The organism is Rhizobium mongolense subsp. loessense (assembly GCF_900099775.1).
Taxonomy (GTDB): Bacteria; Pseudomonadota; Alphaproteobacteria; order Rhizobiales; family Rhizobiaceae; genus Rhizobium; species Rhizobium loessense.
In genome coordinates, this window is sequence record NZ_FMTM01000015.1 from 57554 (window position 1) to 112264 (window position 54711).

53 protein-coding genes and 4 pseudogenes (1 of these 57 running past the window's edge) are annotated in these 54711 nt (G+C 57.6%); 20 read left to right on the plus strand and 37 right to left on the minus strand.

Annotation, left to right across the window (positions count from 1 at the left end):
• The 5 genes from cysT to BLP23_RS29455 form a co-directional block, all read left to right on the plus strand.
• Positions 1–497 carry the 3' portion of a sulfate ABC transporter permease subunit CysT gene (cysT, locus tag BLP23_RS29435; RefSeq protein WP_092588258.1) on the plus strand. 361 nt of this gene lie to the left of the window's left edge, so only the last 497 of its 858 coding nucleotides appear in the window; the start codon falls outside the window, past its left edge; it ends in the stop codon at positions 495–497.
• Positions 487–1359, plus strand: a complete 873-nt coding sequence (cysW, locus tag BLP23_RS29440; RefSeq protein WP_092588259.1) for a sulfate ABC transporter permease subunit CysW — start codon at positions 487–489, stop codon at positions 1357–1359. Before cysT ends, cysW begins: the two co-directional genes overlap by 11 nt.
• A 10-nt stretch (positions 1360–1369) precedes the next feature.
• A complete protein-coding gene (locus tag BLP23_RS29445) occupies positions 1370–2413 on the plus strand; it encodes a sulfate/molybdate ABC transporter ATP-binding protein (RefSeq protein ID WP_092588260.1) in 1044 nt (347 codons plus the stop codon).
• Positions 2414–2616: 203 nt separating this feature from the next.
• Positions 2617–3279: a peroxiredoxin gene (locus BLP23_RS29450; RefSeq protein WP_092588261.1), complete on the plus strand. Its 663-nt coding sequence runs from the start codon at positions 2617–2619 to the stop codon at positions 3277–3279.
• A gap of 41 nt (positions 3280–3320) precedes the next feature.
• Entirely contained in the window at positions 3321–4358 is a 1038-nt protein-coding gene (locus BLP23_RS29455) for an MBL fold metallo-hydrolase (RefSeq protein WP_092588262.1), read from the plus strand.
• Positions 4359–4424: 66 nt separating this feature from the next.
• Here BLP23_RS29455 and BLP23_RS29460 read toward each other — a convergent pair whose 3' ends face one another.
• From BLP23_RS29460 to BLP23_RS29485, 6 genes are all read right to left on the minus strand, one after another.
• Complete coding sequence (locus tag BLP23_RS29460; RefSeq protein WP_092588263.1) at positions 4425–5480, minus strand: ABC transporter ATP-binding protein; 1056 nt, start codon at positions 5478–5480, stop codon at positions 4425–4427.
• A gap of 4 nt (positions 5481–5484) precedes the next feature.
• Entirely contained in the window at positions 5485–6315 is an 831-nt protein-coding gene (locus BLP23_RS29465; RefSeq protein WP_022717984.1) for a carbohydrate ABC transporter permease, read from the minus strand.
• 4 nt (positions 6316–6319) lie between these two features.
• A complete protein-coding gene (locus BLP23_RS29470; RefSeq protein WP_092588264.1) occupies positions 6320–7252 on the minus strand; it encodes a carbohydrate ABC transporter permease in 933 nt (310 codons plus the stop codon).
• Between the two features lie 86 nt (positions 7253–7338).
• Positions 7339–8598, minus strand: coding sequence for an ABC transporter substrate-binding protein (locus BLP23_RS29475; protein WP_092588311.1), 1260 nt, complete (start codon positions 8596–8598; stop codon positions 7339–7341).
• A 37-nt stretch (positions 8599–8635) separates the two neighbouring features.
• The gene (locus BLP23_RS29480; RefSeq protein ID WP_092588265.1) at positions 8636–9802 is read right to left on the minus strand and encodes a PLP-dependent transferase; all 1167 of its coding nucleotides are present in this window, start codon (positions 9800–9802) and stop codon (positions 8636–8638) included.
• Positions 9799–10521, minus strand: coding sequence for a FadR/GntR family transcriptional regulator (locus BLP23_RS29485; RefSeq protein WP_092588266.1), 723 nt, complete (start codon positions 10519–10521; stop codon positions 9799–9801). Before BLP23_RS29485 ends, BLP23_RS29480 begins: the two co-directional genes overlap by 4 nt.
• 169 nt (positions 10522–10690) lie before the next feature.
• On the opposite strand from BLP23_RS29485, the gene BLP23_RS29490 reads away from it, so the two are divergent.
• The gene (locus BLP23_RS29490) at positions 10691–10978 is read left to right on the plus strand and encodes a DUF6881 domain-containing protein (protein ID WP_092588267.1); all 288 of its coding nucleotides are present in this window, start codon (positions 10691–10693) and stop codon (positions 10976–10978) included.
• A gap of 399 nt (positions 10979–11377) precedes the next feature.
• On the opposite strand, the gene BLP23_RS29495 is transcribed toward BLP23_RS29490, so the two are convergent.
• The 9 genes and pseudogenes from BLP23_RS29495 to BLP23_RS29540 all read right to left on the minus strand — a co-directional run bounded on the left by BLP23_RS29495 (position 11378) and on the right by BLP23_RS29540 (position 17860).
• Positions 11378–11878 carry an NUDIX hydrolase gene (locus BLP23_RS29495; protein WP_092588268.1) on the minus strand — a complete coding sequence of 167 codons (501 nt, stop codon included), beginning with the start codon at positions 11876–11878 and terminating at the stop codon, positions 11378–11380.
• A 65-nt stretch (positions 11879–11943) separates the two neighbouring features.
• The gene (locus BLP23_RS29500) at positions 11944–12306 is read right to left on the minus strand and encodes a VOC family protein (RefSeq protein WP_092588312.1); all 363 of its coding nucleotides are present in this window, start codon (positions 12304–12306) and stop codon (positions 11944–11946) included.
• A gap of 68 nt (positions 12307–12374) precedes the next feature.
• A complete protein-coding gene (locus BLP23_RS29505; RefSeq protein ID WP_092588269.1) occupies positions 12375–12719 on the minus strand; it encodes a hypothetical protein in 345 nt (114 codons plus the stop codon).
• Between the two features lie 176 nt (positions 12720–12895).
• Complete coding sequence (locus tag BLP23_RS29510; protein ID WP_092588270.1) at positions 12896–13399, minus strand: GNAT family N-acetyltransferase; 504 nt, start codon at positions 13397–13399, stop codon at positions 12896–12898.
• Between the two features lie 83 nt (positions 13400–13482).
• Positions 13483–13993: pseudogene (locus BLP23_RS29515) on the minus strand (GNAT family N-acetyltransferase).
• Between the two features lie 539 nt (positions 13994–14532).
• Entirely contained in the window at positions 14533–15618 is a 1086-nt protein-coding gene (locus BLP23_RS29520) for an acyltransferase family protein (protein ID WP_092588271.1), read from the minus strand.
• A 1196-nt stretch (positions 15619–16814) separates the two neighbouring features.
• Positions 16815–16960 (minus strand): annotated as a pseudogene (locus BLP23_RS29530) (DUF2277 family protein); the annotation flags it as partial.
• A gap of 68 nt (positions 16961–17028) precedes the next feature.
• A complete protein-coding gene (locus tag BLP23_RS29535) occupies positions 17029–17361 on the minus strand; it encodes a GYD domain-containing protein (RefSeq protein ID WP_022717268.1) in 333 nt (110 codons plus the stop codon).
• A gap of 52 nt (positions 17362–17413) precedes the next feature.
• The gene (locus BLP23_RS29540) at positions 17414–17860 is read right to left on the minus strand and encodes a hypothetical protein (RefSeq protein WP_092588273.1); all 447 of its coding nucleotides are present in this window, start codon (positions 17858–17860) and stop codon (positions 17414–17416) included.
• 255 nt (positions 17861–18115) lie between these two features.
• On the opposite strand from BLP23_RS29540, the gene aac(6') reads away from it, so the two are divergent.
• Together aac(6') and BLP23_RS29555 are read left to right on the plus strand one after the other, a co-directional pair.
• Complete coding sequence (gene aac(6'), locus BLP23_RS29545; RefSeq protein WP_092588274.1) at positions 18116–18568, plus strand: aminoglycoside 6'-N-acetyltransferase; 453 nt, start codon at positions 18116–18118, stop codon at positions 18566–18568.
• A gap of 283 nt (positions 18569–18851) precedes the next feature.
• On the plus strand, positions 18852–19607 hold the full coding sequence (locus BLP23_RS29555; RefSeq protein ID WP_208603214.1) for an IS110 family transposase: 756 nt from the start codon (positions 18852–18854) through the stop codon (positions 19605–19607).
• A gap of 43 nt (positions 19608–19650) precedes the next feature.
• Here BLP23_RS29555 and BLP23_RS34790 read toward each other — a convergent pair.
• Positions 19651–21189 (minus strand): annotated as a pseudogene (locus BLP23_RS34790) (aminotransferase class I/II-fold pyridoxal phosphate-dependent enzyme).
• A gap of 375 nt (positions 21190–21564) precedes the next feature.
• On the opposite strand from BLP23_RS34790, the gene BLP23_RS29570 reads away from it, so the two are divergent.
• Positions 21565–22686 carry a helix-turn-helix transcriptional regulator gene (locus tag BLP23_RS29570; RefSeq protein ID WP_092588278.1) on the plus strand — a complete coding sequence of 374 codons (1122 nt, stop codon included), beginning with the start codon at positions 21565–21567 and terminating at the stop codon, positions 22684–22686.
• 30 nt (positions 22687–22716) lie between these two features.
• Positions 22717–22815: pseudogene (locus BLP23_RS33400) on the plus strand (NADP oxidoreductase); the annotation flags it as partial.
• 351 nt (positions 22816–23166) lie between these two features.
• Here the strand turns inward: BLP23_RS33400 and BLP23_RS29580 are convergent.
• On the minus strand, positions 23167–24705 hold the full coding sequence (locus BLP23_RS29580) for a winged helix-turn-helix domain-containing tetratricopeptide repeat protein (protein WP_092588280.1): 1539 nt from the start codon (positions 24703–24705) through the stop codon (positions 23167–23169).
• 74 nt (positions 24706–24779) lie between these two features.
• On the minus strand, positions 24780–25181 hold the full coding sequence (locus BLP23_RS29585) for a hypothetical protein (protein WP_092588281.1): 402 nt from the start codon (positions 25179–25181) through the stop codon (positions 24780–24782).
• Between the two features lie 199 nt (positions 25182–25380).
• Between BLP23_RS29585 and BLP23_RS29590 the strand changes: the two genes are divergently transcribed.
• Positions 25381–26169: an acyl-CoA thioester hydrolase/BAAT C-terminal domain-containing protein gene (locus BLP23_RS29590; protein ID WP_324613842.1), complete on the plus strand. Its 789-nt coding sequence runs from the start codon at positions 25381–25383 to the stop codon at positions 26167–26169.
• 204 nt (positions 26170–26373) lie between these two features.
• On the opposite strand, the gene BLP23_RS29595 is transcribed toward BLP23_RS29590, so the two are convergent.
• The 5 genes from BLP23_RS29595 to BLP23_RS29620 all read right to left on the minus strand — a co-directional run bounded on the left by BLP23_RS29595 (position 26374) and on the right by BLP23_RS29620 (position 31013).
• On the minus strand, positions 26374–27456 hold the full coding sequence (locus BLP23_RS29595) for a YihY/virulence factor BrkB family protein (protein ID WP_092588282.1): 1083 nt from the start codon (positions 27454–27456) through the stop codon (positions 26374–26376).
• Between the two features lie 472 nt (positions 27457–27928).
• Positions 27929–28177: a hypothetical protein gene (locus BLP23_RS29605; RefSeq protein WP_092588284.1), complete on the minus strand. Its 249-nt coding sequence runs from the start codon at positions 28175–28177 to the stop codon at positions 27929–27931.
• Positions 28178–28244: 67 nt separating this feature from the next.
• Entirely contained in the window at positions 28245–28658 is a 414-nt protein-coding gene (locus BLP23_RS29610) for a hypothetical protein (RefSeq protein ID WP_092588285.1), read from the minus strand.
• A gap of 171 nt (positions 28659–28829) precedes the next feature.
• The gene (locus tag BLP23_RS29615; protein ID WP_092588286.1) at positions 28830–30083 is read right to left on the minus strand and encodes a sensor domain-containing diguanylate cyclase; all 1254 of its coding nucleotides are present in this window, start codon (positions 30081–30083) and stop codon (positions 28830–28832) included.
• A gap of 150 nt (positions 30084–30233) precedes the next feature.
• Complete coding sequence (locus tag BLP23_RS29620) at positions 30234–31013, minus strand: DUF1194 domain-containing protein (protein ID WP_092588287.1); 780 nt, start codon at positions 31011–31013, stop codon at positions 30234–30236.
• A 311-nt stretch (positions 31014–31324) separates the two neighbouring features.
• Here BLP23_RS29620 and BLP23_RS29625 point away from each other — a divergent pair, with 311 nt between their 5' ends.
• Positions 31325–32605, plus strand: coding sequence for a GGDEF domain-containing protein (locus tag BLP23_RS29625; RefSeq protein WP_167364029.1), 1281 nt, complete (start codon positions 31325–31327; stop codon positions 32603–32605).
• Positions 32606–32738: 133 nt separating this feature from the next.
• Here BLP23_RS29625 and BLP23_RS29630 read toward each other — a convergent pair whose 3' ends face one another.
• The 6 genes from BLP23_RS29630 to BLP23_RS33405 form a co-directional block, all read right to left on the minus strand.
• Positions 32739–33773: a fatty acid desaturase gene (locus BLP23_RS29630; RefSeq protein WP_092588313.1), complete on the minus strand. Its 1035-nt coding sequence runs from the start codon at positions 33771–33773 to the stop codon at positions 32739–32741.
• Between the two features lie 82 nt (positions 33774–33855).
• Complete coding sequence (locus tag BLP23_RS29635; protein ID WP_092588289.1) at positions 33856–34215, minus strand: DUF6481 family protein; 360 nt, start codon at positions 34213–34215, stop codon at positions 33856–33858.
• Between the two features lie 166 nt (positions 34216–34381).
• Positions 34382–34591 carry a cold-shock protein gene (locus tag BLP23_RS29640; protein WP_022719019.1) on the minus strand — a complete coding sequence of 70 codons (210 nt, stop codon included), beginning with the start codon at positions 34589–34591 and terminating at the stop codon, positions 34382–34384.
• A 244-nt stretch (positions 34592–34835) separates the two neighbouring features.
• Positions 34836–35081 carry a hypothetical protein gene (locus BLP23_RS29645; protein WP_092588290.1) on the minus strand — a complete coding sequence of 82 codons (246 nt, stop codon included), beginning with the start codon at positions 35079–35081 and terminating at the stop codon, positions 34836–34838.
• Positions 35068–35286: a hypothetical protein gene (locus BLP23_RS29650; protein ID WP_092588291.1), complete on the minus strand. Its 219-nt coding sequence runs from the start codon at positions 35284–35286 to the stop codon at positions 35068–35070. Before BLP23_RS29650 ends, BLP23_RS29645 begins: the two co-directional genes overlap by 14 nt.
• A gap of 256 nt (positions 35287–35542) precedes the next feature.
• Entirely contained in the window at positions 35543–35869 is a 327-nt protein-coding gene (locus BLP23_RS33405; protein WP_139187136.1) for a hypothetical protein, read from the minus strand.
• A gap of 405 nt (positions 35870–36274) precedes the next feature.
• Between BLP23_RS33405 and BLP23_RS29655 the strand changes: the two genes are divergently transcribed.
• Entirely contained in the window at positions 36275–36484 is a 210-nt protein-coding gene (locus tag BLP23_RS29655) for a cold-shock protein (protein WP_092588292.1), read from the plus strand.
• Positions 36485–36931: 447 nt separating this feature from the next.
• On the opposite strand, the gene BLP23_RS29660 is transcribed toward BLP23_RS29655, so the two are convergent.
• From BLP23_RS29660 to BLP23_RS29685, 5 genes are all read right to left on the minus strand, one after another.
• The gene (locus tag BLP23_RS29660; RefSeq protein ID WP_267890117.1) at positions 36932–38479 is read right to left on the minus strand and encodes an MFS transporter; all 1548 of its coding nucleotides are present in this window, start codon (positions 38477–38479) and stop codon (positions 36932–36934) included.
• 538 nt (positions 38480–39017) lie between these two features.
• A complete protein-coding gene (locus BLP23_RS29670) occupies positions 39018–39227 on the minus strand; it encodes a hypothetical protein (RefSeq protein WP_040115276.1) in 210 nt (69 codons plus the stop codon).
• A gap of 450 nt (positions 39228–39677) precedes the next feature.
• Positions 39678–41462, minus strand: coding sequence for an ABC transporter ATP-binding protein (locus tag BLP23_RS29675; RefSeq protein ID WP_092588294.1), 1785 nt, complete (start codon positions 41460–41462; stop codon positions 39678–39680).
• A 109-nt stretch (positions 41463–41571) separates the two neighbouring features.
• Entirely contained in the window at positions 41572–42675 is a 1104-nt protein-coding gene (locus tag BLP23_RS29680; protein ID WP_092588315.1) for a glycosyltransferase family 2 protein, read from the minus strand.
• 3 nt (positions 42676–42678) lie between these two features.
• On the minus strand, positions 42679–43857 hold the full coding sequence (locus tag BLP23_RS29685; RefSeq protein ID WP_092588295.1) for an acyltransferase family protein: 1179 nt from the start codon (positions 43855–43857) through the stop codon (positions 42679–42681).
• A 771-nt stretch (positions 43858–44628) separates the two neighbouring features.
• On the opposite strand from BLP23_RS29685, the gene BLP23_RS29695 reads away from it, so the two are divergent.
• The 7 genes from BLP23_RS29695 (at position 44629) to BLP23_RS29725 (ending at position 51621) form a co-directional block, all read left to right on the plus strand.
• Complete coding sequence (locus BLP23_RS29695) at positions 44629–45972, plus strand: extracellular solute-binding protein (RefSeq protein WP_092588297.1); 1344 nt, start codon at positions 44629–44631, stop codon at positions 45970–45972.
• A 76-nt stretch (positions 45973–46048) separates the two neighbouring features.
• Entirely contained in the window at positions 46049–46939 is an 891-nt protein-coding gene (locus BLP23_RS29700) for a carbohydrate ABC transporter permease (RefSeq protein ID WP_092588298.1), read from the plus strand.
• 7 nt (positions 46940–46946) lie between these two features.
• Positions 46947–47834 (plus strand): ABC transporter permease subunit, encoded by an 888-nt coding sequence (locus tag BLP23_RS29705; protein WP_092588299.1) that lies wholly within the window; start codon positions 46947–46949, stop codon positions 47832–47834.
• A 29-nt stretch (positions 47835–47863) separates the two neighbouring features.
• Positions 47864–48994 carry a sn-glycerol-3-phosphate import ATP-binding protein UgpC gene (locus tag BLP23_RS29710; RefSeq protein WP_092588300.1) on the plus strand — a complete coding sequence of 377 codons (1131 nt, stop codon included), beginning with the start codon at positions 47864–47866 and terminating at the stop codon, positions 48992–48994.
• Between the two features lie 32 nt (positions 48995–49026).
• Entirely contained in the window at positions 49027–49959 is a 933-nt protein-coding gene (locus tag BLP23_RS29715) for a sugar phosphate isomerase/epimerase family protein (RefSeq protein ID WP_092588301.1), read from the plus strand.
• Between the two features lie 339 nt (positions 49960–50298).
• Positions 50299–50499: a DUF2905 domain-containing protein gene (locus BLP23_RS29720; protein WP_092588316.1), complete on the plus strand. Its 201-nt coding sequence runs from the start codon at positions 50299–50301 to the stop codon at positions 50497–50499.
• 324 nt (positions 50500–50823) lie between these two features.
• Positions 50824–51621 (plus strand): DUF899 domain-containing protein, encoded by a 798-nt coding sequence (locus BLP23_RS29725; protein WP_167364030.1) that lies wholly within the window; start codon positions 50824–50826, stop codon positions 51619–51621.
• 219 nt (positions 51622–51840) lie between these two features.
• On the opposite strand, the gene BLP23_RS29730 is transcribed toward BLP23_RS29725, so the two are convergent.
• The 3 genes from BLP23_RS29730 to BLP23_RS29750 all read right to left on the minus strand — a co-directional run.
• The gene (locus BLP23_RS29730; protein ID WP_092588303.1) at positions 51841–53169 is read right to left on the minus strand and encodes an MFS transporter; all 1329 of its coding nucleotides are present in this window, start codon (positions 53167–53169) and stop codon (positions 51841–51843) included.
• 540 nt (positions 53170–53709) lie between these two features.
• On the minus strand, positions 53710–54285 hold the full coding sequence (gene gfa, locus BLP23_RS29745; protein ID WP_092588306.1) for an S-(hydroxymethyl)glutathione synthase: 576 nt from the start codon (positions 54283–54285) through the stop codon (positions 53710–53712).
• A gap of 88 nt (positions 54286–54373) precedes the next feature.
• Positions 54374–54711 (minus strand): zinc-binding dehydrogenase (locus BLP23_RS29750; RefSeq protein ID WP_139187137.1); only part of this gene is annotated, 338 nt, incomplete at its 5' end.

Below are 54711 nucleotides of genomic sequence, written 5' to 3' on the forward strand. Positions count from 1 at the left end.
CCCTGACGACGCTCTATGCGCCGAACGGCTGGATCGGCCAGTTCCTGACGCCGCTTGGCATCAAGATCGCCTTCACACCGCTCGGCATCGTCGTTGCCCTCGTCTTTGTCGGCCTGCCTTTCGTCGTGCGTACCGTGCAGCCGGTGATGGAAGAGATCGACAAGGAGGTGGAAGAAGCTGCCGCAACGCTTGGTGCCAATCGCTTCCAGACGATCTTCCGCGTCCTTCTTCCAGCCCTCGCGCCTGCCGTGTTGACAGGCTTTGCATTGGCCTTTGCGCGCGGGGTCGGCGAATACGGTTCGGTCATCTTCATCGCCGGCAACTTGCCGTTCAAGTCAGAGATTGCGCCGCTTTTGATCGTCATCAAGCTGGAAGAATACAACTACGCGGCCGCGACAGGCATTGCGGCAGTCATGCTGATCATCTCGTTCATCATGCTGCTCGTGATCAATCTTATCCAGAGCTGGAGCAGGCGGAGGTACGGGAATGGCATCTGACACGATCCCTCGCTCAACCAAGGTCCGCTCGGTCGTCACCGAAACGAAGTTCGCCCGCTGGACACTCATCGTCCTGTCGCTGGTCTTCCTCCTCCTTATTCTGCTGCTGCCGCTTGCGGCTGTCTTCGTCGAGGCCTTCCGCAAGGGCGGGAGTGCTTTCTTCGAGGCGCTGCAGGACGCCGAGACCTTCTCGGCGATAAGTCTGACGCTTATCGTCGCCGGTATCAGCGTGCCGTTGAACCTATTTTTCGGCGTCGCGGCCGCATGGGCGATCGCCAAGTTCGAATTCAAGGGCAAGGCCATCCTGACGACCCTGATTGACCTGCCTTTCTCGGTTTCGCCGGTTATTTCCGGCCTCGTCTTCGTGCTGCTTTTCGGTGCCAATACCTATCTTGGAAAATGGCTCGATGCGCACGACATCAAGATCCTCTTCGCAGCACCCGGACTGATCCTTGCCACAATGTTCGTGACCTTTCCCTTCGTCGCGCGCGAACTGATCCCATTGATGCAGGAACAGGGAACGGCGGATGAAGAAGCGGCCCTCTCACTGGGTGCCAGCGGCTGGCAGACCTTCTGGCATGTGACGCTGCCCAACATCAAATGGGGCCTGCTTTATGGCGTGCTTCTTTGCAACGCCCGCGCCATGGGCGAGTTCGGCGCCGTCTCAGTCGTCTCCGGTCACATCCGCGGCCAGACGAACACCATGCCGTTGCAGGTGGAAATTCTCTACAACGAGTATAATTTCACCGGCGCTTTTGCCGTTGCAACATTGCTTGCCTTGCTTGCGCTTGTGACTCTTGTTTTGAAGACGCTGCTCGAAATGCGATACAGCGAAGAAATCGCTGCCAGCCGGCGGCACTGAAGGAAATAGAATGGAAGTACGCGTTCAAAACTTGCGCAAGGAATTCGACCGCTTCCCGGCGCTCCATGACATCTCGCTCGATATCCGTTCAGGAGAGCTGATCGCGCTGCTCGGCCCATCAGGCTCAGGCAAGACGACGCTCTTGCGCTTGATTGCCGGCCTCGAAAGCCCGACCGAAGGTCTGATCTATTTCGGCGATGAGGATGCATCGAAAAAGACCGTGCAGCAGCGCAATATCGGCTTCGTGTTTCAGCACTATGCTCTTTTCCGCTACATGACGGTGCTCGACAATATCGCCTTCGGGCTCAAGGTGCGCGATGCAACGCGCCGCCCCACAAAGTCCGCGATCCGCAGCCGCGCACTGGAACTGCTGGATCTCGTGCAACTTTCCGGTCTGGAAAAGCGCTATCCGGCCCAGCTTTCGGGCGGTCAGCGCCAGCGCGTCGCGCTCGCGCGCGCTCTTGCGGTAGAGCCGAACGTACTGCTTCTCGACGAGCCGTTTGGCGCGCTCGACGCCCAAGTGCGCAAGGACCTGCGCAAATGGCTTCGTGAGATCCATGACCGCACCGGTCACACCACGGTTTTCGTCACGCATGATCAGGACGAAGCGATGGAACTTGCCGACCGCGTCGTCGTCATGAGCCAGGGCGCGATCGAGCAGGTCGGCACGCCGGACCAGGTCTACGACAATCCGAATTCGCCCTTCGTCTTCGGTTTCGTGGGCCAATCGAATTGTCTGGATGTGCGCGTTGCGGGGGGCGAACTTTGGTTCGAAGACCGTCCCCTTGGCTTGAGGGCGGAAAATGAGGAGGACGGCAGCGCGCAGCTCTATTTCCGACCGCACGACATCGAACTGCGCGACGGCTGCGGTGGATGCATCGCCGGTCTGCTCGTCTCCAGCCGCCGCGTTGCCGGTACGCGCCATATCGAGGTCAACATCGGCAAGGATCACCCGTCGATCGAGCTCGAATTGGCGCCCGAGCAAGCTGACAGCCTTGACCGCAACCGCATCGCCTTCCGCCCCAAACGCTGGAAGCTGTTCAGGAACGCCTGACGATCCTCGCCCTCGCGAAAAGGGGTAAAACGGCGCGAACCCGAAAGTTCAAAAGTGTTGCCAGGGTCCTCTCCAACATAGTGCCGGCGGCTTCGATGAGAGCCGCCCGCACTTATATATTGCGCATTTCCTAATTTAGCGGAATATAGATCAACCATACCCGGCGAAACGTTTCGGCAACCATGTGTCAGATGGAGGGGTTCATGTCTCTCGCGATCAACGATACCGCACCGGATTTCCAGGCAGAAACGACTGAAGGCAAGATTGGATTTCATGACTGGATCGGCAATTCCTGGGCTGTCCTGTTTTCGCATCCCAAGGATTTCACGCCGGTTTGCACCACAGAACTGGGCTACATGGCCAGGATCAAACCCGAATTCGACAAGCGTGGCGTGAAGATCATCGGCCTGTCGGTCGATCCTGTCGATCGCCATGCCGGTTGGGCAAGCGACATTAAGGAGACGCAGGGCGCTGCACCGAATTTCCCGATGATTGCCGATACCGATTACAACGTATCGAAGCTTTATGGCATGCTCCCCGCTGCAGTCTCCGGCGATCCGACAAAGCGCACGCCGGCCGACAACCAGACCGTGCGCAACGTCTTCGTCATCGGCCCCGACAAGAAGATCAAGCTGATCCTCGTCTATCCGATGACCACCGGCCGCAATTTCGATGAAGTGCTGCGCGTGATCGACTCGCTGCAGCTGACCGCCAAGCACAGGGTCGCCACGCCGGCGAATTGGAAACAGGGTGAGGATGTCATCATCGCCGGTTCGGTGAGCGACGACGAGGCCAGGACGATCTATCCGAACGGATGGACCGCACCGAAGCCCTACATCCGGATCGTCCCGCAGCCAGAGGCTTAGGTGCTGCATCGGGTGGAGCAATTTGCAAAAGGCAGGTGCCGATGATCTTCCGCCAGCTCTTCGACAGTGTCTCCGGCACCTACACCTATCTTATCGCCAGCCGAAAGGGAGGCGAGGCGCTCATCATCGATCCAGTCCTCGAAAAGGTCGACCGCTATCTCAAGCTGGTGGAGGAGCTCGACCTCAAGCTGGTCAAGGCCGTGGATACTCATCTGCACGCTGACCACGTTACCGGGCTGGGTGCGCTGCGCGACCGGACCCATTGCGTTACAGTGATGGGCGAGCAGACGCTTGCCGATGTCGTCTCCATGCGCGTCACGGAGGGCGACCGCGTGGCGATTGAGGGACTGAGCCTCGACGTCCTTTACACACCGGGCCATACGGACGATTCCTATTCATTCCTCATGAATGGCCGCGTTTTTACGGGCGACACGCTGCTCATCCGCGGCACTGGGCGTACCGATTTTCAGAACGGCAACCCGTTCCAGCAATATGACTCCATCTTCAACAAGCTCCTCAAACTGCCTGACGAGACCCTGGTCTATCCGGCGCACGATTATAAGGGCGACACCGTTTCCACCATCGGTGAGGAAAAGCTCTTCAATCCGCGCCTGAAGGTCAGCTCAGCCGACGAGTACGCCGACCTCATGAATAACCTGAAGCTTCCCAATCCGAAGATGATGGATGTGGCTGTGCCTGCAAATATCCATGTCGGCCTGCATCAGGACGAGATTGCACGCAAGGGCTGGGCCGTCTCGGCAGCAGAGGCCTTGGCGCTGAACGGGCGTCCCGACATTGCAATCGTCGACCTGCGGGAGAAGGGAGAACGGGAAAAACATGGAACGATTCCTGGCTCTCTTCATGCGCCCTATCCGGACCTGCAGGAAAACATCAGCACCGGCGGCATGTTGCATGAACTGGCAGCGGCGACCGGCAAGCGCATCGTGTTCTACTGCGCTTTCGGCGAGCGCTCAGCAATGGCCGTCCAGGCAGCCCAGGATGCCGGCTTGGCCAGCGCCTGCCACATCGAAGGCGGCATCGATGCCTGGAAGAAAGTGAACGGGCCGCTGATCCGATAACTATCTGAGCAATTCGTGGGCCGCCGCGACGATTGTCGCCAGTCGGTCGAGGCGGAAGAGATTTCGTCAGCCAGCTCTATTTCCCTCGCTGTCGAATAGATGCAGATGTTGCGCCGGAAAGGATACGCCGACTTCGGGCCCGGCCGTCAGCGCTTCGCGATCCAGCGTGAAGACCTTGAATGGCAGGCCATGCAGCGACAGATGCAGGATGATGCCGAAGCCGGTGGGTTCGACGAGCTCGACCTTGGCACGCATTCCGCCTTGATCCGACATGACCACATGCTCAGGGCGGATGCCGAGCGTGACTTTCGCGCCGCTCGAAAGCGCAAGCGGCGCTGACAGCGGAATAAGGGTCCCATCCTTCAGCCTGACCCCGCTCGTCTCGCATGTCGCATCCAGGAAATTCATGCCCGGAGAACCGATGAAGCCCGCGACGAAAAGATTGGCGGGCCGATCGTAAAGCTCGAGGGGGCTGCCGACCTGCTGCACCACGCCGCCATGCATGGCGACGATCCGGTCGGCGAGCGTCATTGCCTCGATCTGGTCGTGCGTCACATAGATTGAGGTCGCCTTCAGGTCGGCGTGCAGTTTTTTGATCTCAGCACGCATCTGTTCGCGAAGACGTGCGTCGAGGTTCGAGAGCGGTTCATCGAAAAGGAAGGCCTTGGGCTGGCGAACAATGGCCCGGCCCATGGCGACACGCTGCCGCTGCCCGCCCGAAAGTGCCTTTGGCCGCCGTTCAAGCAGCGGATCGAGGCCGAGCTTGGAGGCGGCATTTGCAACCGCGCTCGCAATCTTTTCCTTCGCCGTCTTCCTGAGCCTTAGGCTGTAACTCATGTTGCCGGCAACGTTCATATGGGGATAAAGCGCGTAGGACTGGAACACCATGGCGATGTCCCGGTCTTTCGGATGCAACTCGTTGACCCGGTTCCCGGCGATGCGGATTTCGCCGCCAGTGACCTCTTCGAGCCCCGCGATCATGCGCAGCAGGGTCGACTTGCCGCAGCCAGACGGGCCCACGAGGACGACGAATTCGCCATCCTTGATCTTGAGATCAACGTCATGCAGCACCTGGACGTGGCCGTAGGCTTTCTTGATGTTCTGGATATCGATCGATGCCATGTGACTAACCCTTGACTGCGCCGGCCGTCAGGCCCTGAACGAGATAGCGCTGAATGAGCAGGAAGAAGAGGCCGGCTGGAATGAGCGCCATGACACCCGCCGCCATCATCTGCCCGAAATCCACGGAGAATTTCGAAACGAATGTGAGAAGGCCGACCGGAAAGGTTGCCGCCTCATTGCCGTTGATAAGCATAAGCGCGAAGAGCAGCTCGCTCCAGGCCGCGGTAAAGACGAAGCCGAGGGTTGCCGCGATTCCCGGCAGCGTCAGCGGCAAGATGATCTGCCGGAAGGCCGTGAACTGCGTCGCTCCGTCGATCATCGCAGCCTCCTCGAGATCCTTTGGAATGCCGTCGAAAAAGGATTGCATCAGGAACGTCGCGAAGGGCACGTTGAAGGCCGTATAGACGACGACGAGGCCGGTCAGACTGTTCGTCAGGTGCAGCGGCGAGAGGATCTTGAAAATCGGTGCGACGAGCATGACCAGCGGGAACATCTGCGTCAAAAGCATCAGCGCAACGATCCAGTATTTTGCGCGGAAGTTGAAGCGCGACAGCGCATAACCGGAAAGCGACGCGCAGATCGTCACCGCCACCGCAGTCGAGGCCGAGACGATGAGGCTGTTCTTGAAGAAGGTTGGAAAGGCGCTGTGCTGAAGCACAAAGGAATAATGTTCCCAGGTCGTACGCGACGGCCACATGCGCACGCCCTCGCTATAAAGCAGGTCGTTCGGCGTGACCGAGACCTTCAGCAGCCAGAAAAGCGGAAAGAGCGCGAAACCAATATAGCACAGGATTGCAAGCCGATGGGCGATGGTCGCAATGGTGGATCGTCTCATCTGTTCAATCCTTCAGCAGGGTCTGCCGCAGCAGGATGATCAGCATGGAATAGGCAAGCAGCAGTGCGAGCAGAACCAGTGCGATGGCCGAGGCATAGCCGAAATCGAGCCGTCTGAACGCCTGGGTGAAGATATAGCTGGCGACGATCTGCGTCCGGTCCGCCGGTCCGCCGCCAGTCATGACGACAATGAGATCAGCAAAGTTCGACACCCAGACGGTCCGGAGCAAGACGGTGATGGCAATCGTCGGCGCAAGGAAGGGAAGCGTGATCGAACGGAAGCGCTGGACCCAGCCGGCGCCATCGATCGATGCCGCTTCATAAAGATCGCGGGGAATTGCCTGAAGCGCTGCGAGCAGCGTGATCGCGAAGAACGGGATGCCCCACCAGACATTGGCGATGATCGGTCCCCACATTGCATATTGCGGATCAGAAAGAATGTTACCAGGCGCGCCGGTCAGCCCGAGGCCGAAGAGCCAGTGCGGAATTGGCCCGATCACCGGATTGAAAAGCCAGGCCCAGTTGAGGCCCGCAAGGAAGGACGGAACCGCCCAGGGCAGAAAGACGAGTGCCTGCACGATGCCTCTGCCCCAGAACGGCTTATCGAGCAAAAGCGCCAGGATGAGCCCGAAGATGAACTGCAAGATCACCGAAGCGCCCGTCCACCATAGCGTATTGCGAAGCGCGCCGTAAAAGGCCGCATCTTTCGAAAGGGCGCGGAAGTGCTCAAGCCCGATGAACCCGCCGGAAAATGGGTTCAGAAGCTGGATATCGCGAAAGGCGTAGGAAATGCCGACAGCCAGCGGCGCCAACATAACCGCGATGATGAGGATCAGCGACGGTGCGCTGTAGAGATAGGGCTCCGAGGCATCTGCAAGACGCCTTAGCCACGGCCTGCGATGTTGGCCCCTGTTCAATGTGTCGGCGATCATGGTCATCGGCCAAATTCCGGTTCGCGGCGCTGAGGGCGCCGTCTGTCTCGTCGGGAAGAATAGGCGGCGGATCGCTCCGCCGCCCCTGGCACCTACTTTTTGGCCAGGAACTTCTGCTGCGCCTTGGTCAAGTAGTCGGCCCACTGATCGGCCAGCTCCTTTGGAGTAATGTCGCCAAGGAGTGCCTGCTGCGAGGTCTTGATCGCCAGCGAATCCTTAAAGAAGGCGAATTCTTCGAGGTAGGTCGGCATGACGGTCGGAACCGTGTTCGGGTCAGCCAGTTCCTCGAACCAACCTTTGAACTGATCACCTGCATAGAAGGGATCCTTCTCGGCCGCAGTATAGGCCGGCAGAGCGCCGATCTTCTTGTTCCACTCGATGTTGCCTTCCGGACCTTCAAGCGTTGCAATCAGCTTCCAGGAAAGGTCCTTGTTCTGGCTCGTCGTGAACATCGACCATCCCGCATAGCCGATCGTGGGGAAGGATTTGCCATCCGGCCCCTTCGGCAGCGGGATGACGCCGAAGTCTTCCTTCTTCATGCGCTCGGCAATGGCGATCAGCGCATCAGGATCCTGGTCGAGAAAAGCGCAGGTGCCAGAATAAAAGCCGGCAACGACCTCATTAAAGCCCCAGTTCACACTGTCCTTCGGCGCATAGCCCTTCTTGTAGAGGTCGACCATCCACTCGATGCCCTTTGTCCAGCCGGGGCTGTTCATGGTCGAAGTGCCGTCTTCGTTGAAGTACTTGTTGTCGCCTGCCATGGAGGCTGCAAAGATCATCCAGCCATTTAAGCCGCCCGGGCCGCCGCGCATGCAGTAGCCGTATTTTCCGGAGATCTTGGAGACTGCTTCGGAGGCTTTGGCAAATTCGTCCATCGTCTTCGGCGGTTCGTCAACGCCTGCTTCCTGAAGCAACTTCTTATTGTAGAACATGGCACGCAGATAGAAGCCGTAAGGCAGCATATAGGCCGTATCCTTGACATCGCGCCCGAGTTCGAGCGCGCGCGGCGTCAGTTCCTTGGTGTGCTCCCACTTTTCCAGATAGGGTTCAAGACTTTCAAGCATGCCATTGTTGCCGTAGAGCGAAAGCCAGGTGTCCGGCATTTCCATCACGTCCGGCGTGTCGCCCGCCGACACCATCGTCGCGAACTTCTGGAAGGCTTCGTTCCACGGCAGCGAGATGATTTCGACCTTGGTGCCCGGGTTTTCGGCTTCGAACTTACCGACGATCGATTTGAGGGTCTCTGTGCGCTCCGGGCTGGTGATGACTTCGACGAGTTTCAGCGTCGTATCGGCAAAGGCTGTGCCTGCCATCATCGCTGCGAAGAGCGTTGCGGTTATCAGTCTCTTCATGCTCATTCCCCCTTTTCGGTGTTCTTTCAGTTGACGGTTATGAAGCGGCGGCAATCGCCTCTTCGATATCCCTCCACAGTGCCTCGGTTCCTTCGAGGCCGACATGGAGGCGTACGGACCGCGGATGAATGCCAAAGGCATGTGCGGAATTCGGCTGCGCTTTCTGCTGGAGCACAACCTCGCCCGGTACGATCAGGCTTTCATGCCCACCCCAGCTTACACCCAGTTTGAAAAGCTTGAGGTGGTCGGCAAAGGCGCGGATATCGACACCTTCGCGGAAAATGAACGAAAAGAGCCCAGATGTTCCGTTGAGGCCAGTGGGCAGACGATTGGAAAGTCCCGGATGACAGACCTGCTCGACGACATCGAACTTCTGCAGGCGCTGGGCGATGGCCATCGCCGCAGACTCGTGGGCCCTCATGCGAAGCGGCAGCGTCCGGAGACCGCGGATGAGAAGCCAGGCGTCGAAGGGCGAAAGCTTGGCGCCGAGATAGGGATAGGCCTCGGCCTTGATGCGCGCGATCATCTCCTTGGAACCGGCAATGACGCCGGCGACGACGTCGCTGTGGCCGCCGAGATATTTCGAAGCCGAATGGATAACGAGATCGACGCCTAATGTCAGGGGCCGTTGGAAGAAGGGGCTCGCCCAGCTGTTGTCAATCATGGTGACGGCCCCATGGCGCTTGGCGAGTGCCGCAAGCGCGCCAACGTCATGGGCTTCCATGACCCAGCTCGTGGGGCTTTCCATGTAGAAGAGCCTCGCCCCGGGCAGCGCCCTGGCGACTGCCTCCTCGTCGCGCCCGTCGACATAGGTGACCTCGATCCTCATCCGTTTCAGGATCGTGCCAAACAGGCGGAAAGCATCTGGATAGACGTGCCGGACCGCTACGATCCGGTCACCGGGCTCTACAAAGCTTAGGACCGCCGATGAGATCGCCGCCATGCCGCTCGCAAAGCCGAGGGCATCTTCCGCGCCCTCGAGCTTGGCAAGCATCTCCTCGAACATCCGCACAGTCGGGTTAAGCCCACGTGTATAGATCGGCCGCATCTTCTCGCCGCGATAGGAAGCGATCATGTCATCGTAGTCGGAGAAGGTGAAAAGCGACGTCTGAAAAATCGGCGGAACGACCGCATCAGCGAAGTGACCCTCGTCATGGGCGGTGATCAGCGAAGCAAGCTCGAAGGGTTCCAAGCCGTTGCTCATTTGGACATTTCCTTGATGTCTTCCTCGACAACCTCGAGGATTTTCAATGTTTCTTCGCGGGCAGCCTCGGCGTCCTGGGCAACGATGGCGTTGAAAAGCGTGCGGTGGAACGGAAAGGACCGGCGCGCAAAGTCTTCCCGGTCGAATGGATGAGTCCAAAAGCGCTCGAAGGTCTCGCGCATCTGCTCAAGAAGCTGGCCGAACAACGGGTTATGGGTTGCGTCATAAACGGCCATGTGAAATGCGAGGTCTTCGGGACCGGACGTACCCTTCGCTTGGTGCACGCGCTCCATTTCATCGAGCTTCTCTTCGATGACGGCGAGGTCCCTGGCCGTTCTGCGCCGCGCAGCCACCATGCCTGCTTCGCATTCGATGCCGCGGCGAACCTCCAGCGTCTGCAGGAGGACGTCACGAAGATGCGCCGTGTCAAGTGACAGCGGCATGTGGATGGTCGCCTTGGAAACCGGCTTCAAGAGATAGGTGCCGCTTCCCATTCGCGTCTCAATCACTCCAAGCGCCTGAAAATGCCGGATCGCCTCGCGAATAGTCGAACGGCCCACAGCAAGGGCTGCCATAAGTTCACGTTCGGCAGGCAGCCTGTCGCCTGCCTTAAGCTTCGCCGCCTCAACATAGTGAGCCAGCGCCTCAGTCACCTGACGCGCACGATCCATGGCGGGAAGCGGCCGGATCAAGGGGGTATCGCCGACATTTGCCTTCATGGTTCCCCAGTTGACTTCTTAAAGCAGCAGCTTGTCAAATTGGTCTGACATCTTAGCATTTCGCAAAGAACCTGCGCCGTCAAGGCGGGGCAGCAGACCACGTATATGTCGTCCCGAACAAAGTTCCACTCAACATCGAAGGCCGGGTTTATTCCTGGGGGAGCAACGAATGAAATATCTCAAGGTCGATTGGAAACACTCCCATCCGCATGAACCTCTTGAGATTTTCATGGAGCTTGACGACGCTAACATGGAAATTCGGAAGGTCCATATTTATCCCGATGGACATCGTGAACGCGCGGATACCCTGGTTCCCGACAAAGATACTGAAGTCAGTTACGAACCGGTGCCCTCGCTCGATGAAATTAACAGCGATACTGAATTTGACGGCCAAGTAATTACGAAAGAAGAATTCGAGGAAGCATGGAACCAGACGCGGGAACAGAAAGGGCCATAGCTGAACTATCTCAGCCTTCCGGGATCAATCGACGACCACTCCACGCTGGATTGGCACCAGCTTTGGTTCGCGGGCCGAACCAGCGTCGGTTGGTCGATGACACCTGCCCTCACCCGGCAGCGGAGAACCGCAGTTCGGACAAAAGTGACGTGTCAGTTCGTTACAGGACGGGTAAACGGCGCAGCAGTTCCCAATTGATGGGATTCTGCATAGCGCATTCAAAAAATCGTTGCTCCGTAATCGACATAATACCCCTTTTCCAAAGCGCAGGGCTCAAGAGCTAGCGGAAAGGACAACAATATAAGCGGCGATCAGCCCGACCAGCGAAGCCGAGTTCATTCGATGATTGACGAGCCAGTTCTCGGTCTCGACCACATGGAACTGTTGGGGAAAAGTCTCCTATTCGTCTCGATAGACAAGATGCTGGACACCAGTCAGGTTGGCTTCGATCAGCGCCCGAATGGGCGCGGGTTTCAAATCAATCTCCTCCAAAGCCTCTCGCATCGGAAGAATCCAGCGGAATTCCAGGTCAGTCTCACCATCGCGACTGCGATGGATGATGTCGCTCTCGTGGAAAGGAAGGGGCCGCGATAGTTCGGCATCAAAATAAAACCCGATCTCATGAGTTTTTCGGCCGTCCAACTCAAAGAAGTTCTCGATCACAAAGCGCAAAGGGCCGATGGTCGCTCTGCATCCAATTTCCTCCTCAATTTCCCGCGCCAGGGTCTCCTCGCCGGACTCGTGGAATTCGACACGTCCGCCGGGCAAAGCCCAGAACGGATCGCCGACGCCACGGTGAATCAAGATGTGCCCATGAGACCAGATCAAAGCGCCGCTACGAAACTGAAAACGGAAAGCCCCGGCGTCCATGACGATCATCGTGCGGATTTTTTCAGCCATCGGCGTCCTTAGTCTCTTCCAGGGCTTCAAGGTTTGCTGTGCGGTCGTTGCGTTTATCCTCGCGATCAGCTGCGTTCCATGAGTTCCAGCCTGTTGCCGAAGGGATCACTGACATATCGGCGATCATAGCCGTCCAGCGGCTGGTCGACGGTGGTTCTAAACCCGGCGTCTTCCAACCGTTCAATCAGCCAAGACAAATCACGAACAAGGAGGCCCGGATGCGCCTTTCGAGCAGGGACGAATTCTGCTTCGACACCGAGATGGATTTTGACGCCCTCTCCTTCGAACCAGCACCCACCTCTGGGCACCAGATGCGTTGGCTTTGGAACCTCTCGAAGCCCAAGCAACCCGTGATAAAAGGCCCGAGCTGCTTCTTCCTCGCCCGATGGCATTGCGATCTGGATGTGGTCTATCCCGATGATGTGCAAATCAGCCTCCAATCAAGGTTTCATGCCAGGTTCATCGACCATGACTTTGCGTGGGCAGCGGAAACACATCACTCCGTGACGAGCCCAATTCGGACCTTGCGTTCGACGAGCCGGTCATCTGCGCGTTCGTCGGGGAAATTCATAACATCGAGAAGCAACGCAGCGTGGATTGGCTTCAGCCAAACTTTGTAGATTGCGGTCGGTGCCTTGAATTTCAGACCATCACGCGCGAAGAGTTCTTGTCGGTGCGCCAGGGCGACTTTGTACGCAGCCTCTTCGGTCGCTTCGAATGCGAGGTCGTCCGCCATACCGGCAACCAACTCGAATGCGTAAATCGGGTCGATCTTGACTTCGACCGTCGAATCCTGGGCTGAAGTCGAGGAGCTGTCTGAAAGGAAGCTGAGGTCGTTCATGCCGAACCGTTTCCCAAGCGGGCGTTCTATCTAAAACGCGACGAGAAAGTGTCGCGTAGGTCGTGAAGATGAACGGTTCAGCCAAACAATGCAATCATTAGCTGAAAATCTCGCAGGCTATTAAGCATGACTCGACGGATTAGTTACGCCCACTCGTGAGCAAACCGCGTCAGAAGTCAGACGGATGGTATATGGTAGACGACGGAGCGGTACTTCGGATTGATCCGCCGTTCCATTATTTGTCCGCCATAAGCTTCGGCTATCTGTCTGCATGCAATATTTTCTTCCGCGACAGGGTATTCAAAATATTCGATCCGAACATTCTTGCTGGCCCATGCTATGGCCGCGCCGATCAGCTCGCGCCCAAGTCCCATTCCATGGGCATCGTATCGAAGCCATATGCCAAGCTCTGGAGTGCCGGATTTCAACGCATGTAGACCGACAATGCCGAGACAATGGCCCTCTGACTTGTCGCGAGCAACGAGATGAAGATCGGATCGCTCCTCTATCGCCGGAAGCCAATCTCGCCAGACCTCTGCAAAATCGGCCATCGATGCCGGTGGTTCCCAAGCCATGAACCGGGTTATCTCGCCCGATATGCAAGATAAGACCTCGGCAGCATCGTGGGGAGTAAAAGGTCTGGCGATCGTTCGAGCTGAAGAGATTTCTATATCTGACATTTTCGATCGCGCTCCAGACTTTCGCAAAGCGCCTGCAAGCTCGAAAAACGACCGGCATATCGTGAATTATATAAGCATCTCATCTAGCGGGCGAAGTAGCGGAAAACGAGGTCTTCTGGGTCCGACCTGGGAGCTGACGGATCGAGAGTCCCACCAAGGCGCTGCGCAACGGCAATCGACGGGAAGTTGTTCGGCTCAATGTAGCTAACGAGCGTCGGCAACCCCAACGTCGCAAAAGGCCCAATCACGCAAGCCAAACGCCGCTTCGGTCGCATAGCCCCTACCCTCGTGCCCGTCGTAAAGGTGCCAACCCAGTTCCTTTTCCGGAAACAGCGGCCCATGATTAATCCCCACCTGACCAACACATTCGCCGGTTTCGTTGAGGTCGATCATCAGCGCGCCGTGTCCAAATAGCTGCCATAGAGCCAGATCGTGACAGAAAAGTCCCCACGCCGACCGCGTGTCAAATGGGCCTCCCATTCCGGCAGATCGTGGTGAAGCCATCAGCTGCGCATAGACCTCAAAATCCTCAATGACGGGCAAGCGGAGTGTCAGGCGCTCGGTTCTGATTGTTACAGCGCCGTCACCGGACATGTCGTATCCTTTCATTTTGCAGGCCGATTGGCTCGCTTGCGAATAGCGCTATTTTGGATGACGCAGTTTACACGGAGAGCGCAAACCTCGGTCAATAGTCTGATTGACTTCTTTCCGCGGGCACGATCTGTTGATGGAACGCCCTCGAACGCCAGGCATATTTTTGCGCCCTACGCCCGCAGCGTTTTCATGACAGAACGTGTGGAAATCGTTCCATATGACAAACAGTGGCCCGGTCATTTTCGCGATATCGCAGCGAGGCTCCGGGCACTGAATGGCTCGTACGAAACGAATGCATGGACACAATCGCTAACGACGGTGTCGTCATCGAAATGCGCCGTGTGAAAAATCAATGGTTCCATTGCCTTCGCATTAGGAAACCAATGACAGCCCGGCGACAAATACGGTCAGATACCAACGCATTCACCCCCTCCCGTGGTTCATGCGAATGACAGATCATATCACTTCAACGGCCGGGCTGCTATCAATTCCCAGAGATCAGGCCGAGAGCCGGTGCGGCTACCGGTTACATAACGGCTTCATGATCGAAGAGGAATCGCATTGGCAGTCGGTTGTGTCCAATAACGCCGCAGCCACTGCTTCATCCATTGATGGCATGGTTTGTCGAGTGCGTGGTAACATGCCATTCCCACGGCCATGCACGCGACAAAGACGGCCGCAAAGAGGCCTAGCTGCTGGCTGAGCGGTGCGTTCCCAGGCTCCAACCCAGTTTTATCAAAGATGTACTTGCAGAACGCGATGGTGATCAGATGCGAGAGGTAGATCGCGTAGGAGGCATCGCCGATGTGACGAAGAAATTCGAATTTTCGCTGCCGTCCGGTGCGCTCGTATGAGAGCGCACCAATCAATAAGAGCGCCGCAGGCGATCCCCACATTAAGGCTCTCCGAAATCCACCCTCGGGCGGCTCCACCCAGAACGAAAGAGCGATACCTGCCACGCCTACCGCGATAAAAAGCGTGTCCATGGCTTTTGGAAGAGCCTTACCGGAGAGGTACCAGACGGCGATGAAAATGCCTGCGAGAAATTCCGATAGCAAAGGTGACGCGACCACTTTAAAGGCGGCGACTTCGCTGGAGAGAAAACGCGCCAACATCAAACCTCCCAAGGTCACCGTGAGAAAGGTTAAGCGATGCCTCTCTTTTAACAGCAGCCCGAACGCGAATACGAGATAGAAGAACATTTCGAAGTTGAGCGTCCAGCCTACCGCAAGTGCTGGTTCGACAGCTCCGTTCCGGGCAGAATACGGAATGAACAACAGCGATTTCGCAACCTCAGAAACAGTCGAGGATGCCTCATCAAATGGCCCTGGAGACAGTGTCGCGCCAACGACAAATATTATGGTGAAGAGCCAGTAGAGCGGGACGATCTTGATAATTCGATGCGCAAGAAACTCGGCGGGCCTCACAGATTTCCCGGCGGTAACCGACCACATAATGAAGCCGCTGACGACGAAAAATAAATCGACGCCGGCCGCGAGTGGCCGCCACTCCCAGCCGAAGATGAAACCGATGTGATAGACAGCGACTGCCGTTGCGGCGAACGCTCTGAGATATTGAACCGAGTAGATCATTTCTCGTGGCACGCTGAGCCTCGTATTGCTCATTGTCCGTCTCCGTTTTCGAGGAGAGTCGCTGTTCGTCGACGGCCTTCACACGTCGCACTGTCAAAAGGTCGACAATCTGCCAGCTTTGGCAGCGTTCGCTTTCGACGAGCCACTGTCCTGTCGTTCTAAGGATATTCGTGGATGGTGAGGGGGCTTACGTGCGCCTCAAACGGCAAATACGAAACGGGGCGGCCGTTCGATTCCATAGCCGAGCTGCTTTGCTTGTTGGGATGGCTCTCGAAGGAAACGTGCACCTGCGAAAGCTCCGGAGCATCGATGTGTTTGAAGCGCTGGATAGAATTTTTCGTGAGTGTGGTCGGAGCAATGTATCTCAGCTGCGGCATCGGCCGCCGCTAGTGAAGCATGTCGACTGCAGTCAGCCGAATGCTGGCTTGCCAAGGGGATTGAGGCCGAACTGATGGAGCCTAGTTCATGCGCCAGCTGGTGTCGTCCGGATAGCGGCAGAAGGAAAACGGTGAGCGCCGCAACCGCAACGATCAGCCTCACAAACCTTCTTCCTAAGCCGCGTTTCACCTTGTCACACTCCACATTCTTGCGCTTTGCAAGCAGGAAAGAAGAGCATAGCGAAACCTCGACTTCCTTGTAACTCGTCCAAAGGTACTACTCGGAACTGCCCCTCCTCTCATAAATTCGGCCATCAACCGTGTTCTAGCGAGGTACTTTCTATTTTAGCGAGAAATGGCCGCTAACGCGCCGCGCCCCTTATGCACGAGAATGAAGATACGACAATCAAGCTTATGGCTTTTTCATCGTCTACGGTCATTCGTCGGGCTTGGTCTTCTCTTAGAATCCCGTGATATCGATCCGTCGCGCTGTTCCCAATAGAGAATTGCGTTTGAGGCCGCTGAGTAAAATGTGCGTCCCGTAGACAAAGTTTCCCTTCACCACGAAAGCGGGGGACGAATTCCTTTTCCACCGCAATCGCCAAGGTATTTCGACGAAGAGTGATCGCGTTCAGTCGGACCCACGGCGCGTCCCCCAAAAAGCTGACTCTACCATTCGGAGAGTAGCTACGTTGAGCGTGAAGGGCGCGTCAAGAACGAGGGTTGCGGGCCGCTTCCGGAAAGCGCCAACACCGGCCATTGCGGAGTGCTGCGAATCTTCTAACTCTTCTCAACACCGCAAACGGGCCAACTTGAGACCTGACTGAGATCTCCTGTGCGTGACGGATTCTCTTACGCGAACCGGATCGCCGTTCTCGCGCGCGCCTTTGCCGCTACTTCCTCGCGATCGCGAGGAGGTTGAGAGGTCTCCAGCGAATCGAGCAGCTCGCGGGATATGCCGCGATCGAACTGACGCGCTCGAATGCGGCCTCATTGCGCGCCAACACATCGTTTCTGGCAGCGGAGGTTTGATCCGCTGCCAGAGATGTTTCAACCAGTGGTCTGCTTATTTTGCCGGGGGCTTGTAGGAAGATGCGATTGTGCCCGCCTTCTCTTGCGCAGCCTTGAATTCCGCGCCCGTGTAGGCTCGCACGGTTTTGACATTCGATACGGCTCCCGATGCGCTGACGACGAGAAGTGCGGGGATCAGGTCAGCACCATCGTCGAATTCCGTGATTGCCATCCAGTCGGTTTCGCCGGTCGTGAGGTAGAAAGAATGCAGTTTCCCGCCCGCTGCTTCCATGACGCCACGGGCCGCCTTTTCTCGGTTCGATGGATTGTCAATCATTCCCTTCGCTGACGTGGCTGTATAGCACCCTGTTGTTACGAAAAGTGGCATAGGACATCCTCCCTCGATAATTGGGCAGATCGGGTGATCTGTCCAATACTTATTATCTCAAAAAACTTGGCGTTAGACGAGCGTCGGACCGCAGAGCGCTAGATTGGTCGATGGTGCTGATTTTGTCTTTCCCGAAAAGTTCTCTATCGAGCCTCGCGTCGTCGCTCGTGCGGTCATCAGCTCCTTGAGAGGTCTGCGTGAAAGCGATGCCGGACACCATGTGGAGAAAAGCCTGGATCGGCGTCTTGCCGATCTCTTTACCCGTCAGCTCGTGCACGTAGGTTTGCACCGTGTCATCTACAGAGTGGATCGCACCTTCCGAGATCGCAATTCCGGGCCAACCAACTGGATACCCAAGCTGCTGGCCGTGTTCATCGGCATCGGGTCCAGCGTTTGAGAAGATCGGTTCAGCCTTCGGGGGCTCTTGCGCATGTGCAAGGCACGCCTGAAAGATGAGTGACGATACCGCCGCCAGTACCATGCTGCGCCAATTGCACATGACTGTCCTCCGCGCGTCAGATCAAGGACATCAGCAGCTCTTAGGCTTTCGCTTTTGTGACGACTGCTGCTGGGAGGATTTCGCGTGTGGACTTCGTCCGCTTCGGGCCCGGAAGCTGCCAAGGAGCCGCTTCCGCTTCGCGCCAACAGCAGACATTGCCGGCATCGCAAAACCGTCTAATCTGCGACGTTGCAAAAAAGTCAGGAAAACAAGTGTCGCTTAGTCGGGAATTTCGCGACAAAAGAGAACCACAATATGGAAGCGATTATCGAGATTGGGACCAAAAAAAATGTTGAGTCGTGGGCGGAGCTTCGCGTTGCGCTGTGGCCGCATCACTCGCTCGAAGATCATCGAGCTGAGTTGGGCCGGGCGTTTCTTTCAGAAAGTGGAGAAGCCGTCGCGTTCATCGCTCGAAATGCTGCGAATGAAGCTGTTGGGTTTGCTGAGGCCACCTTGCGACATGATTATGTGAATGGATGCAGCAGCTCACCCGTTCTATTCCTCGAAGGGATTTATGTCCGGCCCGTTGACAGGCGAAAGGGTATCGCACGATTGCTTTGCAATGCCGTTGCCGATTGGGGGAAGTCGCTTGGGTGTGTTGAGTTTGGCTCTGACGCGCTGCTTGAGAATTCAGCCAGCCATGCGCTCCATACGGCTTTAGGATTTGAGGAGACACAGCGCGTCGTGTTCTTCCGAAAGCCACTGTAGGCCGGTGCTGCCCTTCCACGAGGATGGTTCGCCGCACAAATCCTGACTTTTCCGACACTCCGGTCTTTCCTGAAAGCGTTCGAGGATTCTCGCCGCAAGACTCTGTCGCAAAAGCTGGAGTTTCGCGGCGGATTTTTGCGACGGCCAATGACCGGTTTTGGGCCCGGAAGCTGCCAAGGAGCCGCATCCGCTTCGCGCGCCAGAAGCATGCGTAATCGGGCGGTCCCACAAGGGGCAAGCTCCCACTACAATCCCGGCGTTGCCGAGATAAAGGGAGACAACGATGTTTTATGCTGCTTTGGACGTATCGCTGCGCTCAGTGGCGATCTGCATCATTGATCAGGATGGAAAGGTTCGGCTTGAACGGTCTGTTCCTTCCGATGTGCCCGACTTGGTCCGGTGCCTGTGCGAGTTTGGCGAACCGATTCACCAGGTGGGCCTGGAAGCTGGTACTCTTACCCAGCATCTGACCTACGGCCTGAAAGAAGCAGGCTTCAACGTGGTATGCATGGAGGCCCGTCAAGTGAATGCTGCTCTGTCGGCCATGCGCAACAAGACGGACAAGCACGATGCCCGTGGGATTGCGCAAATCCTGCGGTCGGGTTGGTACAGTCGGGTGCATGTGAAAAGCGTTGAAAGCCATTACATCCGAGCACTGCTTTCCAGCCGCAAGGTCATGCAGCGCAAATGCATCGATCTTGAAAACGAAATTCGAGGACTGTTGAAGGTCTTCGGTGTCAAACTGCCGATGCGCCTGTCACGCGGTTCGTTCGATGTGGCCGTGCGGGATACGATTAATGAGGACTGTAATCATTTCAACGTCTCCGAGGTGACTAGAAACGAAGATGAGCATCGAGAATCTTGCAATCCGACATCCATCAATCTGACGATCGCTTACAACTACTGGATGATGGTGGCTTGGTGCAGCCGTAGATCGGGACACTCGTATGAAGCAAAGCGCTTGCCCCGCTCATTTCCTGACCCGGAATCAACTGGCACTGTGATTCCCCAGCCCTTGGCGCATTCCAAGCTGCGATAACCGCTACTTCGGCAGTGCCGAAGATTTCGTCTCGCCAGACGGACTAATCGGCGGCGGCCGCAATCTGGGTGGGGCGCTCCCCTACCCGCTTTTCGATGACTTCCCTCGGCATATCGGCTCGCGCTTTAAGAGCGCACTCGATGAAGGAGTCGATGTCAGCATGTGAATGATCTGACATCACCTGGAGTCGCCAGCGCGATTGATTTCTAGCGACCGCAGGTGACTCGACAAGATTCACAATTGCCCCGTTTTTAATCATAAATGATGTCATTGTTCGCGCAGCACTACAATCCCCCACCATAACGGGCACGATCGCGCTGGGTTCGCCAAGAGCCACAAAGCCATGACGCTTCAACTGTGCCCGAAGGTAATCAATGTTATCGCGAAGTTTGAGGCGGCGGTGCTGACCTTCATCGCTCTCAACAATTCGAAAGGCCTCCAGTATCACAGCGGCTTGAATCGGCGTCATCGCATTTGTGGACGTCTGAGGACCGCAGCAGGCGCGAACGGCGGTACGAAAGCCATCAAATTGAGTGGCAACGAAGCCCCCTATCGACGCAAAGGTTTTGGAAAAGGTGCCAAGCAGGACATCAACCTTTCCCACCATATCCTGAAGTTCGAGAATGCCCCTTCCAGTTGGCCCAATGCAGCCTAGATCGTGTGCGCAGTCAACCAGAAGAACGGCGTTGTAAGCGGCGCAGATTGCCTAGAGTTCTTTTATGTCAGGGCTATCGCTGTCCATTGAAAACAGCGTCCCGGTAACAACCAGGATTCCCGACGACGGTTCACTTGTCCTGATCCGTTTCAAGCGCCGCTCTACGCCCTCGTTCGACAGATGGGGGAATCGATGGATTTTCGCTCCCGAAGCTTCTGCGCCTTCCTGCAGGCAGGCATGGGCCAAAATGTCCATAACAATATGATCACCGGGCTGCGCCAGCATTTTTACGATGCCATACCCGGCTGTCCAGCCCGTCGGAAACAGTGTGCATTCCTTGAAACCTAGATGCCCTTCTAATTTTTTCTCCAGTTCCAAAGATAAATCGGAATTGCCCATCAATATGGCTGACCCAGCGCTATGAACGCCAAACTGCGTTGCGGCATCGTTTGCCGCCTTCACCAGACGCGGATGTGACGACAGCGACAAGTAGTCCTGGCTGGCGAAGTTGACGCCCGAGAATGGGGTGCCGTCACGCCAACGCCCGGAAACATATGGCAAGATTTTCCCGCCTGTGGACTTCTGGTACGGGTCCAACCCAAACTTCCCACGGTCATGGAGCCAGTCCCAATGGGTGTCCAGCGCTTGATTAGATGGCTTTCGCTGGCGGCGAAGTGGTCCTTTGCGATGCCTGATGCAAGGTCTGTGGCAAGCAAGGCCCTCAATGGAAATGTTGGAGATCATAGGGAATCGCTCTAATATCGGTGAAGTGTGTTCGTAAACGGCATGCCACTCAAGGTATGTCTCAAGACGTTCCTTGGGTGTTTCCCGGCTCGACATAATGATGGCTTCGTTGAAGCTAATCTCATACATTGCCATGTACGCCGCAATAACGTCTTCATTATTTGTCTTCGATTTATTTTTCATAGTTATAATTGTTCTTTATGGCACTTCTATACTTGAATATCACGGCCTCTTGTCGAAACGCATACTCCAATTGCGTGAGACTTTCTTTTCTGCCTGAGGCTGGAACTGTTGGGTGTTCGAAAGACAAGAACTTGGCATTGAAACGAAAAGTTTCACCTTTACTTTCGGGATTTCTTGTCTAGCCTGTGCTGAAGTCTTCGTTTTTGTTTGTTTTACAGTTGCTTATGCCCATTCTCTTACACAAGCTGATCGCGATCCGAGCCAGCATACCGGAGAGCACCATCCTGCGCATAGCGTCACCGATGCGACTGGCGTTTTGGAGTCAGCATCGCACTCAACAAGCTTCCCTCGACAGAATGAGGTCTGGTAGACCCGATGCCTATTGATCTGTGCAGGATGGATCAAGCACTCGACAAGTCGTTGGAAGCAGCCGTCGATCCGTCGTTGTGGCCGGAAATTCTGGATAAGCTAACCGCCGCAGCTGGTTCATTCGGCGCAAATATCATTCCGGCGAATGCGCGGTCTCCTGACCTGATCATCGCCACCGAAAGCGTTAAGCCCTGCCTGGAAGACTACTTCGCCAATGGCTGGCACATCAACGAATGGCGTCTCCGTGGCATTCCCCTCATGATGAGGGACGGAACAATGCGGGACCAGCAGTACACCACCCGCGACCAGTTCGAGCACCTGGAGTACTATCGCTTCCAGGCGGAACACGGCATCGGCCGGACGTGCATAATCGGCTTTTCGTCGCCGGAGGACCTCCTCTGTCTTACCCTGCACAGGACGCTCAATTCCGACGTCTTCAGCGATGAGGAAGCCGTGGTACTTCAGAACGCCCGCGAGCGCCTGATGGCTTCCGCCATGATCATGCGGGGTATGTCGGCGAGCAGGATCGGCGGGATGGTCGATGCGTTCCGGGCGACAGGCGTCGCAGCGATATTCTTCGACAGGTTCTGCCGCGTGACGGAGGTCACTCCCGACGCCGAGCGGCTCTTCGGTGAAGAGGTATTTATCAGCAATCGGACCATCTGCTCGCGCGTTCCCGCGGTCACGACCGCGATCCAGAAACGGATGCGCTCGATAACGACTGAGAAATGGCTGAAGCCAAACGAACCTGCAGGCTCGATCACGATACCCCGGGACGGCATGCGACCTATGGTGCTACGCATACAACGCTTGGGCGGCAATCTTCCGGATTTCTTTGCCCACTCGGTTGGCGTCTGCCTCATTGAGGATGTCGGCCGGAAACAACGGCAAAATCAACAACAGCTCCGCCAACTCTTCGCGCTCACAGCCACTGAAGCGATCATCGCAACGATGATCTCTCAAGGAATGACCTTGCAAACAGTCGCCAAGGACAGATCGATATCCTACGAAACGGCACGGACCCATCTGCGCTCTATCTTTGGTAAGACAAATACGGGACGGCAGGCGGAACTTGCGACGCTCCTGACCCGCCTGAACCTAGTTGATCTTCCCGCGTCCGCGCTTTGATGACATCCGTGCTCGTCATGTGGGAGCGCTGGCTTTGCAGGCATCGACCTCGGTTCCGTCTCCGTAGGCGGTAAGCTCGTCCAGTTCCCCGGCGGCCCGCTCCCCGCACTCAGTCTGGTTAACGTCTGACCGGCTCGCTTACGCAGCTCAAAGCGGGTCAGCCGACGTTGACGGAGCCTCCTGCGGGTGAGAGCATGCCTCGCCGAGAAATAGTCTGAGAAAGCCTAACAGGTTTAGGAGATTCCATCGGCGTCTCCCCGGCTCCAACACTTGTGCGCTCGACTGTTCAGCCGTCTGGTCGCCGTGGACATCGCCTGGCGGCACATAGATTTTGCCCTGGTCGAGGGAAAGAATCGTCAACGTCGAAATCATCCGCTTGCTCCTCTCGCGCTGGATCGCACGGTCAGGAGCAGCCTCGATCAACAAGGTGCTTCAAGTCCTGAATCGACGCCGAAAAATTCCGAAATCTTCCAAATCCATTCAGCCCTCCACAAGTCCCGCCTTCCGCAGCCCTTCCAGGAGGGCGGCGATCCTCGTCGGGTCCTTGGCGGGCTGTCCGGCTTTGATGCGCGCGATCGTGACCTCCGGGGCGACATGCCTGAGCTCGCGGAGATAGCGTTGCGCCTCCTCCTCGCGGCCGAGATGCGCATTCGCCGCGATAAGTACCCAAAGGGTCGGGTCGAAGTTCGGATTGCTTGCGAGCGCGCGTGCGGCCCAGACGATCGCCTCGGAGTAGTCGCCGCGAATCATGTGCACATCCGCAATCCCGCAGAGTGAAAAGTGCGCCCCTCGATCACCGGGGCTCAGGCGGTTCGCCCGGTGAAAATAGGTGAGCGCCTCCTCGAGGCTGCCGCAATGAAGATGCGCGAGTCCCGCCCTGACCACGACCATAAGATTATTCGGGTTGGCTTTCGCCGCGGATTGCAGGACGGCCACAGCCCAGTCGTAGTCCTTTGCGGTCTGCAGCAACGCGACACCGCAATGCGCCATCACGATCGCGTCGCCCGCCGCGTGTTCGAGGCCGCGGCGCGCGAGTGCCGCACATTCCTGGACGTCATCTGACACGAGCGATGGCCAGCCCATCGTGTGCCGGTGTTCGAGCGCCCAGGCGGCATGGGCAAGCAGCAGGGCATTGTTTGGCTCCGCTTCGAGCCCTTGCTTGAGGAGCGCATAGGCCTCTGCATTGTCTTTCTCGCATTCCGTTGAGATTTTAGCCAGTGCTTGGAGATAAATGTCGTAAGCGGCAATGCTTCCTGGCCGTTCCCGGCGCGATCGCTCGATTTCGGCCGCCTGGATGTGGGGTTCAATCAGCGTAGCGACACTCTCCGTGATCCGGTCTTGGAAGTCGAATATATCGTCGAGTTCGCCGTCGAACGTCTGGGCCCACAAATGCGTGCCACTGCCGCCGTCGAGGAGTTGCGTAGCAATCCTCAGTCGGTTCCCCAACCGTCTTACGCTGCCCTCGAGGATATAGGTGACGCCGAGTTCCTTCGCGACCACCCGCACATCCGGGGAACTCTCCTTGTAAGCAAATGAGAAATGGCGGGAGACCACCGCGAAGCTCTTGAAGCGGCTGAGCGCCGTGATGACATCGTTGACCGCGCCGTCCGCGAAATAATTCTGGTTTGGATCGCCGGAGACATTGGCAAAGGGCAGAACCGCGAGCGTGGGCTTGGCTGGAAACACGATATCTGCTTCTCCCGCAGTGCCACCCGCGCCGACAAAGCGATAGCCGATGCGCGGTATGGTCGTGATCCAATCCCGTCCGTCTGGAGCCGTGCCGAGCGCCTTGCGCAGGGCCGCGATCTGTACGGTGAGATTGCTTTCCTCAACAATCGTGTCCGGCCACGCTCGTCCCATCAGGTGCGTCTTGGAAACCACACCTCCTTGAGCCTCAAGTAACGTTTCGAGAAGCGCGAGGCCGCGCTGGCCAAGAGCGACGGACTTGCCGCTCCGCCGCAGCAAGCCGCGGCCGGGTTCGAGTACAAAGTCGCCGAAGGTATGAAATGGCTCGACCATAGCGAGAATATACTCGATAGCTCACCGCCCCGGAATCGGATGGCGCTCCAGCGAGTGCCGAGGAGCCTGCCCCCTTATTCGGCAGCCGCTAGAAAGAAGCTATTTTGTGAGGAAGCGGCTAGATCATGAACCCTGGCTTCAGTCTTGGCGATCAGCTGGTAGAATTCGTCCTGTGCTTCAACGTCCAGCTGGATAACAGCGTTGACATCGTCTGGCGTGTCACAGACGCAGGCGACTGCAGAGATAGGACACACGCCGCCTGGGTAACGTTTGCCAGTGCCGGTATAGGCGCGGCGACCCCAACGTTCCGAATAAACAGTCTCTTCACGGTCGAGGTGCAGAATGGTCCCCTTGCACGCGGTGACGATGGCGGCCTTGCCGTAGGCGAACCAGTGGTAGTTCAACTTCCGCAGTATATATTTGCCTGTGATGTCCTCGCCCGCAAGCTCTGCCGGGTCATTAATGATTCTGATCATGGTGGCTACCTCTTATCGTTCGCTAATATCCGACAGGACCGTTAGGACGACAAGATAGAAAAACGTAGCATTCGGAGTAACTTAGTCACAAAGTGTTTCCGATTCTTACACTTCTTCGAGCACCCATAGGTGGCTGGCGGAGTTTGGGAAACGCATGTTGGCCTCCGCCAAAACAAGATGCACATCTCAAGGCTGTTCAATGGCGAGCTGTATCCAGATCGATCTATCCGGAAACGTCCAAGGAATATTGCTTGAGCCTGACCGGCGGACAGAATGGGGAATCCTTGTTCTCGCCGGATCGAGCGGGCGTGTCGATGTTCCACGTGCTTCGCTCTTCGCGAGCATCGGCGTCACATCGCTTGCGCTGCGCTGGTTCGGCGGCAAAGGCCAAGCTCCAGGAATCTGTGAAGTCCCGCTGGAGACGTTCGTCCAGGCAATCGACGTACTTGAGAAACGCGGCTGCAAGCAGATCGCCATAGCCGGAACATCAAAAGGGGCGGAAGCTGCTCTGCTTGTCGCTGCTCGCGATGAGCGCGTCGATGCAGTCTTTGCCATGAGCCCAACGTCCGTTGTCTGGGGAAACATCGGAGCGGGCAGCAACGGCATTGCCTGGCCGGAGCGCTCATCGTGGACGTGGAAGAGCGAGCCCCTGCCCTTCGTACCCACCGATCCCTCATGGACAAAGGAATACGCGAACGGGCTGGTTTCCTATCGAAGCTTGTTCGAGCACTGTCTTCAACGCTTCTCCAAATCGATTCCGGCTGCCACCATTCCTGTCGAACAAAGCCGGGCCAATATCGTTCTGATCGCTGGCGGCAGTGACGCCCTGTGGCCGTCCGAGAGCTTTGCGAGATCAATTCTTCATCGCCGACAAATGTTCGCGAAAGAAGCCGAGCTGATTTGCGTTCCAGAGGCTGGTCATCGTATCCTCCTTCCAGCGGAAACAACGCCAAGATCGTCACTGCATGCTCACGGGGGGCAGCGATGAAGCTGATGCGCGATTGGGGAGGGCTGCTTCGGTTGCCTTTGCGAATATATTGGGCAGGCTCGCATAACCATCGTTCGATGCGTGCTGGTCTCCTGCGCATCTCGCCAGTTCCTGGAGCGGTCTACAGGAAAACTGACCGCAGGGAGGCAGCGGATCTCAAAGGTTTCGATTGTGCCAAAGTGCCTGCGAAGGCGTCCCTGCTGGTCAGCGCAGCCGGTCTGCGGTCTCGCCAAGAGTGTCCGCCACATAGGCTCCGCGTGATCCCATCGGCAATGGTGCGCCCGTAGTGGTGTCCTTCGCCGTCTGGTGTTCCAGCTCCGCATTCAGCTCGCCTCCCACGATCAGGATGACGATCGACAGCCAAATCCAGACCAGGAAGCCGATCAGCGCACCGAGGGTGCCGTAGGTCGCGTTGTAGTTGGCGAAGTGGTTGAGGTAGAAGGAAAATCCGACCGACATCGCAAACCATGAAAAGGTCACGAGAAAGGCACCCCACGTCATCCATCGGAGTTTGGCGGGCTCGCGGCTCGGACCGAAGCGGTATGCGGCGGTGGTCGCTGCCGCCGCGATCAAAAGCAACAGCGGCCACCTCAGAAGCAGGGCCATGTGTTCCTTGAATAGGTCGAGCCAAAGATAGGAAAGCACCAAAGGCATCACCGCGACCAGCCCTATCATTGTGGCGGCAGAGAACATCGCGCCGAACGTGAAGCACAGCCCTACGAGGTTAAGCTTGATCAGTCCCCGCTTTTCCTTTTCTTCATAGGCCACGTTCATTGCATCGAAGATCGCCAGCGTCCCGCTATGGGTGCTCCAGAGGGCGATGGCAAGGCCAACGAAGAAAGTGATGCCAAGCGTCGAGTTGCGGCTCTCGGCGAGGCTCTTGATGCGATCGGCGATGAGATCGAAAGCGCCCGGCGGAAGCAGTCCTGAAAGCTCCCGGAGATGGTCAGCCATGGTGGCCGGATCCGCAATCAGCCCGTAAAGCGCGACGAGTGCCGACAGCGAGGGGAACAGAGCCAACAAGAGGTAGAACGTCACTCCGGCTGCGATGAGTGTCACACGATCATCGATGACTTCGTGGGCCACCCGCCAAAAGACATCGCGCAGGCCCTTCACAGGTATCGCCTCGGGAACGCTTGCGTCCCTTCCTCGCCCGGCCTCGAGCTCAGTCTCCACTGAACTGGCTGGCGTGTCTCCATGCGTGCCCTTCAGTGCGACGAGTACGCCGCCCGCCACGACAAGCAGTGCGGCGACGCTCGACAGCTTAATGTGGGGACGACTGAGCATAGGTAATTCCATTTCAGCAGGGAGTGCATTTGGCCATCCCATCGGGATCGCGGTTCCCCTTGCTCACCCTCAGATTTTTCCGCCTCCTCGACCATCCGAGCTTGGAAGCATCACGAACGTCGGACGCGACTGAAACAGCCCTGCTAGAGACGTCGAATAAAACCTTCGGCCTTGATCCATCATCGAGTACAGCTGGGCCGCAACCGTGGTTATCTCCGCGTCGGCGGCATCGCCAGGATGTTCGTGTTTCGGTTTCAGTTTGCAGCATTTGGCGAACGGCGCCTGCCGCATCTCATGAACCATCAATTGAAAGGTTTGTTCCTCACCGGTGATATGGTTCGTGAAACCTCGCGCCTGCGACCCTCTTTGTGTCGGCGTAAAGAATGGCAGCCATCAAGGAGGTAGCGACCTGACGGCACCAGAGGCGCCAGAATGAGCACAGCAGCGCGCGTCCTTCGGGCGCGTCGCGCTCCTACTGCAGGGTCACGTGAGCCGGATACGCACGAGCCATCTCCGGACGTTGCTCGAACGTCCGGCGGAGCAACCGCGCTGCGTCGTCCATGATGAAGACGAGGTCCGTAAGGCGTTCGAGCTCCGTGTGAATTCGATATGCCTCGACGTCGTCGAGACTTCCACTTCCGATCAACCTTCTCGCCTTTTCGACCAAGCGTTCTGTCCGGTCGACGATGTCGAGGCTGCTGCGTATAATGACTTCGAGCATACGTGTCCTCTCGCTTGCATGACGAAGCGTGAGGGAGAATCGATCAACAGGCAATCCCTATGTGTGACTAAAGACGGTCGCGGATACGGTCGTAAAGATCGCGAACTTCGTCGAGCGCCCGGTCGTAGCGTGAGCGAGGCGTCGATGATCGAAGACCGGCGATCGCAAAGGCAAAAGCACCGGCGACTGCCGCCGCGACCAGGAGTGATGAAACAGGATAGAGCTTAACCGTTGCTTCAGTCTGACGTGCGGCTTGTCTTGCGCCACCCTTTAGGGATTGTGCGGCGTCGGAAATCTGCTGCCGCAACGCCTCTATCTGCTTGCGCAGGGCGCTTATTTCTTCGCGAGGATCATAGTCCGGCTGAGGGGGAATGCCTACCGCGGCCGTGTTGGTGTCGACAATCGCCTTGGGGACGGGCTCGCCGATCTTGGCACCTTTGGCAACCAAGGGCGCGGTGTCGGTTCGTTTGCGAGGCGGCATGGGCGGTCTCCATGATATGATCTTTCCACGTTAACTGGAGCAGCCGGTCCTGCGTTCAAGCGCACTGGCCCGTGGACCTCGCAGTCGGATTGCTACTGCCTGGCCAGTCCACTCCCTGACGAGTGGCCTCTGACAGCTCACTTATGCGTGGACTTAAGAACGCGACTGACGCTATCTGAACGCCACTTCCACGTGTTGCCGGTCCTGGGCAATCACCTGACAACCCGTTTCGAAACCTTCCCCCTTAATAGCCAGAACGAACTCGGGAGGAATACCGGCCGAGCTTGAAACAGAAAGCCCGGCACTATCGCTACCGAGGGACTTGATGGTGCAGTCGATGGTTGAACGTCGATCGTTAAATATAATGGAACCGGCCTTCAGTACCCGACGACGGTTGCCCATCGTCTGATCCGTTTGAATGGAACTCCACGAAACGCAACGATTTCGTCCTTTGTGCTTGGCCTGATACATCGCGGCGTCCGCCTGGGCCAGAAGTGTCTCGATGTCTTTGCTAGCGATCGAGAGTGCCGAGACTCCCAAGCTGGCTGTCGCGCTCAGCGTGCCGTAGTCGCCGCGGATTTCCTTCGAAGAGATCGCCGTCCTCAGTTTTTCCGCCACTGCAAGTGCACCTTCCCGGTCGATATGGGGAAGGATAATGGCGAACTCTTCGCCCCCGAGGCGGCCGAACAAATCGCCGGCCCTCAGTGCTGCCCTGCACGTAGACGCGACCGTCTTGAGAACCTCGTCACCGACAGCATGACCATAGGTGTCGTTGACCCGCTTGAAATGATCGATGTCGAAGACGACACAGGAAAGACTGTGCTGGTGTCGCAAGGCCAGGGAGATGAATTGCTCGGCTTCCTGCTTGAAGGCGCGCCGCGTTAGGGCTTCGGTCAGGCTGTCGGTTGCTGCCGATTGCAGTAACTCGATTCGATCCATGGCGGCACCCGCAAGCTCGGTGAGGATCGCCAGGTCTCTGTTGGCGAATGATCTTGGCCTGCGATCTATCGCACACACCGTGCCAATTGCGTGTCCGTCATTCGTTTTCAACGGGACGCCTGCATAAAAACGGATGTGGGTCTCGCCCGTCACCGCCGGATGCTTTGAAAACCGCAGATCCTTGGTGGCATCCTCCACGACGATTGGTTCTTCGCAGTCCACGACGTAGCGGCAGAACGTGTCGTCGCGCGGCACCTCATCGGTTGAAAGGCCCGAGCAGGCCTTATACCATTGACGATGTGCATCGATCACCGAGACGATCCCGATATCGATCGCGAAGATTTCCTTGATCAGCCGCACCACCCGATCGAAGCCTTCGTCTCTTGGCGTGTCGAGCAGGTCGAAGCGTTCCAGTGCAGCCAGGCGGGCTGCTTCCCGCTGGGCGCCCTGTGCAGATGACTTCCCGAATGGTCTTGCCCCTGCCACTTACGCGTCTCTCCTCAAAGGTCCATGGGTCGATGATCGATTCGAAAAATTAACAAAGGAATTCGGCGATAGCGAAAAGTTAACGTTTCAGGGATTCGGAGAGACGCAGTTGCAAGAACCGAACGGAAACGGGTGGGAGGATCGTGAAACTCAGCGGTTGAACAGGTCCTGCCACTGCTTCTCGCCGATCATGCAGTCGGTAGCCGGTATGTCGCCGGCAATTTTTTGGATCACCGCCGACGGGGTAAGGCCACTGATCTCCATGACCAGCTTACGGCGCACAGCAACGGCAAAATCCTCGATCTTGCGCACCGGCAGCACGAAGGATCCGGGGCCGCCGATTACGCAATCCGCATAATATTTGTCGAGCCCGCTCGGAGCCTCGGCAGGTCTCAGCATAATTGCGAGACCGTTGATGACGATGCCCGCCCTTAACGCCTTGTCCCGGGTAGACATGACCGGATCGCCTGAATTGTTTGGCCCGTCCCCGGAAACATCGATCACCTTTCTCATGCCCTCATAGGGGCTGGAGACTATCATTGCGGCGCCTTGGGCTATCGCAGCGGAGATCGATGTACGACGCTGCGTGCCGATCGGTCGCGCTTCCAGCCTATCGGCGAAGTCGATCGCATCCTGCTGCGTCTCGATTACCTGCCACTCGATCACGGAATCGGGCACAACATAGCCTGCCCATTCAAAATAGCTGATGACGATGCGGCCGGTGAGACCGCCCTTCACCGCGTCGATGAATTCCCTGTGCTTGAGCGCTTCGATATAGCCCTCACGCTGGATGCGAACTTCCTCATAATCCATGGACCGTGAGGTATCGACCGCAAGGACAAGCTCGACATCGACCTCGCCTTCCGAAGCTTGCGCCACTGTCGAGGCGAGACCGGAGAGGCTGATGAGAACCGCGAGCGTCGTAAACATCGTCAACCAATCACTGCGTTATTCACGTAAAGGACTGTACCACAGCTTGGTCCGAGAATGATCCTCGACTGCCTGCGTCCCTTCAACTTTCAGTGAGAGAGGAAATCTGGCTCTGTCGCCGCCATCCGACGCGTGATCAGTCCCGATCTAGACGACCGGGATCGAAACGAACCGCCGGGTCGGCGGGTGTACAGCGGCATTGATTGCACGAATCTGCGGCTGAACACGAAAATGGTTGCGATCATGGCAATCCATTTTCAGGGCGCCCTGCCATGCTTGCCTGCGACAGATATTCCGCTAGTTGGGTTCAAATGGATGTCCAGGAGAATGCAGTTCCCATCGGTTCGTTGGATACGTCCAAACAGGTTCCGCTTCACGTGCAGGACCCAGCTGCCATGGCGGAAGTTGAACGGCTTCTCACACGCCGTACACGTGACATCCGTCTCAAAGGCGAGCTTCGTCGCCTGTTTCGGGAGCGCTCCTGGTCGCGAACAGCCAAGATCGTTCGCGCCTGGATGATATGGGTAGCTTTGTTGGACGTGCTGACGCTGTCGCTCAACATGTTGATGCTGCCAAGAGCCGTCACCCTGCCGATGCTCCCGCCGAGCAGCATCCTCCCGGCAGTCGCTATGGCCGTGGCCGTTGCATGGCAAAGGCCGCGCGCGCCCTGGCTCCAAGGGCTCTCGCTGATTGCCGGCATGTTCCTCATTCTCTTGTCGATCGCATTGGTGGGCGTGAGCGCGGGTGGCGAGTTCTACGAGCGGCACTTGAACATCATGCTGTTCGTGGCGATTACAGCCATCATCATCTTTGGCATACCATTGGCTTGGACGGTGACGATCGCCGTTTTGGCGCTCGGCCTTTATCTCGTTTTTCAGTTGCTGAACCCGGGTCTTGAAATCGGGAGCGCCGTGGCTGCGACGCTGTTTTTTGCCAGTGGTATCATTGCAACGGTCGTTGCCAGACGGACCATGACGATTCTTGCCCAGAAGACGTTCCTTCTTGAGCTTCGAGACCGCAGTCGTGTCGCAGAACTGGCCGACGCAAATGGCAGACTTGAGCACCTCGCAAGAACCGATCCCCTAGCCGGGATTGCAAACCGGCGCTGGATGATGGAAACACTCGATCGCCTCTGGGGCGGCGGCACCAAATGCCCTGCAGGCGCAGCCATGCTGATGTGCGATATCGATGAGTTCAAGAACCTGAATGATCGTCTCGGCCATGCCGAGGGCGATCGCTGTCTCGTCGAGGTTGCCGATATTATCCAGGACTGCGTGAGGCGCGATCGGGACCATGTGGCGCGCTACGGTGGCGAAGAGTTCCTTGTTCTGCTTCCAGGGGTGGACGCGCGCGGAGCCATCGCCGTGGCTGAACAGATTCGCAAGAGCGTCGAAGCCGGCACCTTCCCCAATCCTGGATCGCGCGTCTCCCGTTACGTCACCCTGAGCATTGGAGTGGCGGTACAGGCTTCAGCCGCAGAGACGGTATCGCCCGAGCAGCTTCAGCGTCAGGCCGATGCGGCGCTTTACCTCGCGAAACAGGCCGGTCGCAATCGCGTGGTGCTCCACGGACCGGTTTCATCGAGCATTTAAGCTCGCCTGTCCCGACACGGAATGGCGTCTCGGTCATTTGCTCAATCATGGTCTCGTCTTCGCCGGTCGCGCTGGTTTAGAAGACAGCCTCGGCCGCTCCACCAGGAACCGAGCCCGATACCGCGTGTCGGGACTAAGCCGCCGCTGTCGCGGCGTCACGGAATGAAACGAGTTTCTGGCGTCGGTCATCCCATAGCACAAGCCCGACGCATTGCAGGCTTTGCCAAAGTGTAATGCGCCCGATTCCGGCAAGTTGCGGATGATCGCGCAGCACTTCGGGCAGCCTGTAATAGGGTATGCGGCTCGACAGGTGATGGACGTGGTGGATGCCGATGTTGCCGGTCATCCATCGCAGCACCAGCGGCAAGTCGTAATGGGACGCACCGTGAAGGGCAGCTTTCGGAAACCGCCAGTCGTCGCCCGTTGACCAGTGCGTATCCTCGAACTGATGCTGGACGTAGAAGAGCCATATGCCCGCCGCACCCGACACCAGCACGATCGGCAGGTGGATCAGCAGGAACGGCCAGACCCCCACAATCCACATCATCAACCCTGCGAGTGTGACGACAGCAAGGTTTGTGCCCATCGTCGATACCCAGGGAAGTGCTCCGGAATTCATCATTCCGATTGGCAGGCGCTGCTTGAAGAGGAAGAGCCAGGCCGGGCCGATGCCGAACATCACGAGTGGGTGCCGGTAGAGGCGATAGCCAAGCCGTCTCATGGGCGAAAGGGCACGGTATTCTGCAACCGTAAGCGTCGTGATGTCGCCAACACCCCGCTCGTCAAGATTGCCAGCCGATGCATGATGGGCGGCGTGCGCACGGCGCCAATAATCGTAAGGGGTCAGCGTAAGCACGCCAATGACACGCCCTGTCCAATCATCGATGCCGCGACGGGCGAAGAACGAGCCATGGCCGCAGTCGTGCTGGATCATAAACAGGCGCAGCAGGAAGGCTGCAGCCGGAATGACTGCGGCCAGCCCGTACCAGAATCCGTAAGCGAGGGAAAAATAGGCGACAGCCCAGCACCCTGCGAACGGGATGACGGTGACAATCAGCTCGAAGGCGCTGCGACGAACCCGCGGCTGACGGTATTTCGCCAGGGTTTTCAACCAAGCTGCGACATTGTCTTCAGCAACAGAGACAGGTGTATAGACATTTGCATTCATCAAAAGCAGTTCCTGTTCGCGCATCTTGCACCATCTGTGCGCGCATGACCTGATTGCGCCCATAAACGCAGTGGTTGGCGCGTCAGGCTTGACGAGCCTTGCGTGCGGCATAACGGCGATCGCGTTCGGCCTTGCGTGCGGCTTCGGCGGCAGCGGCGCGTGAAACCTGATCGGCAATTTCTGCCTGACGAGATTCGGCTTCTGCCTTTTCCTCGGCCGCTGCGTCGGCAAGAATTCGCCGGTTTTGTGCCGCCTTCAATGCTTCCCGTTCGGCACGACGTAGCTCACGGGCCTGGGTCACCGCATCACGCGCGGCAAGCCGCTCCTGCATGGCGGGATCGGCCGATTTCGGGGACGAGGCAAACTTCGCCAGAAGCTCTCGTTTTGCCTCAGCCGCAGCATTGCGGCGCTCGGTGAAGCCGTTGTCGGTGGGTCGTCTCAACAGATATTCCTTTGGATCTCGTAAGGTAGCATGTGTGGAATGAAGAAGGCCGGTGGCGCGCTGGTATCGTGCACTCCTGAAGGAGCCTCAGAACGGAAAGAGGCCAGACGCGAGCCTGGCCCCTTGAAGCTTCGTGCCGCCGCACCCGTACATCCGCGGCAAAAGCTCAGGCGGCCTTGAGCTGGCTGGCGGACATCTTGCCCGACTTGCTGTCGCGCTCGAGCTCGAAACCGAGCTTCTGGCCTTCGACGATCGAATTCATCCCTGCGCGTTCGACAGCCGAAATATGAACGAACACATCGGCGCTGCCGTCATCAGGCTGGATGAAACCGAAACCTTTGGTGGAGTTGAACCATTTAACCGTGCCGGTCGTCATAACGAACCCTTTCCTAGCAACATTGTTCACCGCTGGGCGATGCACAGCGGGTTTTCGACTTTTGAGAGAGGGAAGTTCGTCACGAAGCGCGAGGCGCAGCAAAAACAAATATCGGCAAACAAAGTATCGATGGTGCGAGTATAGACGCTTTGATCGTCACGTCAACTTCTTGTTTTGGCGCCTAAAGGTGATGCTACTGTAGATAGAATACTCGCGCCAGGCAGGTTGAGGGATCATACGCGATTCAGTTCTTCCTCCTGGGCAGAGGATATGCATCGGCCTCGTAAAACTTCTGCATCTGCACGCCATCGAAGCGGGCTTCCTCAACTTCCAGAACGGAACCGCGAAGCATCGAGGCGGGCATGTCCTCGATCGCAAAGCGGAGTGCTTCAGCGGCCGAATCAAACCTTTTGTATCGAAGGTGGCTCGTTCTCCTTACCGTCTTGCAGGGATAAAGTCCTGCAGCAGCACTATAATCAAACGGCGCCATGCGTGGGCTCCTTACGGGCAAACAGCGTCACGAGGTTGACGCTCCTTGTGCGATTTTCGAGCCGCTGCTGCCTTTCAACGGGCCTGCGTTCTCTCATTCTGAGGATCTGCCTGGCGCGTATGTCCTGCAGCTTGGCAGCATTCGAACCTTCTGGCGCAGCGCGCCGGAACAGGCTCTCCGCCGTGTGGCGGGTCGTGTCTATCATAAAGGTATCCTAAAACGTGGATGCGCGAGGCAGTAGCTTTCAGCGCAGTTAGCTTCCGCCAGAGCGGAATTCGAGACGTTCGCAGTTCTCGGTGAGCCAAGCAGCCGGCCGAGCCGGCGAGATCAGGAACCCGAAAGTGTGAAAACGTAACAATGACATGGTGACGCGGGCCGCCCCTTTCAAGGCGCCGCCAGAGCGTATCTTCGCAACAAGCACCTCCAGCGCCAACCACCACGGCACCAATACACGAAGGCAGTCATTCGGGCTTTCGCGACCGGCGTCGTTTTCGCACCCTCTGCAGACTTGGTTCGTCCCCGGCTCCCACTTCTCCCGTCGAGGGCTTTGCCTCTTCTTCGGTCGCCGCAGGATCCGGACGGTTAGATAGTCCTCGATCGCGACGGGACTGTTCCCGCTCTTTCAGCACTGCGAGATACCGCTCGCGAGCTTGTGGCATGGTCAATTCACCCGTGACCCAGCATTCGATCAAGGCATGAAAGGCTGGATCGGCATCAATTTCGAGACCGAGCCTGCGCGCACGCCCAAATGCTTTTTTAACAGCCATCCGACGGCTTTCGATGCTCATGAAGAACTCCCGTTCGTATGGAGCCAACCACGCCACGATCCTCTTATAGCGGGCTATGTGTCGACTCATTAGTCCGGGCTAGCCGCAACGGGGTTGGTAGATGACCGCACCTAGTCCCGACGATATCTGATGCAGGCGGGATTTTTCGTGCAAGTCTGCCGCCGCCAGCGATACGATCGCCTTGCGTCGCTGCGGCTCGAGCACGCCGTCATGCGGCGTGCTCCCCAAGTGAGACGCTAGCATCAAAGTGGGTGGGAAGCGCGATCTCCGTAGGTCGTTGGTACCGGCAGGCGATCTCAGAAGAAAGGGACTTCGACAAACTGGACGGATCGAAGTTGCCACTTGTCATCGCATGAGCGTTCTTCCAATGTATTTGAACGAGTTTCCAAAGATGAGGATCGGAAAATGCCGACGGGGACAGTTAAGTTCTTCAACCAAACCAAGGGCTTTGGCTTCATCCAGCCCGATGATGGCTCAACCGACACGTTCGTTCATATCTCCGCCGTCCAGCGGTCGGGTCTTACCAACTTGAGCGAAGGCCAGAAGATCAGCTACGAGATCGTCCAGGATCGCCGGTCAGGCAAATCGTCCGCCGAGAACCTGAAGGTGCTGTAGATAAAGGAAGATAGGTACCCCCAAAAAAGTTTTGGCTCGAACGGTGCCCCAGCATCGCCTGCGACCGAAGCAAGGCGCGCATGCCAAAGCATCGCCGGATCGTATTGCTTCTTCACTGGCGGTTCTTTTCTTCCTCTGCGTCCGACCAGATGAATCTCGACCGGCGCAAGCTCTGCGACGGCTCGCGCAAGACTCGCATCAAAGGAACTGGTCCTGCTTCACCGCCTTTAGAACGAGTACACCAGCATATTCTATCACCTATGAGAACCTTCTCGAGGCCATCAGGGCATCGGCACCGCAACGACGAATGAGCTAACACTTTCGCCCTCCAGGGATGACTGGGACCCTCCACGTCAACAATCGCCCGTCCAGGAGAAGCGCTTGGGACTGGCTGCACGGAAAGCGCAGCAGGGCGGCCAGCGACCTTGAGCGACCTGTTCTAACCGCCTAGCGCGGCGCGTCGTTTTCATCGATAGCCCCACTTGCATACACCTTGCGAGCGACGGCGGCCAAAATCAGCAGTGTAACCGAGGCCAGGGCGCAGCAGGCAGCAAAACCGAGCGCGAAGCCGCGTTTCGCCGTCTCGAGCCAAGGAAGCTCCGCCGATTCACCCAATGTCCTTGCGATCTCCACCGCTCCGGCGAGCGTCGCGGAGATCGCCACGACCTGTGCCTCGTTGAAACCGCTTAAGTTCACTTGGTCCATCGTCATGCGATAGACCAGCGTTCCAAGACTGCCGAGTAAGGCGATACCGAGCGCGCCGCCGAATTCCGCACTGGTTTCCGAAATGGCAGAGGCCGATCCAGCGCGTTCGGGCGGCGCGGTGGAGACGATCAGCCCCGTCGTCGTGAGGATAACCGGCACGAAGCCGAGTCCAATAAGCATGCTTGCCATCAGGATTCCAATGAGACTTTCAGCGTATGCCGCAGCCGCCATGGCAGTTGTTCCGACCGCATTGACGATGAGACCCCCGATCACGGTACTGACTGGACCAAACCGGTTGGTGAAGCGATAGGCCTGAAAAGACATAACGGTAAAGACCAGCGCCGATGGCACCGACCACAACGCCGCTCCCAGCGGCGAAAGCCCGAGCACCAGCTGCAGAAACAGGTTCTGGAACAGGAAAATACCGAAGACGAAAAATACACCGGCGAGATTGACCATCAGCGAAGCCGTGAAGGACGGAACACCAAAGAGACCAAGATCGATCAAGGGGTGAACAAGACGCTTCTGGCGGCGCACGAACACGACGCCGACCAAAAAGCCAACAATGATTGGGAGCAGTTGGCCCGGTTTGAAACCATCGGCGGCCATATGTTTGAAGCCGTAGATGATCGGCAGAACGGTTGCAAGGGACAACAAGACACTCGGAAGATCGATTTTGCCGCCCTCGTCATTTCTGTACTCCGGCAGGAGAAAGGGAGCTGCGATCAGCAAGGCCACCATGGCAGGAATATTGATCAGGAAGACCGATCCCCAATGGAAATACTGCAGCAACGCGCCTCCTAAGAGCGGGCCAACGAGGCCACCAAGGGCGAAAGCCGTACCCCATATACTGATTGCCCGGTTGCGCTCGGCCTCGTCCTGGAAAAGGTTAACCACAAGTGACAATGTGGAAGGAGCGATCGTGGCACCGGCGACACCAAGCAGAGCACGTGCAATGATCAATTGTTGAGGGGTGCTGGCTGCCGCCGCAAGCGAGGACGCGACGGCGAAGGCGAAAGCACCGATGAGCAGCACCCGCCTTCGTCCTACCCGATCTCCAAGTGTGCCCATGGTCACCAAAAATCCCGAAACCATGAAGCCGTAGATATCGTTTATCCAGAGCAGTTCCGATGCGGATGGATCGAGATCTGAGACAATCGCCGGCATCGCGAGAAACAGGACGGACAAATCCATCGAATAGATAAGGCAGGCGATCGACAGAACATAGAGGCCGATCCATTCGCGGCTGCCGGCGGTGGGCTGGGGTTTTTCTGCAAGATGTTCCTGCACAGGCTGCCTCCCGAGTTTGAGTTTGCAAATCTCGCCTCCCCTCGAGATTTTGGCAACCAGCGCCAACCGCCCATAAGTCTACCGAACCGCAAGAATCGTCCCGCCAAAACCGGCGCGCAGCGTTAGCCAGGCTTTCAACGGCTATTGGCTTGACGGGCCTCACCCCAGAAATGCTGACGTCGCGCAGGACCGACGGAGGACTGGACAAGACAATGCCGACGGCTGTGGTGCTTCGCCCTCATCTCCCGACGGTGACGTTCGCCATCAACTCCGGGAGGTCATTCAGGCGTAGTACTCCGATCACAACCTTGCCCCCCCAAAGGCCGCAAGGCCAAGGCCATTCTCTCACCTGGTTCCAAAACTGCCATCGCTCCGAATAGCCCCGCCAGATATTTCTCGCGGTCTCGATGTCATGGGGAACGGCAGTCGCGGCTAATGTCTCGTTCATAGGCACGTTCACCGTGAATGTGAGCAGCAAACCAGAGCGCGGGCGCCTTGCGCGACCGATTTGTTGGGCGCGTGCACGTGGGAGGCCTCGCTAATGCATCGAATGCATGTCTTCCTGGCGCAACTGGTCGATGGCATCCAGCGCCTCCTCGGCAGACCAGCCGGCACGAAGCGCGGCCGCGATCAGACGCACTTCAGCTTCCTGCTCAAGCTTCAGATAGAGCCCCTCAAGAGCTTCTCTTGCAGTGACGACATGTTCGTCGTGGGGCACGACATGGGGAATTCTTTCAAGCTGTGGCATGTTGATCTCCGCTATTTGCCGCTCCTCTTGAAGCCTTGCCCGTCCGGCGGCACGTTGGCGTTCGTTCCTTTTCGTTGCGAAGGGCGGCATCTCCTTGAGGGCGAGCTTGACGCCCGAGCCATTGTTCGCGCGTCAAAAATGATCCTTCGAAGGGCATTGCCGTCTTCTTCACTTCGATGCCCTCAACCGTCAGCTAGGGCGTGGGCTGATGGGGTCAACTGAAAATGTTAGCGGGGTAACAGCTTCGGATGACCGGACAGGCGGCGCGTCACAGCCGACCGGCGGTGGCTCGCTGCCTTCGAATGGCGCTGAGCAGATCATTGTTCAACGCGTTAAACTGCTCGGTCCAAGTCAGGGCGCATCGATATCGCAAAGGACCATGCCTGCGGCGAAGGCTAAGCGAATACGACCGACAATCATGCGCAATCAAGGGCCGAATCCTTCCTGCCCTTAGGAAGAGAGCGTTGCGTGTTCGTAGAGTTGGTCCATGCTTAAAGTCGCGATTTCGGCAAACGGGGTCTGGTTCCTGACGCGGCCGCCATCAAGGATGACGACGTCGTCGCAAAATGAGATCGTGCTGCGGTGATGGCTGATGACGATCGTCGCACGACGACCAGCTCTTGATTTCAAGGTCTCGACGATCGCTGCTTCAGACAATCCGTCCATGGCGTTCGTGGCCTCGTCCAGGATGAGGATTTCCGGATCGCGCACGAGGGCCCTCGCCAGCGCGATCCGCTGCCGTTGACCAGCCGAAAGGCTGGCTCCCCTGTAGCCGACGATCGTCTCATATCCGTCAGGAAGCTTCTCGATGAATTCATGCGCCTCGGCAAGCTTGGCTGCGCTCTCTGCCTCGGCCAACGAGGCGTTGTGACCATAGGTAATATTCTGGAGAATAGTGCCGTCAATCAGCTCAAGGTCCTGGCTGGCGAGCGCAATTTGCCTTCGCCACAGGACGGGATCAATTTGGTTAAGAGGAGTGCCATCGGCCAGAATGTCTCCTTCATCGGGCTCCACAAATCGACACAGAAGGTTGACAATCGTCGTTTTTCCAGCACCCGACCGTCCGATAATGGCCGTCGAACGACCTTGGCGAATTTCGAAAGTCGCGGCGCGCAGCACGACGGGTCGCGAGCCAGACCCCGGATATTTGAAAGTCACGCGATCAAATTTGATCCGCTGAACCGGCGCATGAAGCTGGCCGTCGCCTGCAGGCGGCGGCGGCTTGTCAGACGAATCCAGAAGCCATCTGACCTCTTCCAAAGAGCCGCTCCAGCTCTGCACCTGGCTCCATGCCATTTGCAGTGAACGGACGTGTGGCTGCAGCCGATAAAGGAGGACCACGAAGGCCACGATAATCGGAAAGCTCACTCCCCAAAGCCAGGCGCCGACGACGACTGCTAGAAACAGACCCGAATGAAGCGTTTCGGTCAGCGGCGGCAATGCAGCCTGGCGGGATTGGAGGACGAAACCCGCTTTTCGTACGGCATCTGAAGCGAAACCAAAGACTGCTTTTTCTCGCTGCTCCTGTCCGAATGCACGAATCAGCCGTCCGGCATGGACGAGATGAAGCATTCTGGCGGCAAGCTCACCGTTGAACGAAGTGACATTGCGGCTCGGGGCTTTCAGGCTGGCTGACAAGATCGCATGAATGACCTGGATCAGAACAAGCCCCAATGCAACACACAGCGTCATCTGCCATGAAAGAAGCAGCAAAAAGGCGAGCAAAATGACGACGGCCGAGGCGGACACGATCGAAGCGAGCATCGTTTGTATCGCATCCGAAGCCCGCCAGGATTCGTTGGAGATGATATTGAGCAGTCGCCCGGGGCTTTGCTGGAGAAAAAACGAGTATCCGATCGTCAAAAGCTGCCCCGCAAGAGAGCTGCGAATCGCATGGCCGGCTTTGCCGTAGATGAAATTGGCAAGCACGGCGTTGGCGAACGCCAGCACATTCTTCAGCGTGATCAATCCAAGGATGGCAGCAGCGATCGCGATCAGCCTTGCGCGGTCATCCAGGCCAGCGCCCACTTGCTGGAAGACGGCCGAGAACCCGGCCATTCCCGAGGGATCCTTCTCGCCGGCAATGATGCCGAGCATGGGAATAATAAGGCCAATGCCCGTGCCTTCAAGAACAGCGCTGCTGAGCCCAAGCACGACGACAACCGCAATGAGGCCGCTCTTTTTGCCCAGCGCCTGACGCAATAGCCGAAAGCTCGACAAAATGAATTCTAGCATGGTGGTTGTGCCCTCAGCAGACAAGTTATCTGGTCGATCGGGTTTACCTGTGAAAGCTCCCGTCGTGCGAAGGGGACGGGAGGTGCAGGCACGGCAGCACCCCCCGCCACTATGCGAGCCCCTGAAGCGGCGGGACCATTTTGACCGGCACCGACTGGCAGTAACGCGCCAGCGCATCCGCGCGCCGGGTGGCCCCGTCTGAAAAGCGGCACAACCACGGGGCATGAACGGCGGAGCGAAGTCCATATCGCTCCCGCCGTCGAATGACCTGCCACTTTCCGGTTCGGGTGAGAAACTCGTGGGTTAGTTCGGGACGCTGCTCATCGGCAATGAGCTGATAGAGGAAATAGAAGAAACACAAGGCTCCGTCCGCATAGCTGGAGGACACCGGCGCGGCTTGCTTGGCAATTTTTCTTTCCAGCGTGAGAATGCAATCTGCCACACGGCGTACCGTGTCCAGCGTGACGGCTGTGCCGATGTCATGAAGAGCGTCGGGGTCATCGTTAAGAGATTGCCGCTCGAGGTTCTCTGCAACGATCTTCAGATGGGTTCGACGCATTTGGTACTTATGTCTGCTCGTGACACTGTCGGAGTGAATACGATAGGCGACCAGGCTATCATCGATCATTGCCGCGGGAAACTCTCGTGCGATTCGCCTGAAAAGATCGAAATCCTCCGCATGCACATAACCGGCGTCATATACCAGCATGTCTTCAGGAACGACCCTTCGGTTAAACATCACGGTCGAGTGCAAGAAGATCGTAAAGAACAGCGACAGTATGTGCCAATCCCCGGACTGATAGATCGGATTTGGCTTGCCGCGCACCACGCGATTACCGAGAAGCTGATCGATGCCCGTTCCACTGATGGCGAGCTGGGGCTGCTGGGCAAAAAGTGCCACCTGGCGTGAAAAGCGGGATGGATAGGAAATGTCGTCTGCATCCATCCTGGCGATCAGATCGCCCCTTGCCAAGGCGATGCCCTCATTCAAGGTCGCAACGAGCCCGCGATTCTCCCGCGAAACGATGCGCACGCGATCGTCGACTTTTCGATACTGTTGGAGAATACTCAACGATCGATCGGTCGAGCCGTCGTCAAGTGCAATCACTTCAAAGCGCCCGTAGTCCTGGCGCAGAATGCTTTCCAGCGCTGCAGCAACGTAAGGTTCGCCGTTATAGACAGGCAGCACAACAGAGATCAATGGAACAGGCATCATTCAGCTCGCATGTTCATCGGAAATGCCGCGGTTGGCATAGCTGCGGCGATAGGCTGAAGCATCATACTCCCGTCCCCCGGCCTCACTTTGCTTGATAGATGACGGAAGGTGGGCGAAGCTTTTGGAGCGGACGTAGGGAAAGTAGCGTTTGAGCTGGTTGAGCGGTCTTTCGAAAGCCAGCCAAGAGATTGAAGCGACCATCAAGGTGGCTGTTGTTCCAATCACAAAACGTGAAGGACCCTGTTCTGAGACATTCACCGGAATCCAGGGTTGAGCCTTGACGATCAGCGAAAGGACAATTGGATGGAAAAGATAAACGCCGTAGCTTATGCGCCCGACGGCGACAATCGGCGAGAGCTCCAACAGGCGGCCGAAGGCGCCTCGCAGGCCTGATGAACAACATCCAACCAGCAATACGAATGGTACGAGGGGAGAAAGCTCGCGACCGATCCATGCCAGCCATTCAAGCGCCGGCGGCATGGCGGCTGATTTCAGCCAGAGAAAAATGACGGCGACGACAGTTAAGGGAACCCAGCTTAACCGTATCCATTGTGGCCAGACATCGGTTCTGCTTCGATGGACTGCGAGGAGCGCGCCTGCGACGAGCGCATCCATCGACGCTGGAGGAAGAAGATCACGCGCGAGAGACGGTGTACCTGTCAGTGGCCAGTAGAAACGATACCCCAGCGAAAATGTGATGACGGCGATGCAAATCGGTACGATCAACCGGCGCGGCGCGAACAGGATGATCAGCGGCCAAGCGATGTAAAACTGCTCCTCGATGCTTAGGCTCCAAGTGTGGCACAACACCCACGGCGTCCATTCATCACGAAGAGCATACCAGAAATTCGAGAGATAGAGCGCGTGCCATTTGATGCTGCCCCGAGCGCCTTCAAGATCGACAAGCCAGACGAAGCCCAGGACTGCGAAGTACGGGGGAAATATCCGAAGTGCGCGGCGAAGATAGAACGATTTCAGCGCATTGCCTGGCTCATATTGGACCGCCGAGCGTGCTTCTAACAGAAGCCGTGTTATCAAGAAGCCGCTGAGTACAAAGAACAGTCGGACGCCCAGATGACCCAGAACCGATCCTTCAGCTGCCAAGAAATGGTCGTACAGCACCATTGAAATGGCAAACGTCCGAAGACCATCCAGTTGTCGATCGCGTGCATGAAACATCTATCCCCCTCAGTCTGGTGGGCCCCTCGTCGCCGAAGCAACGCCCGGCTGCACGCCTGCAGCCTGCTGCTATTGTTCCGTTCCCGATGAGGCGGATCGAAGTATCAAAGCGCTTCCTAAAAATTCGGGGGAATCGGGCCAAACTGTGACGCTGACGCCATATCAGACTTTAGTCCGATATGGCTCCGTAGTGCCTGCCTCGACTTCAACTGTGTTCTGCGCACCCATTCCCTCGGGCAAACAAGCCGGTGCGACGCTACCTGCAAGGAAGTCGACGAAACCGGTCGCCGCTATGCTGTGGCCGCCATTGCGCCCGTCAATTAGGAGCTTCAAGGATTTCACGCGGGTGGCCGCGTCATGCTTCTCGCCGAGAGCGGACGGTCCGTCCCAGCATGTTCCACTCCTGCCTGGAAGGGCGGCAGTTTCGAGAGGGTGACGAAGCCAATCGGCCGGCGACAGGACAGGTTCCGGAACATCTGGTGGTCGCTTGCCAAGGAGGACGATTTGCATCGCATCTGCGAGCGCCTGTACCACATCCATTCATCATGGTGCGATTGTCAGGGCCAGAAAGCGGCTTTCGCCCTTAAATTCCTCGGTCGCGCACACGCATAAACAGCTCTCGGCGCGGTGAGCGGAATTGCAGACTTCGTCATTTAAGTTTCACGGAAGTTAACGCTGACTGTCACATTGGACTGCTAGCTGAAGCAGCGAACGAACCATGGCCACTTAAGGCGCCAGCGGTCATCTTTATCCGTGCAAGGAGCATTTACGATGAGACTTACTGTTCTTCAATCAGCTCTGGCGTCCCTCCTGGCCGCCACCGCATTTGGTGCTGGTCCGGCCCATGCAGAGAAGACCAAATTCGAATTCTGGTACGGCTTGTCGGGCGATCTCGGGGAGCGCGTGCAAGATGCCTGCAAAAAGTTCAACGACATGCAGGCTGACTATGAAATCGTCTGCACTTCGCAGAACAGCTATGACACGACGCTTCAGAATACGATTGCCGCCTATCGTGCCAAGAAGCAGCCGGCGATCACCCAGATCTACGACGCCGGAACGCTCGACATGATGCTGTCCGGAGCGTTCGTACCGGCCAAGAAACTGATGGCCGACAACGGCTACACGATCGACTGGACCAACTATTTCAGCGGCATCGCCAATTATTACGCGACAGCTGCAGGGGAGTTGAACTCCTTTCCGTTCAACTCTTCAACGGCCATGTTCTATTACAATGTCGACGCTTTCCAGAAGGCCGGCATCGACTTCAAGCCGGAAACCTGGGAAGAGGTCGAGGAAGCCGCCCGCAAGCTGAAGGCGGCGGGTTTCGATTGCCCGCTCGGCTTTAACTTCGATACATGGGCGATGATGGAGCAATTTTCCGCCATCCACAACCAGCCGATCGCAACACAGGGCAACGGCTACCAGGGCCTGGACGCCGAACTGGTCTTCAACAAGACCAAATTCGTCGACCATGTGAAATTCTTCAAGAAAATGGTCGACGAGAAGCTGTTCGTCGTCAAAACGAAACAGCTCGGGATGGACATCGTCCCGGCGTTCACCTCGCAGACATGCCAGATGATTCAGACCTCGATCGCTGACCATGGTACGATTGGCAAGACGCTGCCGGAAGGCGTCAAGTGGGAGGTTGCGATGCTGCCGGTCTGGAAAGGCACGCAACGACAGAACTCGCTGGTCGGCGGCGCCTCGCTATGGGTCATGGCCGGCCGTCCGGAAGGCGAGTACAAGGGCGCAGCCGCTTTCCTGAACTTCCTCGCCACGCCGGAAATGGCGCAATGGTGGTCGACGGTCACTGGCTACATTCCGGTCACCAAGACCGGCTTTGAAGCCATGAAGGCCAATGGCTTCTACGACAAGGCTCCTTACAAGGGCCGCGAGCTCGCGATCGCCAGCCTGACCTACACGCCGACCTCGCAGAATACCCGCGGTATCCGCCTCGGTGGCTTCACCCAGGTCCGCAAGGAGGTCTCTACGGCGCTTGAGGCGATTTTCATGCAAAATGCCGACGTGCAGGCTGAACTCGACCAGGCCGCCGATCGAAGCAACGCCGTGCTGCGCCGATTTGAAAAAACCTATGCCGGTCAGAAGCTGAACTGAGTTTCTCGTCAACAGGAGCCTGCCGGTCGCATATGGCAGGCTCTTGTCCCTGAAGTCCTATTGGTTTGATTGATCCATGGAAAAGCGGGCCGTTTTCAAAAGCTGGTGGCTGCCAATTCTTTTCGCCCTGCCGCAGATTCTTCTGATCCTTCTCTTCTTCTACTGGCCGGCAATTGCGGTGATGAAGTGGGCTTTCACACTTGAGCCTCCCTTTGGCGGGGTAGCGGAATTTGTCGGACTGACGAATTTTGACGAGGTGTTCGCCGATCCATTCTATTGGAACTCCGTCGCCGTCAGCCTCATCTTCGCCCTTTGCGGGACTTGCTTCACCATCCTGGTCGGTCTCGTGCTGGCGATTGCAGTGGATCGGCGGCTGCCCGGTTCTGGCCTATTCCGTTTCCTCTATATCCTACCATATGCAATCGCCGGGCCGGCAGCCGGCATGGCCTTTCGGTTCATTCTGTCGCCAGAACGCGGGCTGATGGCCTCGGTCAATACCGCGTTTCCTGATTTCTGGAACCCGGCAAAATACGGTGCCCACGCACTCATCCTCGTCATCGTCATCTTTGCCTGGAAATGGACCGGCTACACGTTCATCTTCCTGTTGGCCGGCCTGCAATCCGTGCCGCGCTCTCTGACGGAGGCCGCCGCCATGGACGGCGCCGGACCGATGCGCCGCGCGATCGATATCCAGGTTCCGCTGCTGGCGCCGACGCTGTTCTTTCTGCTCGTCATCATGATGACGGAGGGGTTTGTCGGTTCGGACACCTTCGGTATCGTACACAGCACGACCGGCGGCGGACCAAATCACGGCACCGAGGTCATGGTGTTTCGCATCGTGGACGAAGCGTTCAAGGGGCTCAACTACTCTGGCGCTTCCGCGCAGAGCATCGTCCTGATCGGCCTGATCATGGTTTTCACGTTCATCCAATTTCGCTTCATCGAGAAGCGTGTGCACTATAAGTGAGCCCGTCATGATCCAGCGCACGCCGATCGCCGATGGACTGACCTATCTGTTGATGGTTTTGGGCTTTTTCCTGCTGATTGGCCCCTTCCTCGTCATTCTGGCCGGCGCCAGTCAAACGCTGCAACAGATCAACAGCGTGCCGTTCCATTTCCTCCCCCAGGACCGCTTCCTCGAAAACGCCTCCGCTGCCTGGTCGCGCGCCAATCTCGGCTCGGCCATGATCAACAGCTTCATCATGGCCTGTCTCGTCACGGTCGGCAAAGTGGCCCTTTCGGCTTGCACGGCCTTCGCCATCGTGTTCTTCCGCACGCCACTTAAGCATTTTTTCTTCTGGATCGTGTTCATCACGCTGATGCTACCGCTCGAAGTTCGCGTGGTGCCGACCTATGCCGTGGCCGCCGACCTTTTCCAGCCGTTTCGATTACTGATTTCGGCACTGACCGGCATCGAGGTATCGGTCGAATGGAACCTGCTGAATTCCTATGCGGGCCTCACCCTGCCGCTGATTGCCACCGCAACAGGCACATTCCTCTACCGGCAATTCTTCATGACGCTGCCAAATGAGCTCGCCGAAGCCGCCCGCATGGACGGTTCCGGACCGGTGCGCTTTTTCGTCGACATGCTGATACCTCTTTCGCGCACCAACATGCTGGCGCTCACCACGATCATGTTCGTCTACGGCTGGAACCAATATCTTTGGCCGCTGCTGATGATCACAGACCCGGCCTACAAGACGACCATGATGTCGCTGAGCGCGCTGCTCCCTTCGGAAAACAGCCTGCCCGACTGGAATGTCACGCTGGCAGGTTCACTCATCATCATGGCGCCGCCGCTCGTCGTCGTTGCGGTGCTGCAACGCTGGTTCGTCCGTGGACTGGTCGCCACCGAAAAGTGACCTGGCAATTTAAGAAACGAGGTTCAAATATGGCTGACATTGATATCCGCGCCGTGCGCAAGTCCTATGGCAAGACCCAGACGCTGCACGGCGTCGACCTGTCCTTTGCCTCGGGCGAATTTGTCGTCATTCTCGGTCCCTCTGGCTGCGGAAAGTCGACGCTGCTGCGCATGATCGCTGGACTTGAGGAGATTACCGCCGGCGAAATCGCAATCAACGGTCGCGTCGTCAACAGGCTCGAGCCGCGCGAGCGCGGCTGCGCCATGGTGTTCCAGAACTATGCGCTTTATCCGCATATGACCGTGGCCCAAAATATCGGTTACGCGCTGAAGGTAGCCGGTGTGCCAAAGACCGAGCGCGAAACGCGCATCGAGGAGACGGCAAAGATCGTCGGGCTTTCCGAGTATCTTGCGCGCAAACCAGCAGCATTGTCCGGCGGCCAGCGGCAGCGCGTGGCGATGGCGCGTGCCATTATTCGTGAGCCGCAGGTGTTTCTCTTCGACGAGCCACTGTCGAACCTCGACGCCAAGCTGCGGGTGTCCATGCGGGCGGAAATCCGCAAACTGCACCAGCGCCTTTCAGCAACGTCCATCTTCGTCACCCATGATCAGATCGAAGCGATGACGCTCGCCGACAAGCTCGTGGTAATGAATAAGGGGCATGTCGAGCAGGTCGGTCAGCCGCTCGATATCTATCATCGGCCGGCAAGCATATTCGTCGCATCCTTCATCGGCTCTCCCGCGATGAATCTTTTCAATACCCGCGTCGAGGTCGAGACTGCGTCGGTGCGTTTCGGTGGCGTGCAGGTCCCCATCGACCCCGCGCTTGCGGCCAGCTTGCGCGGAAGAGATGTCACGATCGGCATTCGACCGGAGCAATGTGCCGTTTCACTGGACGGCAGCGGCGTGCGAGCGACAATAGACTTCGTCGAGGAACTTGGCTCCGGTCGGGTCGCCCATGCCGAGATCGATGGCGAGCCATTTGCAGCCGTCATCAGCGAACATATGCGCGTGCGTCCAGGCGATCGAGTAGGCCTGGAATTGCCCTTATCCCAACTGCATGTCTTCGAGCGCGATAGCGGTCGCCGGATAGATATGAACATCAATTCCAGCTCCCCGCGTCCGGCCGCCGCCACCTCAACGCTGGCGATTGTTCACTGAAATTTTGACGGCCCCCCAGGAGGAACACGCGCATGAACGACATGATTTCCGCCGTCGGATTTTGCAACCGAACCGGCAAGGGCGACCTGAGTGCGCTTGACACTTCGCTGCGGGAAATCGCCGAGACTGGGGCCGACGCCTGCGAAATCGGCATCTATGCCGAGGAAATCATCAGCGGCGGCCGCATCATCGAAGATCGCACGCGCCGCGTCGCCGACATCGTTCGCCAGTATCCTTTCAAGAAACTGTCGCTGCACGGCCAGATCCTCTCCAATTTCATGGATCGCGAGCATTTGCAGTTGCAAAAGAAGGTCGTGCGGTCGATGCTCGAGCTCTGCGACCGGCTTGGTGCAGGCATACTCGTCCATCATTCAGGTGCCGGAGAGCTTGCCGATGGCGAAAATGGCGCCGATCTTGACCGAATGGAGCGCGAGGCACTGGCCGAGATGGGCGATATCGCCAAGGGCTACGGCGTACGCATCGCACTTGAAAACATCTTCACCACGGAAAGCAGCCAATACCGCCAGACGCCGAGCGAAGTGGCCGCGACTGTCAGGGCCATCGGCTCGGACAACGTTGTTGCGCTGATCGACTTCTCGCACGCTTATATCGAGTCGACCTACCGCAATCTCGATTTTCTCGAAGAATTGCGCGCAATGGCGCCGGTTACCGGTCACCTGCATGTCCATGACAGCTTTGGCCTTCCCTACTCCATGACGCGCTTTTACCATCCGGCCGAGGCAACGGCCCTCGGCATCGGCGACCTCCACTTGCCGATCGGCTGGGGTGACATTCCTTGGGAGAGTATATTCAGCGAGCTCACGTTCCTTCCGGATACGTCGCTGATCATGGAAATCAACGCGGAGCGATTTGGTGACCAGCAGCCGGCCTGCCTGGAACGGGCGAGAGGTTTGGCGGCATTGATGGGGATGGCGGATAAAGCGGAAAGGCGGCAGCTGTCGTAGCTGCCACCCTGACCTTGTTGGCCGTTAGAAGCGGGGACCTACCCCGATGCAGAAAACGGCCGAATGCTGTCCTTGACGATCGGGCCATCCTTGGCAGCGCCGAGCAAGCCCGCACCAGGAATTCCTTTGCCGTCCCTGTTTCCAGTCATCATGTAGGTGATCTTCCAGATCGACGCGCTTGATGCCCCTTGGCTTATCTCTTACAGCCGGCTGCCTTGGAAGTACGACTGGTACATATTCAGGGGCTCGTCTTTGGTATGTGACCGCCACGTAAGAGTGTCGCCTATATCGAAATTCGGTTATCATCTAAGCGACCGAAGTCGTATTGCATCGTGTGCCGTGTCTAGAGTTCTCATCATAGTCGGGCTTGTTGTCGTCGCGGTCGGTATTCTCTGGCCGTGGCTTGCACGCATCGGCTTGGGGAGGCTCCCGGGCGACATTCTTATCGAGCGCGAGAATTTCTCCATTTATATCCCTATTACGACCGGCCTGCTTTTCAGCATTTTGCTGTCCGTAATGCTCTGGCTCCTCAATCGTTAAGAAGCTATGCCCGTTGTAAGGGCCGCACGACGCGCCGGCATTCGAAGAATGTCCCTGAAGATCGCCGTCACATCCCTTTGCGGCAAAGCGGCCCGCTCGACCCCATCACGATAGCCGGAGCAACGTTGCACAACGCCCACGCGGTTCAGCCCCCGCAGGTTTACGCTTCAATGCGCGCGCGCTGCGGCTTCGTCAGCGGGGCCGTCGCAATAGCGCCACACATGTTACTCCCCCTGTTCGCTTTCCGATGCCAAACTAGCTCACGCACACCACGAGCGAACCCACCGTCTGCCAGCAGGCGCGGAAATCAGGAGATTTGAAGCCATGACGAGATCAACTGAAAATGGTCAACAACAAGGCAGACAGCCTGACATGCACACTCCGCCGGTCGTGTCGCCCCAGGCCTGGGAGGCGGCCCGCCAGCAGCTGCTTGTGAAAGAAAAGGCACTGACACGCGCCCGTGACGCCCTGGCCGCCGAACGCCGGCGAATGCCGAGGATGGCCGTGGAGACAGCGTATGCGTTCGAGGGACCTGCGGGCAAGGCAAGCCTGCTCGACCTATTCGATGGTCGGCGACAGTTGATCGTCTACCGCGCCTTCTTCGAGCCGGGCGTGTTCGGCTGGCCCGACCACGCGTGCAGGGGCTGCTCCATGGTGGCCGACCAAGTCGCGCATGTCGCGCACCTGAACGCGCGTGACACCACCCTCGTCTTCGCCTCGCGTGCGCCTCAGTCCGACATCGCGCGCCTGAAGGCGCGGATGGGCTGGGAGATGCCGTGGTTCACTCTCACCGACAGCTTCGACGCCGACTTCGGCGTGGACGAGTGGCATGGCACGAACGTGTTCTACCGTGACGGCGACCGCGTATTCCGCACCTACTTCGTCAATAATCGCGGCGACGAGCAAATGGGAGGCACTTGGAACTACCTAGACATCACGCCATTGGGCCGGCAAGAGGTCTGGGAGGACTCGCCCGAAGGCTATCCTCAAACGCCGACGTATAAGTGGTGGAACTGGCATGACAGCTACGTTGCAGACGCAATACCCGACAAGAAATGGGTCGAGGTGTCGGACGCTGGAGAGGCGGCGTTCCGGAGCCAACACGCGAGCACGAAGCCCTGAGCCATGACACTGCCAGGTGCTGGAGAGGTGAGGAACAGGTCGCCAAAATATGGCGGCAGCGGCCTGCACAGGCATCCGATCTTTTCTGACCTGTTCCGGATCGTCGGCGAGGACGGGCATTCTGCCTGCCCCCGTCGAAGGCCACCGGATCCGAAAAGCCCCCGCAACTGCAGTGCGACAACGATGTGCGGGCCTTGCGGCCCGCACAATGTCGCCTTGTTACAGTTCGGCTCTAGGCTCAATCGGGTTCCAGATGCTTATTTTGCGGGTCTCAGGCATCAAGAAAAGGGCAAGTAGGAAGCATACGGCAGGAACCGCGATCGGGTAGATCAGCGCGTAACCAATGCTGCCAGTGGCCGCGAACGCCGCCGAGGTGATGAACGGCACCAATCCGCCCCCCCAACCATTGCCAATGTGATACGGCACCGAGACTGACGTGTACCGGATCCTGCCGGGGAAGAATTCAGCAAGGAACGCACCAACCGGGCCATATACCATCCCGACGTAGCAAACCAGGATGAAGATGATGAAGATCGCGATTGGATAATTGATGTTGCCAGGCTGCGTGACTGATCCCAGCCACAAGTACAGCGGATAATACGTTATCGCGGCGAGCAACATGCCTCCCAGGATAACTGGCTTGCGGCCGATAATGTCTGACAGCCATCCAAAAAAGATCAAACTCGGCGTTGCAATGAGCAGCGCGGCTCCCACGATATAGGACGAGGTCAACGAATCTACCTTGGAAACCTGCTGCAGGAAGTACAATGCCCAGAACTGGCCGCTATACCAGACCACTCCCTGCCCGATCAGCACGATGGTGGCGATCCCGACATATTGGATGTTGGAGCTGAGGAAGGCTTCCTTCCATGGATTTCGGGTCGTCTGCCCCTTAGCCTTGATCTCCTCGAAGATCGGTGTCTCCTGAAGCTGAAGCCGGATGTAGATTGCAATGGCTACCAGCAGGAAGGAGACCAAAAACGGAATGCGCCACGCCCACGCGTCGAAGACCTCGTTGCCGAAGTAAGTGCGCGTCGCGATGATCACGGCCAGCGACACGACGATTCCGAGCGTCGGAGAGGTCTGAAGCCACCCGGTATAATAGCCACGGCGTTCGTCGGGGACATGCTCGGCGACATAGGTGATGGCGCCGCCATACTCGCCGCCCAAGCACAAGCCTTGGATCATCCGCAGGCCGAAGAGAAGGAACGCAGCGGTCAGCCCGATCGACGCGTAGGTCGGCATCAAGCCGATCGCACCGGTGCCCAACCCCATGCCGCTGAGTGTGATGAGAAACGTGTATTTGCGGCCGACCCGGTCACCCATCCAGCCGAAAAGGAACGCCCCCAGTGGACGGATCAGGAATCCCGCGGTGAAGAGCGCAATCGTACTCAGCAGCGCTGCGACTGGGTGGGATTGTTCAAAGAACTTCACCGAAAGAACCGCGGCCAAGCTTCCGAAGATATAGAAGTCATACCATTCGATGACGTTTCCAACCGACGCGGCAATGATCACACGACGGAAATCCCTTGGAACTTGAGTGGGCATGTTTCGTCCTCCCATTAAACATCGCCCTCCAACTTCTTGTATTTTAGCATGAAAAGCAGCCTGATCCAAACAGGGCACGCGCACGTCAGATCGGCGAAGCGCGCCACAATAAGCCGGTCGCCAGTGAAGGAAAGCGGCGCGAAACCAGGTTTGACAAGTATCCTCGCCTCGCGATGGCGATGAGACGTCTGCATCGCCGGTCGAGACAACAACGATCTCCTCCTTGGAGAACCGCAACAGTCTTACGATCCTGCAGCGTGTTGTTCCGTTTAGGCAAGCCGTGACAGGGCGTTGGTGAGAAACTTTGGGCTGTCCCACTTGCGGCTTCGCCACCCATTCGTCACGCGCCCTTCGATATCCAATCGATCTTGTTCGCTGGCCAGCCGCGCGAGATCAAGGGCGGCGCGACGACCATGCCGCAATCGGCCAGCTCCGCACGCAAGCACGCGCATGGTAATGTCGTCTTTAAGTGAGCCTGAAGGAAAAGGTCAGCGTCCTTGTCCAGAACGCTGACAGATTTCATCAATTCCGTCTGCTCGATCAGCCGGCAAGTGCGCCGGATTTCTTTGCGACCCAGGTGGCGACATAGTCCATCAGGGCAGGCGATAGGCAGTCATAGGGCTCCAATCCAAGCTCCCGCAAGCGGGCCCGTATGCCGTCCATTCGACTGGGATCGACGCCCGACTCGATAATGGAGGAAACAAAGGCTGCAAATTCGGGTGGAGCCCAGCCTGTTTCCTGGAACCGCTCGGGGTGAACGAAGTCCAGCCCCTGGAACGCATGCTCCCGTTCGACCGGTCCATACATGTGCACGCCGCATTGCTTGCAGGCGTGACGTTGGATCAGTGCGCTCGGATCGACCACCTGCAGTTTGTCTCCATTCTCCAGCACAGTCACCTTGTCATGCGGGACGACCGCGACAATGGAGAAAGAAGTACCTCTGGGCTTCCAGCATTTGGTGCAGCCGCAAACGTGATTGTGGGCGACCTGCCCCTCGATCCTTACCTTGACCGGCCGGTCCGTGCAGGCACAAACAAGCGTGCCACCGGCAAAGCCGGGGTCGGCGGGTTTTAAACCATCGTCGACTGCCGGATGAATATGAACTGCAGTTTCCATCGCATGTTCCTCCCCTGTTGCGCTGAAGCCGTCCGGGTCTCCGGATATTGGCCTACTACGGCCTTTGTCCGAACGCCCGGCGGACACGTTAGTAGATGACGACGCTCCTGATGCTTTGACCGGAATGCATGAGTTCGAAGCCGTTGTTGATGTCTTCGAGCGGCATCGTATGGGTGATCATCGGATCGATCTCAATCTTGCCTTCCATGTACCAGTCGACGATCTTCGGCACGTCGGTGCGGCCACGCGCGCCGCCAAAGGCGGTGCCCATCCAGCTGCGGCCGGTGACCAGCTGGAACGGGCGGGTGGAGATTTCCTGGCCGGCACCGGCCACCCCGATGACGACCGACTTGCCCCAGCCGCGATGGCTGGCTTCCAGCGCCTGGCGCATCACCTTGGTGTTGCCGGTGCAGTCGAAGGTGTAGT

Bases quoted from the DNA above. Each gene is read 5' to 3' on its own strand.
- cysW (WP_092588259.1), top strand. From the start codon at position 487: ATGGCATCTGACACGATCCCTCGCTCAACCAAGGTCCGCTCGGTCGTC.
- BLP23_RS29445 (WP_092588260.1), top strand. From the start codon at position 1,370: ATGGAAGTACGCGTTCAAAACTTGCGCAAGGAATTCGACCGCTTCCCG.
- BLP23_RS29450 (WP_092588261.1), top strand. From the start codon at position 2,617: ATGTCTCTCGCGATCAACGATACCGCACCGGATTTCCAGGCAGAAACG.
- BLP23_RS29455 (WP_092588262.1), top strand. From the start codon at position 3,321: ATGATCTTCCGCCAGCTCTTCGACAGTGTCTCCGGCACCTACACCTAT.
- BLP23_RS29460 (WP_092588263.1), bottom strand. From the start codon at position 5,480: ATGGCATCGATCGATATCCAGAACATCAAGAAAGCCTACGGCCACGTC.
- BLP23_RS29465 (WP_022717984.1), bottom strand. From the start codon at position 6,315: ATGAGACGATCCACCATTGCGACCATCGCCCATCGGCTTGCAATCCTG.
- BLP23_RS29470 (WP_092588264.1), bottom strand. From the start codon at position 7,252: ATGACCATGATCGCCGACACATTGAACAGGGGCCAACATCGCAGGCCG.
- BLP23_RS29475 (WP_092588311.1), bottom strand. From the start codon at position 8,598: ATGAAGAGACTGATAACCGCAACGCTCTTCGCAGCGATGATGGCAGGC.
- BLP23_RS29480 (WP_092588265.1), bottom strand. From the start codon at position 9,802: ATGAGCAACGGCTTGGAACCCTTCGAGCTTGCTTCGCTGATCACCGCC.
- BLP23_RS29485 (WP_092588266.1), bottom strand. From the start codon at position 10,521: ATGAAGGCAAATGTCGGCGATACCCCCTTGATCCGGCCGCTTCCCGCC.
- BLP23_RS29490 (WP_092588267.1), top strand. From the start codon at position 10,691: ATGAAATATCTCAAGGTCGATTGGAAACACTCCCATCCGCATGAACCT.
- BLP23_RS29495 (WP_092588268.1), bottom strand. From the start codon at position 11,878: ATGGCTGAAAAAATCCGCACGATGATCGTCATGGACGCCGGGGCTTTC.
- BLP23_RS29505 (WP_092588269.1), bottom strand. From the start codon at position 12,719: ATGAACGACCTCAGCTTCCTTTCAGACAGCTCCTCGACTTCAGCCCAG.
- BLP23_RS29510 (WP_092588270.1), bottom strand. From the start codon at position 13,399: ATGTCAGATATAGAAATCTCTTCAGCTCGAACGATCGCCAGACCTTTT.
- BLP23_RS29520 (WP_092588271.1), bottom strand. From the start codon at position 15,618: ATGAGCAATACGAGGCTCAGCGTGCCACGAGAAATGATCTACTCGGTT.
- BLP23_RS29535 (WP_022717268.1), bottom strand. From the start codon at position 17,361: ATGCCACTTTTCGTAACAACAGGGTGCTATACAGCCACGTCAGCGAAG.
- BLP23_RS29540 (WP_092588273.1), bottom strand. From the start codon at position 17,860: ATGTGCAATTGGCGCAGCATGGTACTGGCGGCGGTATCGTCACTCATC.
- BLP23_RS29555 (WP_208603214.1), top strand. From the start codon at position 18,852: ATGTTTTATGCTGCTTTGGACGTATCGCTGCGCTCAGTGGCGATCTGC.
- BLP23_RS29570 (WP_092588278.1), top strand. From the start codon at position 21,565: ATGCCTATTGATCTGTGCAGGATGGATCAAGCACTCGACAAGTCGTTG.
- BLP23_RS29580 (WP_092588280.1), bottom strand. From the start codon at position 24,705: ATGGTCGAGCCATTTCATACCTTCGGCGACTTTGTACTCGAACCCGGC.
- BLP23_RS29585 (WP_092588281.1), bottom strand. From the start codon at position 25,181: ATGATCAGAATCATTAATGACCCGGCAGAGCTTGCGGGCGAGGACATC.
- BLP23_RS29590 (WP_324613842.1), top strand. From the start codon at position 25,381: ATGGCGAGCTGTATCCAGATCGATCTATCCGGAAACGTCCAAGGAATA.
- BLP23_RS29595 (WP_092588282.1), bottom strand. From the start codon at position 27,456: ATGCTCAGTCGTCCCCACATTAAGCTGTCGAGCGTCGCCGCACTGCTT.
- BLP23_RS29605 (WP_092588284.1), bottom strand. From the start codon at position 28,177: ATGCTCGAAGTCATTATACGCAGCAGCCTCGACATCGTCGACCGGACA.
- BLP23_RS29610 (WP_092588285.1), bottom strand. From the start codon at position 28,658: ATGCCGCCTCGCAAACGAACCGACACCGCGCCCTTGGTTGCCAAAGGT.
- BLP23_RS29620 (WP_092588287.1), bottom strand. From the start codon at position 31,013: ATGTTTACGACGCTCGCGGTTCTCATCAGCCTCTCCGGTCTCGCCTCG.
- BLP23_RS29625 (WP_167364029.1), top strand. From the start codon at position 31,325: ATGGATGTCCAGGAGAATGCAGTTCCCATCGGTTCGTTGGATACGTCC.
- BLP23_RS29630 (WP_092588313.1), bottom strand. From the start codon at position 33,773: ATGAATGCAAATGTCTATACACCTGTCTCTGTTGCTGAAGACAATGTC.
- BLP23_RS29640 (WP_022719019.1), bottom strand. From the start codon at position 34,591: ATGACGACCGGCACGGTTAAATGGTTCAACTCCACCAAAGGTTTCGGT.
- BLP23_RS29645 (WP_092588290.1), bottom strand. From the start codon at position 35,081: ATGGCGCCGTTTGATTATAGTGCTGCTGCAGGACTTTATCCCTGCAAG.
- BLP23_RS29650 (WP_092588291.1), bottom strand. From the start codon at position 35,286: ATGATAGACACGACCCGCCACACGGCGGAGAGCCTGTTCCGGCGCGCT.
- BLP23_RS33405 (WP_139187136.1), bottom strand. From the start codon at position 35,869: ATGAGCATCGAAAGCCGTCGGATGGCTGTTAAAAAAGCATTTGGGCGT.
- BLP23_RS29655 (WP_092588292.1), top strand. From the start codon at position 36,275: ATGCCGACGGGGACAGTTAAGTTCTTCAACCAAACCAAGGGCTTTGGC.
- BLP23_RS29670 (WP_040115276.1), bottom strand. From the start codon at position 39,227: ATGCCACAGCTTGAAAGAATTCCCCATGTCGTGCCCCACGACGAACAT.
- BLP23_RS29675 (WP_092588294.1), bottom strand. From the start codon at position 41,462: ATGCTAGAATTCATTTTGTCGAGCTTTCGGCTATTGCGTCAGGCGCTG.
- BLP23_RS29680 (WP_092588315.1), bottom strand. From the start codon at position 42,675: ATGCCTGTTCCATTGATCTCTGTTGTGCTGCCTGTCTATAACGGCGAA.
- BLP23_RS29685 (WP_092588295.1), bottom strand. From the start codon at position 43,857: ATGTTTCATGCACGCGATCGACAACTGGATGGTCTTCGGACGTTTGCC.
- BLP23_RS29695 (WP_092588297.1), top strand. From the start codon at position 44,629: ATGAGACTTACTGTTCTTCAATCAGCTCTGGCGTCCCTCCTGGCCGCC.
- BLP23_RS29700 (WP_092588298.1), top strand. From the start codon at position 46,049: ATGGAAAAGCGGGCCGTTTTCAAAAGCTGGTGGCTGCCAATTCTTTTC.
- BLP23_RS29705 (WP_092588299.1), top strand. From the start codon at position 46,947: ATGATCCAGCGCACGCCGATCGCCGATGGACTGACCTATCTGTTGATG.
- BLP23_RS29710 (WP_092588300.1), top strand. From the start codon at position 47,864: ATGGCTGACATTGATATCCGCGCCGTGCGCAAGTCCTATGGCAAGACC.
- BLP23_RS29715 (WP_092588301.1), top strand. From the start codon at position 49,027: ATGAACGACATGATTTCCGCCGTCGGATTTTGCAACCGAACCGGCAAG.
- BLP23_RS29725 (WP_167364030.1), top strand. From the start codon at position 50,824: ATGACGAGATCAACTGAAAATGGTCAACAACAAGGCAGACAGCCTGAC.
- BLP23_RS29730 (WP_092588303.1), bottom strand. From the start codon at position 53,169: ATGCCCACTCAAGTTCCAAGGGATTTCCGTCGTGTGATCATTGCCGCG.
- gfa (WP_092588306.1), bottom strand. From the start codon at position 54,285: ATGGAAACTGCAGTTCATATTCATCCGGCAGTCGACGATGGTTTAAAA.